The organism is Bartonella sp. AP3QHHD, assembly GCF_042195765.1.
Lineage (GTDB): Bacteria > Pseudomonadota > Alphaproteobacteria > Rhizobiales > Rhizobiaceae > Bartonella.
Window position 1 is genome coordinate 1 of record NZ_JBHIPC010000088.1, and the last position, 56,322, is coordinate 56,322.

The window sequence follows — 56,322 nt, forward strand, 5'->3', positions numbered from 1 at the left end:
TATTAAAGGGCGTAAAACAAAACAGTCCCTTCAGGGTATTTTAGGTGTACGCTATAGTTTCTAATTATATGGTTATTTTTTGATTGATTTCAATGATAATTTTGATAGGAAGCATTTAAGATTATGAAAGAAGATTCAATATTTATTGAGATTCGGTAGCGCATCTTTATGATGGGATAAGCAATTGCAGGTATTTGTATTAAAGTTTTCTTTATAATTTATTCTATGTTTTTGAGAATTTGTGTAGATTTTTGCAGAGTCACTTGGCAAAGGGCTCCTTGCTCGCTATAGAAATGGCTAGAGAATATTATAAATGAAATAAAGGTGGTTAAATGGCTTTAGAGCGTACTTTTTCGATGATTAAACCAGACGCAACCCGTCGTAATTTGACTGGCGCAATTACTAAAATGCTTGAGGATGCGGAGCTACGTGTTATTGCGTCTAAACGTGTCTGGATGAGCAGACGTGAGGCTGAAAAATTTTATGCTGTTCATAAAGAACGTCCTTTTTTTAGTGAATTGGTTGAATTCATGTCTTCTGGTCCAACCGTTGTACAAGTTTTGGAAGGTGAAAATGCAATAGCTAAAAACCGTGAAGTAATGGGGGCTACGAATCCTAGTGATGCAGAAGAAGGGACAATTCGTAAGGTTCATGCTTTATCGATTGGCGAAAATTCTGTCCATGGATCCGATAGTGCTGAAACGGCAAAAACAGAAATCGCCTTTTGGTTTTCTGAGGTAGAAATTGTTGGTTAATAAAGCGTTTATAATAATAAAGCGTATATAAGAAGCAAAAATCCGAAACACTATATTTCGGTTTTTTGCTTATGAGATTATAGATTTTTTTGAAAGCATATGGAGCATTAATCGTTTTTTTAGCTTTTAATATTGCAGCTGCTTTTACGAAAATATAAAGCCTATTTACTGTTTTCTGAAATGTGCAAAAAAGTGTTTTATTGATTTATCATTAATAGATTTAAAATAAATCAATCTTATGCTATTCTCATCTCTTATTTAAGTACAAAAAGATAAATCATCATTATAAAATTCCATACTATTCATAGGATAACGTGTTTTAAACCTGCACGAAAATAATCCCACCCTGTCCACAATGTAAGGAGGGCAGAAATCCACAGCATAGTAATGCCAAACTCTACTGTGTAAGGGAAAATTTTATTACCGGCTGGTCCAGCTAAAAGAAATACAATAGCGATCATCTGTACAAAAGTTTTCCATTTTGCAAGACGAGAGACAGGAACACTAACTTTTAACTCAGCCAAATATTCACGTAATCCTGATACAAGAATTTCTCTGCAAAGAATGATAATAGCTGCCCATAGTGTCCACCCAGCGATGGTACTGTCTGCGGCAAGCAAGAGAAGACAAGCAGAGACGAGAAGTTTATCGGCGATTGGATCTAACATGCGACCAATATTGGATGTTTGTTCCCAAATACGAGCAAGGTAACCGTCAAGAAAGTCAGTAATGGATGCAACGATAAAAATGGAAACAGCAATCCAGCGAGTGATATCACTTGATTGTAGTCGCCCTTCTAAAAAAAAGCATGCAACAACCATTGGGACTGCAACAATTCGTGCATAAGTTAAAATATTTGGAAAAGAAAAAGTATGATTTTTCATGGAGCCATTTTTAATTCTTGTGAAAGAGAATATATTTCCTAAACGTAACAAGGCGAAGGTTATGAAACAAGCCTATTTTTCATGAAAATGGTTATGAATTTTTTGTGCAATTGTCATAGAGATTCCCGTAACTTTTTTTAAATCTTCAAATGAGGCACTAGCAACAACTTTGGCACTTCCAAAATGATGAAGCAACGCACGCTTTCTTGTCGGACCGATATTTTCGATTTCATCAAGTGGGTTTTTGAATGTTGCTTTTTTTCGTTTTATCCTATGAGTTCCAATCGCAAAACGGTGTGCTTCATCACGCAGACGTTGCAAAAAATAGAGGATAGGATCACGTGGAGGAAGTGTAAAGGGGGAAATACCTTTTATAAAAAATCTTTCACGTCCCGCATGACGGTCAACACCTTTGGCGATTCCAACAACTGTGAAGAGATCATTTAATTGTAACTCAGCAAGTATTTCATGTACGCTGTTGATTTGTCCTTCACCACCATCGATTAAGATAAGGTCAGGCCAAATGGGAAAAAGATCATCATCTTTTATGTCATGACTTCTATTTGGCAGATCATACTCTTTGATAAGGCGTGAAAATCTTCGTTTAATCACTTCTTTCATCATGCCAAAATCATCGCCAGGCGTGATATCTGTTGAGCGAATGTTGAATTTTCGATATTGATTTTTAATAAATCCCATTTGACCAGCAACAATCATAGCCCCTACAGCATTTGTTCCCATGATATGAGAATTGTCATAGACTTCTATCCGGCGTGGAGGAAAAGGTAGTTGGAATGTTTTAGCAAGACCTTGAAGCAATTTTGTATGGGTGGCTGTTTCAGAAAGCTTATGTTCAAGTGCTTCATGAGCATTGAGATAGGCACGATTAACAAGAGTTTTCCGTTCACCTTGTTTGGGTAAAGAGAGGGATACTTTGTGGTTTGCTTTGAGACTAAATGCTTCTGTAAGAAGTGCTTTTTCTTCAATTTCTTCAGATAAAAGGATACTTTTGGGAAGTGGTTTATTATCGTAAAATTGGGCAAGAAAACTCGCTAAAATTTCAGTGCGGGAAAAAGAGGGATCTGCTTTAGGAAAATAGGCACGGTTTCCCCAATTTTGCCCCATGCGAAAAAAGAACACTTGAATACAAGTCATTCCTTCTTTTTGCGCAATTGCAAATACATCCGCTTCTTTTATCGTTTGAGGATTAATACCTTGATGGCTTTGTATGTGAGAAAGGGCTGATAAGCGGTCACGATAGGAAGCTGCTTGTTCAAAATCAAGATTTTCTGCGGCTTTATGCATAGCTTGAACCATATCGCTTTTAATAGATTGATCTTTTCCCGAAAGGAACGCTTTTGCTCCTTTCACCAGTTCTTTATAATCACTGTCACTAATTTCATGAGTACAAGGTGCAGAACATCGCTTAATTTGATAAAGCAAACAGGGGCGTGTACGGTTTTCAAAAACTGAATCAGTACAGGTTCGTAATAAAAAGGCGCGTTGTAAAACATGAACTGTTTGTGTCACTGCACCAGCAGAAGCAAAAGGACCAAAATAGTGAGCTTTTCGTGTTCGAGCACCACGATGTTTGTAAAGTGCAGGCACTCGATGATCATCTGTAATCATAATATAAGGGAAACTTTTATCATCACGCAGGAGTACATTAAAATGTGGATGCAATCTTTTGATGAGATTGGCTTCTAAAAGGAGTGCTTCTGTTTCTGTATGGGTGACGATAAATTCCATATGATATGTTGCACGAATCATGCGGGTAATACGATTATTGTGTCCTTGTTCACGTGTATAGTTTGAAACACGTTTTTTGAGATTACGGGCTTTGCCAACATAAAGAATATCACCATTTTCACCAATCATCCGGTAAACCCCAGGCTTATGCGGAAGGTGTCTAACAAACTCTTGTATGAACTTGATACCCTGGAATTGATTTTTCTCATTGCTTTGATTGGCATTATGCCATGTAATATTAGAGAGAAAAGAAAGATTTTCCCGTTCATTTTGCGGATAATTTGTATTATTTTTCAGGACCATTCCGTTTATTACGAATATGTTGTTTGTTTAATATATGAAATATTCTTTTTTATTAAATAATGATTATTCATGTCTTTATAATTTTTTTCTATAAATAATATCTTATAACATAAGAGTATGATTTTAGAGAGCCGATCTTTCATAAAAAATATGAGAGTTGTTATTCTAAAACAGCTTTATGAATTTGCCTAATTTATCCATTAAAATGATTGAAATAAGAAATCCATAATGATTAAGAGGATAGGCTTTCTAAAAAAATAATTCACGCTGATCGTTATTAGCTTACTACTATAATATGTTGGTATTATTCAAAGAACTTTATCATTCAAAGTCTTTATATCTTACAACATGATATTTGATTTAGGAAAAATATCAGAGAAAGATCTAAAATAATAGATGTTCTTTTTGAAGCCACTTATGAGTTATTTTGGCATTTTCATCTTGTCCAAGACGGTTGATAAGAAAGGGGCTGAGTTTTTTCATTTCTTCTTCCAAAAGGTAGGGAGGGTTAATAATAATCATACCACTTCCATTCATTGTCGGTGGACTTGAACTTTTTCGGATACGCATTTCAAGCTGTAGAATCTTAGGAATTCCGGTTTGATAAAGCGCGTGAAGAAAACTTTCAATTTCTTTATCATATTTAACAGGATACCATAAAGCGTAGATCCCTCCAGAAAAGCGACGATAGGCTTTCGTTAATCCCTCAATAAGGCGGGAAAACTCACCAGCTTTTTCAAAGGGAGGGTCAACAAGGATAAACCCACGTTTTTCTTTTGGTGGTACATGAGCATTTAAGGAAAGCCAACCATCTAAATGCAGAACTTTTGTCTGATAATCTCCTGCAAAGTTTTTTGCTAAAATATGATAATCTTCATTGTGCAATTCTATTGCGGTGAGGCGATCTTGTTTCCGTAATAATTGACGAATAAGAACAGGAGATCCAGGATAAAATACAATTTCTTTTTCCCCTTTATTGAGGGCATCAATGATGTCACACCATGGACAAAGGAGTGTTTTTAAATCTTCTGGGATAGGAGTTGAAAAAAGTCGTTGGACACCTTCGCGCCACTCTCCTGTTTTATGTGCTTCTAAAGAAGAAAGGTCATAAATACCGATTCCAGCATGCGTATCTATAACGCGAAAAGCTTTTTCTTTGCGTTTGAGATATTCTACAATGCGAGTGACAATAATGTGTTTAAAAACATCAGCAAAATTGCCAGCATGATAAATATGCCGATAATTCATGGAGTAAACTCTATCATTATGTATAACTGTACCGGATTATTAGCATAGAATAATAGAATTGATATCCATAAAAATACTCTTGTAGAAATCAAACAATGCCCTCACCCCCCAATTATACACTACAGAAAAAATATTAATGTTATGGGAGCATTTATTCACAGAGCTATTTTTATATAATGAGATTAATCGTTAAAATTTTAATTTTTTTATATGAAAGATAGACAAGAAGAGATCAAACATTTCAATAGAGATATTTATGTTGTAAGAGAATTTTTTATGATCGCGGACTCTTTTAGGAAAACTATAAAAAACACTCAATTAACGAGAATATTAGTGAAGTTTGTTGAAAAATTGAAGGGTATCTTTCAAATTCATTCATAAATTTGCTTGTTTAAAGATTAAAGAATTTCAAATGCTTGATAAAAACATTGTTACATTGATCAGTTTTTTAGCGAGCGTAAAATTATGGAGAGAGCAATAAAGTGCTGGTGTTATAGTGATAGATTTTTGTAAAAGTATGAATGAATCTCATTGCTTTAAGCGGAGCCAAAGCTTTACATTATACACGCTAAATGGCTAGGTTATTGTGTATGACGCTAAAATAAAACTTTTGAAAATTGATATGCACTCTGCAAGCTATTTCAATAAAATGAGAATTTTAAACTAAAGTAAATAGGTTTATTTATCTCTAACACTGTATTATCGAGCGGCTTTATAAGGAAATCTTATAAAAAAGGCGAGGATAAGAAATTCTTTTTACATGAATTATGCTTCGATTCCATGCTTTTGATTGAATATAATTTTCTATTAATGCCCATTCTGGTTTCAATACTGAGATAGGTTAAACACATGATATTATGAGAACGCATGCCCAGAATCCGGAGACTTGTAATAGTTAGAGCATGCCGTGGCTTAGAGAGCTGGTTATATGGAGGTATTTTACTGAATAAAGGCACAAGCTGGTACCTTTTTTATTTTTTAGCAGTATTGCCATACCTTTTGGCACTTGAGTTGGTTCATAAAGTACATTTTTACTCTTTCCGCTAATAGTTTTTATTTACACGACAGATAGTTAATTAAATACGATGATGGCTCATATTTCGTATTGTATATGGAATAATGGATGATAAAATTCCTACCCCAACGCAAAGAATAAATGTTGTGCGTAAGATGATCGTTTTTGAAGAGACCGATGATGTGTTAAGAAAGTTTTTTAGAGATTTTTCTTTCTGATTTTTTTAATTGAATACGTAAAATGTTTTACAGCATGTTATGATTTTTATCAGTAAAGGATAATTTGGCGGAAATGTTTGTAATGATACGTACAACATTGTTTAAAAGGAAAGACATTGGCTATAGTATTTACAGGAAGATGAGTAACCTAAGAGATCAGATGAAGTTATTTTAGAAAAGTTTTTAAGTGTTTTGAACTTTGTATGAAGTGGTTTATCATTTTTGAATGGTTTGTGTTATAATACGCTAAAAAAGGATGAGAGGATAAAAAGTTCTTTTTGCAATAAAAGCGTGTAATTGCTTTTAAGTTAAGAAGAAAATATATAAGTAAGATATTATATTTGATACATTCTTCAGAGGAAGCATGAATAAATGAAATCAAATTTAAAAGCATAAAGTTAGAGAGAATAATGGGTAATATTTTTTCACCAACGCATTTAATTATAATTTTATTGATTATCTTTGTGCTTTTCGGTCGCGGTAAAATTTCTGAATTAATGGGCGATGTTGCTAAAGGAATTAAAGCCTTCAAAAAAAATATGAAGGAAGAAGATGATAGCATTGAGGATAAAGTTGAAATGGCTCCTAGTTCCCAAATGATTGATGTAGAATCTCAACAATCTCAGCCGTTATCGGTAAAACATGCAACAGCGCGCAGAAAGGTTTCTTCTGCTTCTAAAAAAAGCAAAACATCTGTTGCTAAAAAACAGTAACAAAAACGCAATCATCATTGTGCAATATTTTTTGATGAGAAAGTCGAATTAAGAGATGTTTGGGATTGACGGACCAGAGTTTATCGTAATCTTACTTGTTCTCATCATTGTCGTTGGACCAAAAGATTTACCTAAAATATTAAAGACAGTAGCAAAGATAAGAGCGTATGTGTATTCAACAGCAAATGAACTTCGTCATCAGTTTGATGATGCAATAAGACAAATCGAGCGCGATGATTTGCAAAAAGTATGTTCGGATATTAGCGATTCAAGCAAGAAGTTGGCAGAAACTTTTGATCCCACTCAAAATATATTAGAGGATATCCACGATAATTGGGATGTTAAGGAAACACATCATAAATTTAAAAAAGATAAAGAAATTTTGGAATGTGATCAAAAGGTAATCAAGAAAGATATGACAGTTTCTATAGCTTCTCATCATTCTGAAAACATTTTTGTTTCTCCTAAAGATAAAAAAAAGAAGATGTGTCATGAATGTAAAAAAAGATGAAGTTGATGCTAATATGACTCCACTTTTAGAACATTTAATTGAACTTCGTCAGCGAATTATTTCTGCTTTGGTTGCATTTATGATCGCTTTTATGATGTGTTTTCTTGTTAAAGATTATATCTTAAATTTTTTACTATGGCCATATCAGTGGGCAATGAAAATAGCAGGGGGTAACCCTGAGGGTATTCGTTTGCAATCAACGCAAGTATGGGAAACTTTTTTAACGAAGATGAAACTTTCTGCTTTTGGGGGAATTATTTTATCTTTTCCCTATACGGCTTTTCAGTTTTATAGTTTTATTGCACCAGGGCTTTATAAAAATGAGCGGATGGCTTTTTTACCATTTCTCATTGGGGGGCCTATTTTATTTTGTATTGGGGGAGCGTTTGTTTATGGTCTATTAGCGCCAATAATACTATGGTTTAGCCTTTCTCAACAATTTCTTCCAGATGTTCATTTAAAAATAGAGTTTATAGTGCGTATTTCTTATTATTTGGGCTTTATGACATCATTTATCCTAATTTTTGGTTTGATTTTTCAATTACCTCTTGTCATCAGTCTTTTAACAAAAATTGGATTTTTAACGTCTCATGATTTGGTTTCTAAACGAAAATGGGCTATTTTGCTCTCTTTTATCATTGCGGCAATCATAACGCCGTCGGATTTTTTTACGATGTTTGCAGTGGCTTTACCAACGATAGCACTTTACGAGATTTCAATTTTAATTGCTTACAGTATAGAAAAGAGAAGAAAATCCGCTTAAGAAAAGTGTATAATCTTATGCGATAAGGAATGAATAAAAACAATATAAATGAGGAATTTTTATGCTTGATATTAAGTGGATTCGTGACAATCCTGAGAAATTAGATAAAGCACTCGTAAGTAGAGGTCTTGAGCCACAAGCTGAAAGGTTAATACAACTTGATCTTGCACGTCGGTCGCATATTGCTAAGGTGCAATTGGCGCAGGAACGTCGCAATGCTGTTTCAAAGGAAATAGGACAGGCTTTGGCTGTATCTGATCAGCAAATGGCTGAACGTCTTAGAGCTGAAGTTGAAGAGATTAAAGCTTTTCTTTCCTCTGCAACAGTGGAAGAAAAACAACTGACGGAGAGTCTTGAGAAACTTCTTTCAGCACTTCCAAATATTCCATTAGATGATGTTCCAGAAGGTAAAGATGAAAGTGATAATGTCGTCATTCGACATTTTGGTACACCTCCAACATTTAATTTTACACCAAAGGAACATTTTGATCTTGGTCAAGATCTCAAACAGATGAATTTTGAACGAGCTAGTCGTTTGTCTGGAACACGTTTTACAGTACTTTCAGGGGCGTTAGCACGGCTAGAACGAGCATTAGGCCAATTTATGCTTGATGTGCATGTCAATGAGAATGGTTACACAGAAGTCTCAACACCTCTTCTTGTTCGTGATGAGATTGTTTACGGAGCAGCACAATTACCGAAATTTGCTGAAGACCTTTTTCGTACAACAGATGGTCGATGGCTTATTTCCACAGCAGAAGTGCCATTAACCAATTTGGTCAACGATGAAATTCTTGAAATATCAGATTTACCACTGCGATTTTCTTCTTTATCTCCCTGTTTTCGTTCAGAGGCGGGAGCAGCCGGTCGTGATACGCGCGGTATGTTGCGTCAGCATCAATTTTGGAAAGTTGAAATGGTCTCGATTACCAGTGAAGAGCAGTCTTTAATTGAATTGGAACGTATGACAGAATGTGCAGAAGATATATTAAAACGGCTTGGTTTGCCTTTTCGCACAGTGGTTCTTTCTACGGGTGATATGGGGTTTGCAGCGCGTAAAACCTATGACATCGAGGTTTGGCTTCCTGGTCAAGAATGTTATCGTGAAATTTCTAGCTGTTCAGTTTGTGGAGATTTTCAAGGTCGTCGTATGAATGCGCGCTATCGTAAAGACGGCGATAAAAAATTGCATTTTGTTCATAGCCTTAATGGTTCTGGTACGGCTGTTGGACGTTGTCTTATTGCCGTACTTGAAAATTATCAACAGGCTGATGGATCAATTATTATTCCAGATGTTTTACAACCTTATATGGGAGGCATGCGCTGTATTACTGCTTAATTTTACAAAAGGAGAGACAATATGCGTTTATTGCCAAGAGGTGATGATACACAGACGCAAGTTTTTGCCATTTTAAAAGAAGCAGTTTATCAGTATGATAAAAGTGCACCTCCATTGGAGATTGAATGATACTATGGGGCAAAAGGGTATTTTACAATTTCGTGAGGAGTTAGCCGCTCTTGTACTGAAAATGCGTAGCAAAGGCATTGATGACGTGCGATTTTTTTCGGCACTAGAGAAAATTCCGCGTCAACAGTTTGTTGCTGCTCCTTGGTTCAATAGTGCTTATGATAATAAAGTTATTCCCCTTGAGTGTGGTGAATATATGGAACGTTTGGAAGAACAACTCTTAATTCTTTCGGCATTATCTTTGAAAAAAAGGCATCGTGTCTTAGAAATTGGTACAGGATCTGGTTTTTGTACTGCTCTTATGGCATGTCTGAGTGACCGTGTGACAACGATTGATCGTTATAAAACGCTTGTTGATTTAGCACGCCAAAAATTTCAAACTTTAGGAATTGAAAATATTGTTATACGGCAGATTGATGGAAGTCATAGTGTGACAGGCTTAGGATCATTTGATCGCATTCTTATTTGGCCATCACGTTTTGATGAACCAAAGGAATTTTTAGAACTTTTAGCTGAAAATGGAATTCTCATTCAGGCGATAGGACCTGACGAAGGGGTACAAACGGTGACGCGCTATACAAAAATTGGTAGTAGATTTGAGTGTTTAGAACTGTTCCAAGTGCGTTACCAACCTTTTATTAAAGGCATTGCAGAGATACTTTAATTTTTAAAAGCTAAGAAGTTTCTTCAAATTGTCTACGTTAAATTCATTTTGATCTTATATAAAGATATTTATGAATAAAACATCTCATTTTAACTCTTCGGTAATTTAAAAAAGCTTTAATGGAGTGAGTTGATTATTGATGAGTGAGCAAAACGATGTGTCTAAAAGCTTTGGATAATATTTTCCAGCATAATTTTCAGAGAATAACTTTGTTAGCGGTGGTAACTATTGTTGCTGGTTGTAGTTCTGGTACACAGCGTTTTTCCAATACGTTCTCTCATCGTACGGTATCATCTCAATCAAATATATCAAGCACTATGTATACAGACCCGCGAATGCTATCATACGGTAGTGGTATGATACAAAGCACTGAATTGCCACCTGTGGAATCAGGTGATGATTCGTGGGGAGATGACAATTCTCCCTATAATTTTCCACATCAAGATAGGATAACTTCTTCTGATGGTCGCGTTATGGGCTCCCCTCCACGTAATCTTGGAACACTTTCTCGTTCACAAATGGATAAATCTCCTATTTTTCGGCGGAATTCTTATATTGTCCAGAGTGGAGATACACTGCTCAGTATTGCACGACAAGTAGGGATTAGTGTTGAGGCATTAAAATTAGCAAATGGTATAAACAGCAATTCCATTTATATCGGTCAGGTCCTTGTTGTTCCAAGCAGGCGTACATTAGCAGCTTCAAATGCACACAATAATAACGATTGGGCAGTGTCAACAACAGAATCTGCATCCCAGTCTGTGATGTCCTCTATAAAAAACAAGAAGTCCTCTCCTATATATAAAGCTCCTGTAACAACGCCACCCTCTGCAAAGATGAACAAATCAAGTTCTGAGAAAAATTTTTCTAAACAGATGACGCAATTGAAACATGAGACTGGTTTGTCAAGTACTGTTACGAATACAGATAATATGACGACTCCGCAAGCCACAGGAATTTCTAAGATGCGTTGGCCAGTACGAGGGCGTTTATTAAGCCAGTTCGGTCAAAAAAAGGGAACAGTAATGAATCGAGGAATAGATATTGCAGTGCCTGAAGGGTCTTCGGTAAAGGCGGCAGAAAATGGTGTGGTTATTTATGCGGGAGATGGACTAAAAGAGCTTGGTAATGTTGTGATGATTCGACATGAAAATGATATTATCACTATTTATGGATGTAATAGTAAGCTTGTTGTTAACAAAGGACAAAGGATAAGGCGCGGTGATGAGATTGCTAAATCTGGTGTTTCAGGAAATGTTAAAACGCCACGTGTCTATTTTGAGATGCGTAAGAATTCATTACCTGTTGATCCCCTTAAATATTTAGAAAACTAATTTATTGATGACGTTTACATTTGAATAGTCTTACAGTTTATAGAAAATTCATGAAAAATAATTGATTTTCTTAAATCAATGACATTACAGCAAAAAATCATTGGTTTTAGAAAAGTAGTTCGTTGGGGTCGGTAAATATTACCATTTTTGTATTTATGAAAGTGTAAGACAATAGTATCATACTATTTGTCAGCTTTGAGTGTTTCAATTGCTCTTGCATTTGAGAGAAGCATGAAAAAGATATTTTCACGCCTTTCTTAAAAAGTTTTTATCTACAGGCTCATTTAATATGTGTGACGTGCAAGAAAATCGTTTTGATTAATTCAGAAGGTTTGAAATGAGAGCGTTTTATTGTATTTAGATCTGTCATTTGATATCAAAAACGATAAATTATCTATATAAATTAAGTTTGTTCATTAGAAAAATTATCTTGTATAATTTATTGAGTTAGTGAAAAGATTTGTATTGTAGGATATACAATAGGGGAAAGTGAATCTATTTTTTAAGATTTTTCTCATTGTATTTTGGTATTCTGCCTCTTAAGGATTTATTGTATTTTTGTAAAGCTGTGATTAGATTATGTAGTTATTGCTTTTTATGATAAATTCTTTAGGAATTTTTTCTGTATCGGAATTTCATTTTAATAGAGTGGGAAATACCTGAGGTTTAACTATAGGAGATAAAAATGTTTATTACGAACGCTTATGCTCAAGTTGCAGGCGATGTTTCCGGTGGAATTTCATTTGCTAGCGCTGTCCCATTCATTTTAATTTTTGCAATTATGTATTTTTTTATCATTCGTCCACAGCGTGCCCAAATGAAAAAACGCCAAGAAATGCTTAATGCAGTACGTCGTGGTGATACAGTTATAACGGGTGGTGGTATTATCGGCAAGGTTACGAAGGTTCACGACGAGAGTGGTGAATTAGAGGTTGAAATTGGTGAGAGTATGAATATTCGTGTTATTCGCTCAACATTAGCTGATGTGCGCGTTAAAGGTGAGCCGATTGCAGAAAAAAAATCAAAACTTAATGCTAAAGCAAAAAGACCACAAAAGTCTAAATCTAAAACGACAACGAAAGAAGATATGAGTATCTCTAAAGAGAAAAAAGCTATATCAAAGGAAAATGCATCTTAAGGTGTAATGGCAGTTTATTACATTTTTTAAGCATTTTTATAAAAAGCTTGGCAAGATCAAGACAATTTCATTGAAAAAGGGGCTTTTATAGTGGCTACAGAAAATGGAGTTTTTGTTTTCTTTAGATGATTAAAATAGTTGTTTTATTTATGGAATATTACGCAATTTTTTCTGTTTTTAAAACAAGATCATTGTTTCTATAAAAAGAAATTTGCGAGTAAATAAGCTGAGAAAACTTTTTAAAAGATAGATTTATTTAAGCAGGTATAGCTTTTGATTGCGGTTTATTATCGAATTTTCATATACTTGTTGTATGAGAAGATTAGGGTTTTATATAAAATTTCCACTTCAATACTAGGCTATGGTTAAGATATCAATGTTTGTATCAGCCTTCCTTTAATTTTATGGTGAGAAGTAGCAAAGACAATTGGATTATTCAAAAATAAAGGGTGCTTGTTCATGTTCGATGCAATTCAAATTCGTGAAGCACATTTTCCAAGTCGCGCACCTATTGATGCTTATGGAAATGGTGGATTTCGTTTTGCTGATATGTCTCATAGAGGTTCTATTGTTTGTGTACCATCAGGTATTTATGGCATTGACATGGCAGGGCCTGTTCCCACTCAAAGGGATATATCTCGTATTTTAGAAGAATCTTCTGAAATCGAAGTTTTATTAATAGGTACTGGAATTGAATTATTACGATTACCTGAAGAGTTACGGGTGCTTTTATGGGAAAAACGTATTTCATCAGATACAATGAGTACGGGAGCGGCGGTGCGTACATTTAATGTTTTATTGGCTGAAGATCGCGCTGTTGCGGCGTTATTATTTGCGGTAGAATAGAGTATTGTTTAATAAAACAAAGGCTCTGGTCTAGCATGAAAGACTTGTGTGATTATTTTCTGCGCTGTAAAATACTGTCGTTTAAGGCGGTGATATAAGGGTATAGAATATACATAACTTAACACATTAAGTGTTTTTTAAATACAGCAGCAAGTATTCAGGACAAAGTTTGCTCATAGTTCCTAATGAATCACATGAGTGATCAGCTCTTGGGACTTAAGACAGTTCATAAGAGGCATTTTAATTCTTTCTTATACAGTTTTTACCTACAAGCCAGTTCCGCTTATGACGTGCAAGGGAATAGTTTTTATTGATGTAACATGGAATTGGTTTGAAATGAAAGTATATCTACGATATTTGGGATTCTAATTTAATATACAAAACACAAAATTATGATTATAAATCAATGCGTTTATAGTAACAGAAACGCACCGAGAGCAATTGGATTTTTTACAAATTGGTGTTGGTAAGAACCTTTGTCTTTTAGGATGGGGAGGAGGTCAATGATTGATGAAGTTTTTGTGATCAGTGCATTTTTTATAAAATAACATTGTCATCTATCCACTGAAAAAGTGTTTTGCGTTGTTTGTTGTTCAAGTTTTACTATGCATGTTACGATTGGTTTTTAGCTTTTTTATTGCAAATGAAAACTTGAAGTCCGATAAGATAAGTTTTATCAGAAAAATTATTTATTTAATTTTTTTCTTTCTAAAACGAAAAGGGATTAGAAAAGAAATTTTAATTCATAATACAGTTAAGAGACACATTTAAAAATCTTATTTTCTGAACTGTATTTGCTTATCCTTCATTTTTTAATATGAATAAAAAGAGGGTATTAATTTAATTGCTAAAAAAGGGACGTTAATAGGTTCATAGAATGATAGGCTCTCTTCCTTATTGTCTTGATATTTTACGTACCATAGATCGTGATCGCTATATATCGGTTTTATTTGCACCTAAAAAAAAGCGCCAAGCATTGGCTGCTCTTTATGTATTTAATGCTGAAGTTTCTCGTATCCGCGAAAGTGTACATGACCCACTCATAGGAGAAATACGGTTACGTTGGTGGTATGATGCTATTGCTCATGGTGAAATGCAAACGAGTGGAAACAATCCGATTTTGAATGATTTATTAAAAGCAATCACTCTTTTTAATTTACCTAAGACAGCTTTTTTACGTTATTGTGATGCGCAAATTTTAGATCTTTATCACAATCCAATAGAAACACTTCATGATCTAGAGCATTATTGTGGTGAGACAGCAGGCATAATTTTACAGCTTTCTTGTCAGATATTAGATCCTGAAACTGCACAAGAGTTTACAGATATCTATGAACATGGAGGGATTTCTCAAGGATTAAGCGGTGTATTGCGTCTTTTATCATTCATGCAATCACGATATCAATATTATTTACCCACTGATATATTAAAGGCTGTAGGAGTGAATAGGGAAGATTTGGAATCTCATCGTCTCAGCGATCAACAAAAGGGTTGTATTGTTGAAGCTATGGTAGCATTATCGCGCGATCATTATACCCAATTTTACGAGTATTCTTGTACTTTACCTAGAGTTCTTAAGCCAGCTTTTCTTCCATTGGTCATTGTACCAGCTTCTCTTCAAAAAGCTATACAGCTGGGGGCAGCAATTTTTCAAGAGAGTGCAACTTTGCCATTGATGTATCGCTATTGGTTGATAACAAGGGCAGCAATAAGCGGCAATTTTCCAAAGATATTGTAAAAAAATATTACTACGTTGGAATGCGTAACATGTAGACTGATTTTTTCATATGAAGATAAAAGGAGCTATTGTGATTCCAAACCATTTTTTTGTTATAAAAAATGTTGATGTTTTGGTTGTTATGAACGCAAAAGAATAAGAAATTTTATGATCTTGAAAATACGCTGTATTTCTTCATCAGTAATATGTTTTATTCAGTGTATTGGATGGGTGAGATGCAGAGAAAGAAAAACATGAGATAAAATTTCTATTTTATGAGAGAAGTTATCTTAGCAGTCTATAAGTCTATAAAAAACTCTTATTTTTGAGAAATTATAACATCATAATTGATGACTGTTATGATTGATGAATATATTGATTTATAATGATAATACGTTTTTTCTTATATTGAATGAGAGTCTTGAATAGAAAAAGATTTCTCCATTTTTATAATGAATTTTAAAAATAGTTTTTTATCTATTATAAGTTGGATGTGTAAATGAAATCATTTAAGGAAGAAGCAATACACTCCCTATGAATGAATATTAAGAGTAGCAATATAATGAGCTATGAATGAATGACGATAGGGATGATGTTTATAGCTTAATGGGCGGCAACCTTTACGACCTTTGGATGGATAATGTTTTTTAATGCATTGCAAAAACGATTCTACATTCCATTGACTATTTTCTCGCAAATCCATACATGCACTGTTTTGCGAGAAAATGAATCATTATACAAACGCTGATCCTAAGATATGCAGACAAGAAATCCGTCTTACCTCTTCAACTATAGACGAAGAGCTGATGAAAACTTTATCAATAAGTTCTTAAAATTATGCACAATCTTTTTATTGGAGAGCGTTAAAGATCTGATTATAATTTGTGCTATTAATTTCCAAAGGATGTTCTTTATTGGCAACTTGTAGCATTTCTAGCTTGAGATCTTCTCTTATCATCATATCTATATTGGCGCGGACCTCAGTTGAAAGAGTATGAGACGTGATATCTTTAGGCATGGTTACAGTCTTTATTTGATAAATGATACGGTTTGTTGCAACCGGACCTTTTATGATGCCATAATGACCTTTGGGAGCGGAAAATAATGCTTTAATGCCTTCAACGCCAAGGGTTTCAGATGAGTCTTGACGCCGGAGGGTTGGTGTTGTTTGTTTTGTAACACCAAGGGTATGAGCAAGAGCAACAAGACTTTTTCCTTCCGTGAGCTGTTTGAGAGCATTTTGGGCTTTTTCATCAAGAAGACGTTGGATTTCCTCATTTTTCCATTGAGAAAGAACATCTAGCTTAGCCTCTTCAAGTGTCTTATCACGGGAAGGAATAATTTTATCGACCTTGTACCAGAGATATCCACCATTTTGAAAAGAGAGAGGATCAAGATCGAATCCTTCGTTTGATTGATAGATGGCATTCAGTAAAATATCTTTTTGAGGTAAATCCGTGAGTATTGCACCTTCAAGCGTTTTTCCCGTTTTATCAATAGTAATTGTGCGCAAAGATAACTTGTATTGGTCAGCTAACTCTTTGAGAGAAGCACCCTCAAAACGAGCATTTTCAATGGCAGCATAATTGTTACGGATATCATCAGTAGCACGATTTTTGGCAAGTATTTGGCGAATATTTTCTTCTACACTTTCAAAAGGAAGAGAGCTTGAAGGTTCAATATGCGTAACGCGAATGAGAACAGGTCCCTGTAAGTCATTTATCACAGGACTGACTTGGCCTTGTTGAAGTTCAAAAATTTCAGATGTCAGATGATTAGGAAGTTCGTTTTCTGCGAGAGGACCTTTTTTTATGTCATTAAGAGTCTTTTTTTCAGCTTTTACCAGTTCATCAAAACTCAATCCGTCAGCTATTTTTTTTGCTGCATTATCGGCTTCTTCGCGTGAGGGGAATCGCAGTTCTTCGAATGTACGCTTTTCAGGCGTTACAAAACGTGAAGCATTTTGTGTATAATAGGCTTTCGCCTCATCTGTTGAGATATCTTTAGGTTTTACAAAATCATTAAGTTCCATAGATAGCAAAGAGACAGTACGGTATTCTGGAGCACGAAATTGACTTTGATGTGTTTCAAACCATTTTTGTAATGTTTCGTAATCAGGATCAGCAATTGTTTTCTTTTCTTTTAGATCAATAACGAGATAATCAGCAATACGCATTTCTCCTTGATAAAGAGCAAGTGCTTTATAAAAGAGATTTGGTGCCTTCATATCAGAAAGTAAAGCAGCAATCAGCTGATTACGCTTTTCTTGTTTGGTGTAATAATTAAGAAAAGCACTTTCACTAATACGTAAATGCTGAAGATAGTTATAAAACAAGTTTTTATCAAAAGTGCCATTTACCTGGAACATCTTATCAGAACCAATCGTATGAGCTATTGTATCTTTTGAAAGACTTATTTTCATTTTACGTGCTTGTTCATCAAGCAGTACATTTTGTTGTAATTGATTAAATACAAAAGCAGGAATTTGGTATTGCTGCATTTCATTTGTTGTAAACATTCGTCCAAGATGAGCAGCATATGCTAAACGTGCGCTTTGATCGGCGAGTGCAAGACGATAATCATCGACAGTTACTGTGGACTTTCCAGAAGTAATAAGATCTCTTTCACTTTTTTTGTGTAACTGCGGTACCCCCCATAAAAGAATGAAGCATAAGAGTAAAATAGCAAGGAAAATTCTAAAAATCCAAGAATTTGTAGCATTTCTTATGATGTCAAGCATTGTTCAAGTCCATTTTTAATGTGAGTTATTATCAAAGCTGTAATGGAATTTGCAATAAAGAGATGAAAGATGCAAGCTTTAAAGACTTGCTTTCATTTTATAATTTGGTAACTACAGATAAACAATGTATTGTAAAAGCTCTTGAGGTGAAAATATGTCTCCAAATATTCGGCCTTTTCTTGCTGGAAATTGGAAAATGAATGGAACGAGTGAATCGCTTGGAGAGTTACGTGCTATTGCTACAGGCGTTAGCTCTGATCTAGGTCATCTATTTGAAGCCCTAATTTGTGTTCCAGCAACGCTTTTATCGCGTGCTTCTAATACGCTGAATGGTGAAAATCTCCTTTTGGGAGGACAAAATTGTCACTTTGATGATCATGGTCCTTATACTGGAGATATTTCAGCTTTTATGCTTAAAGAAGCAGGAGCAAGTCATGTTATTATTGGGCATTCAGAACGTCGTACAGTGTACCAGGAAAATGATGCGATTGTCTGTGCCAAAGTGCAAGCTGCGTGGCGAGCAGGTCTTGTGGCTCTTGTATGTATTGGTGAAACATTGGAGGAGCGTAATAATAATAAAGTACTGGATATTCTCACGCAGCAGCTTGAAGAATCTCTCCCAGATGATGCAACAGCAGAGAATACCATTATCGCTTATGAACCAGTTTGGGCGATAGGCACCGGCAATACAGCGACTCCAGAAGATATTGCAAAAGTACATCATTTCATTCGTGATAGGGTGCGCTCTCGTTTTGGTGATGAAGGTAATAAGATACGTTTGCTTTATGGTGGATCCGTAAAGCCATCCAATGCATTTGAGCTTTTAAGCATTGCTCATGTTAATGGTGCTTTGATAGGTGGAGCAAGCTTAAAAGCGATTGATTTTTTAACAATTTGCGATGTTTGTCGTAAACTATAGCAGAGAAATTTGAGTTTCCCCTTGGATTGTGCGTTATTTATGTGTAAATAGCTATTAAAGAGTTATTTGAAGAGCAGGGTTTATGCAAACAGTACTTATAGTTATTCATTTTTTGATTGTGATTACTTTGGTTGGTATTATATTAATTCAACCTTCAGAAGGTGGTGGGTTAGGTGTGAGTAATAGCTCAGGGTTGATGAAAACTCGTGGATCTCAAAATCCTTTAACACGTTTGACTGCTATTTTAGCCTGTTGTTTTTTTGTTGTGTCTATTGGACTTACCGTGGTGAGTAATATATCAAATTCTAGTTCTGATATTTTAAAGCGTATACCGGTTAATTCAGAGCAGAATTCTACCAATAAAGACTCAGGATCAGTCCCATCATCAGATGGTGAGTCTTCCCCTTCTATTCTTGAACAGCTAGGAGGCACTTCGAATTCTCCGCAGGAACAGAAACAGTCCACAAATCCTGAAGCAGAAAGTCCAGTTCCTCAGGTTTTTGAAAATACAGTTCCGGATAACAGTACAAAATAGTTTTTTTAAGAAAACATAGACTTTTTAAAAAAGGTGATTTTTTTCGCCTTTTTTATTTTAGAAGAAAAATTGTTTCTTTTTGCATTTTTTGCTGGAAAAATCATTATAAATTGCTTATCACCATAAGCCCATGGCACGTTATGTTTTTATTACTGGTGGTGTGGTTTCTTCCCTTGGAAAAGGCATCGCAGCGGCGGCGTTAGCAGCGTTATTACAGGCTCGTGGCTATCGCGTACGTCTTCGCAAACTTGATCCTTATTTAAATGTTGATCCAGGTACGATGTCACCTTATCAACATGGCGAAGTATTTGTGACCGATGATGGTGCAGAAACGGATCTTGATCTTGGTCATTATGAGCGTTTTACTGGGCGTTCTGCAAATAGCCAAGATAATATTACAACAGGGCGTATTTATCGCAATATCATTGAACGAGAGCGGCGTGGTGATTATTTGGGGGCAACAGTCCAAGTTATTCCTCATGTTACAGATGAAATTAAGAGATTCATTACGATGGAAAATGAAGAATTTGATTTTGTTTTGTGTGAGATAGGTGGAACGGTTGGTGATATTGAAGCAATGCCTTTTCTAGAAGCGATTCGTCAGCTTCGCAATGAGCTACCGAGACAAAATGTCGTTTATGTCCATCTCACATTAATGCCTTATATTCCTTCAGCAGGTGAATTAAAAACGAAACCAACACAACATTCTGTCAAAGAATTGCAAGCAGTTGGTATTTCTCCTGATATTTTGCTTGTACGTGCAGATCGATCTATTCCAGAAACAGAACGGTGCAAATTATCACTTTTTTGCAATGTTCGCTCCAATGCAGTCATTCAGGCATTAGATATGCCAACAATTTATGATGTTCCTATGGCATACCATAAGGAGGGTTTGGACTCTGAAGTTCTTTGCGCTTTTGGAATCGATTCGGCACCTTCCCCAAAGATGGATCGTTGGGAAGATATTACGCATCGTATTCACCATCCTGAAGGAGAAGTTACGATTGCTGTTGTAGGAAAATATACGGGCTTAAAGGATGCTTATAAATCTCTTATTGAAGCGATTGCACATGGTGGTTTAGCGAATAGAGTGAAGGTTAATATTGAGTGGATTGATTCGGAGCTTTTTGAAAAAGAAGATTCTGTTTCAGCTTTACAAAAAGCCCATGGAATTTTGGTTCCAGGTGCTTTTGGGGCACGAGGGGCAGAAGGGAAGATTCGAGCAATTCAATTTGCGCGAGAGCGTAAAGTTCCATTTTTAGGGATTTGTTTTGGGATGCAATTAGCTTGTATAGAAGCTGCGCGCAATATTGCACAGATTGAGAATGCTTCATCAAGTGAGTTTTGCGAAACAGACAATCCAATTGTAGGTTTAATGACAGAATGGCTTAAAGGAGACGTTCTTGAAAAACGTACAAGAAATGGTGCTCTCGGCGGTTCAATGCGCCTTGGTGCTTTTGCTGCTGAATTAAAAGAAGCGAGTCATATTGCTCAAATTTATGGGATGACCAAGATTGTCGAGCGACATCGTCATCGTTATGAGGTCAATATTGATTATAAGGATAAGTTAGAACAGTGTGGTTTGATTTTTTCTGGGATGTCTCCTGATGGTATTTTACCAGAAACGATAGAATATGTAGATCATCCATGGTTTATTGGTGTTCAATATCATCCAGAATTAAAATCTCGTCCTTTCGATCCACATCCGCTTTTTTCTTCTTTTATTGAAGCCGCTGTAGAACAAAGTCGATTAGTTTAATGCGTAAATTGGATTACTTTGCTTTTGAGGGATAAAATGACTAAACCAAATGCACGTGTGAAAGTTGGAAATATGATTTTTTCAAATGAAATGCCTCTTTCATTAATTGCAGGGCCGTGTCAGATGGAAAGTCGTGATCATGCTTTTGAAATGGCTGGTCGTATTAAAACAATTACCGATCAGCTTGGTATCAGGTTTGTTTATAAATCAAGTTACGATAAAGCCAACAGAACCTCTTTGAATGCGGCACGTGGCATTGGTCTTGAAAAAGCAATGGCTATTTTTTCTGATTTAAAAAAAGAGTTTGATTGTCCCATATTAACTGATGTGCATACAGAAGAGCAATGTACAATTGTTTCTTCTACAGTTGATATTTTACAAATACCGGCTTTTTTATGTCGTCAAACAGATCTTTTGGTAGCAGCCGCCAAAACAGAATGTGTTATTAACATTAAAAAAGGTCAGTTTTTAGCGCCGTGGGATATGGAGAATGTTTTAAAAAAGGTTGTTTACAGTGGTAATCCGAATGTTATGCTTTGTGAGCGAGGCACGTCATTTGGTTACAACCGACTTATTTCTGATATGCGTTCGTTGCCTATTTTACGTTCATTTGGAGCTCCTGTTATTTTTGATGCAACGCATTCTGTTCAAGAACCTGGGGGGCAGGGGGCTTCATCTGGTGGACAGCGTCAATTTGTTGAAATTTTAGCGCGTGCAGCTGTTTCTGTTGGGGTAGCTGGTATTTTTTTAGAAACACATCAAGATCCAGATAATGCACCTTCTGATGGACCCAATATGGTTAAAGTTGATGATTTACAAAGATTGCTTGAGACTTTAATGGAATTTGATTATCTGTCAAAAAAGTTGAGTTGAGAAGAGAAAAAATATTTCATTAATAGGGCATTATAAATGAATCGAGACTTTTATTGGATAAGGAAACACATATGACTATAATTGTCGATATCATTGGGCGTGAAGTTCTTGATAGCCGTGGTAATCCAACGGTAGAAGTTGATGTTCATTTGGAGAATGGAGCTTTTGGTCGCGCTCTGGTTCCTTCGGGAGCTTCAACAGGAGCATACGAGGCTATAGAGCTTCGTGATGGTGGTTTGCGCTATCAAGGGAAAGGTGTTGAAAAAGCGGTTGCTGCAGTTAATGGCGAAATTCTTGAAGAACTTGGTGGGCGGGATGCAACAAATCAAATTGCTATTGATCAAGCAATGATTGCTTTGGATGGAACGCCAAACAAAGCCCGTCTTGGTGCCAATGCACTTCTTGGTGTTTCATTAGCTGTTGCAAAAGCAGCTGCGGATTCATTAAATTTACCTTTGTATCGTTATATTGGTGGTACACAAGCGCATATTCTTCCAACCCCCATGATGAATATTATTAATGGTGGCGTTCATGCTGATAATTTGATTGATTTTCAAGAGTTTATGATTATTCCTATAGGAGCTCCTACTATAAGAGAAGCGATCCGTTATGGCGCTGAGATTTTCCATGCATTGAAAAAGCGTTTAAAAGATGCGGGTTATAATACCAATGTTGGTGATGAAGGTGGTTTTGCTCCTCAATTTAAAAGTGCTGATCAAGCAATTGATTTTATTATGGAATCTATCATGATATGTGGCTATAAACCAGGTGAACAAATTGCCATTGGTTTAGACTGTGCTTCAACCGAATTTTATAAAAATGGTTCGTATTTTTATAAAGGTGAGGGGAAATGCCGTGACACCCAAGAGCAGGTAGATTATTTAGCGCAGCTTGTGAAAAATTATCCTATTATTACAATTGAAGATGGAATGGCAGAGGATGATTGGGAAGGTTGGAAGCTACTTACTGACACAATGGGAGAAAAATGTCAGCTTGTTGGCGATGATTTGTTTGTAACGAATTCAGCACGTTTGCGTGATGGTATCAAAATGGAGGTAGGCAATTCTATTCTCATAAAAGTTAATCAAATTGGTACATTGAGTGAAACACTTGATGCTGTAGAGGTAGCACATAAAGCAGGTTATCGTGCCATTATATCTCATCGTTCAGGCGAGACAGAGGATTCTTTCATTGCAGATCTTGCTGTTGCAACGAATTGTGGACAAATTAAAACAGGTTCTCTTGCACGTTCGGATAGATTAGCAAAATACAATCAACTTATCCGTATTGAGGAAATGCTAGGAGCCCAAGCACATTATGCTGGTGATTTATATCGTGTATAGTTGTGAGCAAAAAATATGAAAGTATACAATCATTTAGATTATGAAATTGAGATTTCTTATCAAAGGCATATACGCAATAATTTTTAAGTATTTAAATTTATAGGGATTAAGATGAGAGGTATAATTATTAGTCAAGATCAAGGAACTTATCTCGTTTCGGGTGATGATGGTAAACGTTATCAGTTTGCGACTTGGGATTGGTTGGGAAAGAATCCACCAAGGATTGGTAATGCTGTTGATTTTGTCTGTGAAGGGGGGGGTGTCAGTTCTGTTTTTCCATTGTTGAGACCAGGTACAGAGAACTCAAAGATAATGTTCGCACTCCTTTGTTGGTGTGCAGGTATCTTTGGTGTCCATCGTTTTATGGTTGGTAAAGTTAGGACTGGTGCTTTAATGCTGGTTCTATCTTTATCATTGTTTGGATTGATAATTACCGGAATTTGGGCAGTTGTTGATTTTATAGTCATTCTTGGAGGAAGATTTACGGATAAAGATGGGAATCAGATTACAGATTTTTAAAAATTTTATAATAAAGAGAAAGTAATTCAGTTCGCTTTTTATTTTTATAAATAATTAAGTTGCATCATGCAAAATTATTGTACTATATTTATTTAATATGAGATATTAAAAAACATGTACAGCTAAGTAAAAGTATTGAAAAAGACAATGCTATTTTATACGGGTAAAGCAAAGACGCAAATTAATTAAGGCGTGCATTGTTTTTCTGCTTATAGCAGTGGATAGCATTAGATTATTGGAGGCTCCAAACTATCCTAATTTCACGTTTATTACGGCTGCTATAAATTGTATTTACACCGTGAGGTTAATCCGCATATTATCAAATTAGAAATAATCTCTTTATGAATAACACATAAGGAGCGTGGGTAAGGATGAAGGGTGAAATTATGGTTCAAAATCAAGGGGGTTATCTCGTTTTGGGAGGTGATGATAAGCGTTATCAATTTGAGGATTGGAATTGGTTAGGAAAAAACCACCAAGCATAGGGGATACCGTTGATTTTATCTTTATTTTAATAGGAAATTTTAGGAAAAAGCTACAAATTAGAGGATATCCAATATTTATAATATAAAAAGTAGGTCATTCAGCTTACTTTGATTGTATTAAGGGGGATAAATTGAAAATAACAAATTATTTAGTGTAGATTTGGTAATGAGGTATTAATCAAAATCATGCATAGTTGGGCAAAATATTAAGAAATTTGTGCTGTAAAGACTGTGCTATTTTATGTGGACAAAGCAGAAACGTCGATCAATCAAAGTACGCTTTGTACTACCTCTTATGACGGTGGGAGTCTTAAGCTATTTCAGTTATCACATTTATCATGGTGAGTATGGATTGTATTCACGCAGTGAAGTTAATCAGCATATTAGCGAATTAGAAAAGGAGCTTCATAAAATAGAAGCTGAGCGGATATTCATGGAAAAGCGTATTTCTCTTTTACGCAACGGGCATATAGAAAAAGATATGTTGGATGAGTATGTCCGAAAGAACTTGAACTTCTCTAAGTCAAATGAACTGACAATCTTAATACCTTGAAATGATACTAAAGGTAAATGAAAAATCGCTTAATTTAAACAACAATCAGCAATGATATTGTTTAAGCCGATTGATAAGGCTTGTAACTTTTGTTCGTAAAGGTTATTCCTAAATAATCATAAAAGGGAGTTTAATATGGCAGAACGACTTAAAAAAAATTCTGCGTCGGCGGCGCGCACTGCATTATCAAGCACCACAAAGAAAGCACCAATAGCAGATTTTACAAAAGAAGAAGAAATTGATGCTTATCGTGAAATGCTTTTAATTCGCCGTTTTGAAGAAAAAGCAGGACAACTTTATGGTATGGGGCTTATAGGGGGATTTTGTCACCTTTATATTGGTCAGGAAGCCGTTGTTATAGGAACATTGAAAGCGGCAAAAGAAGGTGATCAGGTTATTACGTCTTACCGTGATCATGGACATATGTTAGCGGTTGGGATGAGTCCGCGTGGTGTTATGGCAGAATTAACGGGACGTCAAGGGGGCTTTTCTAAAGGGAAAGGTGGCTCGATGCATATGTTCTCTAAAGAAAAGAACTTTTATGGGGGACATGGTATTGTTGGTGCGCAGGTTCCCATTGGTTCAGGTTTGGCATTTTCGAATCAGTACCTTGGTAAAGATAATGTGACATTGGTTTATTTTGGTGATGGTGCTGCAAATCAGGGGCAGGTTTACGAGAGTTTTAATATGGCTTCACTTTGGAAGCTTCCTGTTGTTTATATTATTGAAAACAATCAGTATGCTATGGGAACGTCAGTTTCACGTGCATCTGCAGAAACTGATTTTTCCCGACGTGGTCTTTCTTTTGAAATTCCAGGTATTGTTGTTGATGGTATGGATGTTCGATCAGTAAAAGGAGCTGCTGATGAAGCAATTTCTTGGGCACGCTCAGGTAAAGGACCGATCATTCTTGATATGCAGACCTATCGCTATCGTGGTCATTCCATGTCTGACCCAGCAAAATATCGTTCAAAGGAAGAAGTCCAAAAAATAAAAGAGGAGCACGATCCGATTGATCAAGTAAAAAGTCGGATTCTTAAAAAAAATTGGGCGAGCGAAGACGATTTAAAATCTATTGAGAAAGAGGTCCGTGCAATTGTTGCTGATGCGGTAGATTTTGCACAAAGTGATCAAGAGCCAGATGCTTCTGAGCTCTATACTGATATTTTAGTTTGATGCGAGGGAAGCAAGTATGTCTATTGATATTTTGATGCCGGCGCTTTCACCAACTATGGAAGAAGGTAAACTGTCTAAATGGCTCAAGAAAGAAGGTGATAAGGTTAGCTCTGGCGATGTTATTGCTGAAATTGAAACGGATAAGGCTACAATGGAAGTAGAGGCCGTTGATGAAGGTACTCTTGGTAAGATTTTTGTGCCTGAAGGGTCTGAAGGTGTAAAGGTTAACACTGTTATTGCGGTTTTGTTAGAAGAAGGTGAGCGTGTTGAGGATATTTTGCAACCTACCGATACAGCACAAAAACCTAAGGAATTTCCTCTTTCTCTACCTTCGTCAGTTCCGCAGGCTGTTCCTACTTTTGATACATCTCCTGATTTTGATATTCCAGCGGGAACCCAAATGGTTACGATGACAGTACGTGAAGCGCTTAATCAGGCTTTGGCTGAGGAAATGCGGCGTGATGAAAAAGTTTTTCTCATGGGGGAAGAGGTCGCGCAATATCAAGGTGCCTATAAGGTTAGTCAAGGTTTGTTGGAAGAATTCGGAGAACGCCGAGTTATTGATACCCCAATTACAGAGCACGGCTTTGCTGGGCTGGCTGTTGGGGCTGCTTTTGGTGGGTTACGTCCCATTGTTGAGTTTATGACATTTAATTTTGCGATGCAGGCGATGGACCAAATTATTAACTCAGCAGCCAAAACACGTTATATGTCTGGTGGACAAATGACCGCTCCTATGGTTTTCCGAGGTCCCAATGGCGCGGCTGCCCGTGTTGGTGCTCAACATTCTCAATGTTATGCTGCATGGTATAGTCATGTACCAGGTCTGAAAGTTGTCATGCCTTATAGTGCTGCAGATGCAAAAGGTTTGCTGAAAGCTGCTATTCGTGATGATAATCCTGTTATTTTCCTTGAAAATGAGATTTTGTATGGGCATCAATTTGATGTTCCTCAACTGGATGATTTTCTTTTGCCTATTGGTAAGGCACGTATTCATAAGTCTGGACAAGATGTGACGATTGTTGCATGTGGAATTGGGATGCATTATGCTGTTCAAGCGTTACCAGAAATTGAAAAACTTGGTATTGATGTTGAATTGATTGATTTACGAACCATTCGCCCGATGGATTTTCCAACAATTCTTTCGTCAGTTAAAAAAACAGGTCGTTTGGTAACAATTGAAGAGGGATTTCCTCAGTCATCTGTGGGAACTGAAATAGCAACGCGTGTTATGCAGCAGGCTTTTGACTATCTTGATGCGCCAATTGCTACGATTTCTGGCAAAGATGTTCCGATGCCTTATGCCGCTAATCTTGAGAAGTTGGCTTTGCCTAATACTGCTGAAATTATTGAGGCCGTTAAGGCTGTGACATACAGAGCATAACGGAGGAAAGCATAATGCCCATTAAAATTACAATGCCAGCGCTTTCCCCTACGATGGAAGAGGGAAATTTAACAAAATGGAATATTAAGGAGGGAGATAAGGTTTCCTCTGGTGATGTTATTGCTGAGATTGAGACGGATAAAGCGACAATGGAAGTCGAAGCCGTTGATGAAGGTAGGGTTGCTAAAATTGTTGTTCCTGCTGGAACACAAGGCGTTAAAGTAAATGCTTTAATTGTTGTTTTAGCAGAAGAAGGTGAAGATTTAGCTGAAGCTGCAAAAGTTACAGAAGAAATCTCTTCTTCTACAAGACAAAAACCAGAGGGCATCAAACAGACAGATTCTCTGAAACAGACGGACTCAAAGGGAATAAAAATGTCTCATGAATCATCAACTGGGCAATTAATACAGCAAGATAAAAAGGAAGCTCGTCTTTTTGCCTCTCCCTTAGCGCGGCGATTAGCATCTCAGGCAGGTCTTGATTTATCCCTTATTTCTGGAAGTGGTCCGCATGGGCGTATTATTAAGCGCGATGTAGAAAAAGCTGTGAGCAGCGATATGTCTAAAGTGTCTTATTCATCACCGATAGGGGAGCTAATAGCTACAGGTGCTTCGGACAAACAGATATTGAAACTCTTCAAAGAGGATGAATATAGCTTCGCTCCCCATAATAATATGCGTAAAACAATCGCGACACGTTTGGTGGAATCAAAACAGAGAGTCCCACATTTCTATGTAACGGTAGATTGTGAACTTGATGCGCTATTAGCACTGCGTACACAACTCAATGCTGCTGCTCCAATGGTTAAGGGGCAGGAAGAAACTCAGCCTACTTATAAGCTTTCTGTTAATGATATGGTGATCAAAGCTGTCGCACTTTCTTTGAAAGCGGTTCCTGATGCGAATGTTTCTTGGCTTGAAGGCGGGATGCTTCATCATAAACATTGTGATGTTGGGGTTGCTGTTTCTATTCCCAATGGATTAATTACACCGATTATTCGCCATGCAGAGGAAAAGCCGTTATCACTTATTTCCAAAGAGATGAAGGATTTTGCAAAGCGTGCGCGCGAGGGCAAGTTAAAAATGGAAGAATATCAGGGTGGAACAACGGCTGTATCAAATATGGGGATGTATGGTATAAAAAGTTTTTCGGCTATTCTTAATCCACCGCATGCGACGATTTTTGCGATTGGTGCAGGGGAGCAACGCGCCGTTGTTAAAAATGGTGCATTAGTTGTTGCGACAGTTATGTCAGTTACGCTTTCTGCGGATCATCGTGCTGTCGATGGTGCTTTAGCAGCAGAGCTCGCGCGGACTTTTAAGAAGATGATTGAAAATCCATTAGCAATGTTGGTTTGAACTGTTTAACAGTTCTTCACGTAAATTGTGAGAAAGCGTGTTAAGAGAATAGAAACAAATTTAAAGAGTTTAAAGAGCAATGTTATTGCTATTTCTGGTTTGGATAAAGCATTTGCGTGAAGCTTAAAGCAAAAGACATAAGATAATTCTCTCATGTTGTTTTACAGACTTAAGTTCAAAAAATGCATATCCATTTTATATATATCCATGGAGGAATTACTGTGGTAAATCTTTATGATGTAATTGTGATTGGATCAGGTCCAGGCGGATATGTAACCGCAATTCGTGCAGCACAATGTGGCTTTAAGACTGCGATTGTTGAACGTGAACATTTGGGAGGGATCTGTTTAAATTGGGGATGTATTCCAACAAAGGCCCTTCTACGTTCAGCGGAAATGAAACATTTTGCTGAACATGCGACAAATTATGGATTAAAAATTAATGGTTCAATTGAGGCAAACATCAAAGATGTTGTGGCACGTTCACGGGGTGTTTCAGCACGTTTAAATGCTGGTGTTGGTTTTTTAATGAAAAAAAACAAAATTGATATTATCTGGGGTGAAGCAAAGCTTACTAAAGAAGCAAAGGGAAGCCTTCCTGCGGAAATTATGGTTTCTTCATCCTCCAAACCGATTATGCAACCGCAAAATCCAGTCCCTAAAGGGACGTTAGGGGAGGGAACTTATCAAGCAAAGCATATCATTATTGCAACGGGCGCACGTCCTCGTGTCCTTCCTGGTATTGAGCCAGATGGAAAACTCATTTGGACTTATTTTGAAGCTATGATACCGCCAGCAATGCCAAAATCGCTTTTGGTTATAGGGTCTGGGGCTATTGGCATTGAATTTGCTTCTTTTTATCATGATATGGGGGCGATAGTAACTGTTGTTGAAATGATGCCCCATATCATGCCTGCTGAAGATATTGAAATTTCAACGTTTGCTCGTAAACAGTTAGAGAAAAAAGGTTTACGCATTCTTCGTCAAGCAAAAGTAACAAAGGTTGAAAAATCTTCCGATTCTGTAAGTGTACATATTGATGTTCAAGGTAAAATAGAGTCAATGACTGTTAACCGGTTGATTTCCGCTGTTGGGGTGCAAGGTAATATTGAGAATCTTGGTTTAGAAGCTTTGGGAATAAAAACCGATCGCGGCTGCATTGTAACTGATGAATGGAGTTGGACGGGGGTGGAAGGTATTTATGCTATTGGTGATGTAGCAGGCCCTCCTATGTTGGCCCATAAAGCAGAAGAAGAAGGTGTGATATGTATTGAGCATCTTGCAGGTTTGAAAAGCGCTCATCCGCTTGATAAAAGAAAAATTCCAGGGTGTACATATTGTACACCACAGGTTGCCTCTGTAGGGCTTTCAGAAGCGGCTGCAAAAGAAGCAGGTTATGATATACGTATTGGTCGTTATTCTTTTGCTGCGAATGGTAAGGCGATTGCTTTGGGTGAAGATCAGGGGTTAGTAAAAACGATTTTTGATAAAAAAACAGGACAGCTTCTCGGGGCCCATATGGTAGGGGCTGAGGTAACAGAATTGATACAGGGTTTTGTTATTGCTATGAATCTTGAAACAACAGAAGAAGAATTAATGCATACTGTCTTTCCACATCCGACCTTATCGGAAATGATGAAAGAAAGTGTATTGGATGCTTATGGTCAAGTTTTAAACGCTTGATGACTGGATTGTATGAAAAATTTTATATTTTTGATTGTTACTTCGTATTTATAAGGCAAAGGCTTAAATGGTTACGGTTGTTGATAGAGTTGCAAATAGACGATTGCGTCATCCTGAAAAGGCACATCGTCCTGATACAAGCGTTCAAAAAAAGCCAGATTGGATTCGTGTAAAAGCGCCAACATCACCAATTTATAAGGAAACACATGGTATTGTACGTACGCATAAGTTAGTGACTGTATGTGAAGAAGCTGGTTGTCCTAATATTGGCGAATGTTGGAGCCAGAGGCATGCTAGCTTTATGATTTTAGGTGAAATATGTACGCGTGCTTGTGCTTTTTGTAACGTTGCAACAGGTATTCCACTTGCCGTTGATGATAATGAGCCAGAACGTGTCGCTGATGCTGTTGCACGGATGGAATTAAAACATGTTGTCATTACATCTGTTGATCGTGATGATCTTGCTGATGGTGGTGCTGAGCATTTTGCAAAAGTTATTTATGCGATTCGTCAAAAAACTCCTAAAACAACAATTGAAGTTCTTACACCTGATTTTCGTCATAAGGATGGCGCTTTAGAAGTTGTTGTTGCTGCTAAGCCTGATGTTTTTAATCATAACTTAGAAACAGTTCCTTCTAAATATTTGAAGGTCCGTCCAGGGGCACGTTATTTTCATTCAATTCGTTTGTTACAACGTGTTAAAGAACTTGATCCAACAATTTTTACAAAATCGGGAATTATGGTTGGCCTCGGGGAGGAGCGAAATGAAGTTTTGCAATTGATGGATGATTTGCGCGCTGCTGATGTTGACTTTATGACAATTGGACAATATTTGCAGCCTACACGAAAACATCATCCAGTTGTTCGTTTTGTGCCTCCTGAAGAATTTGAGTCTTTTGCCAAGATTGGTAAAGTAAAAGGATTTTTACATATGTCCTCCAATCCTCTAACGCGTTCATCTCATCATGCTGGAGATGATTTTGCCATTTTGCAAAAAGCGCGTGATGAAAAATTTTCCTTACAGAGATAATTATGCCGATTTTTACAATACATCGGCAGATCACCCATAGTGCCAGTGAAATGTTTGATCTGGTTTCAGATATTGAGCGTTATCCTGAATTTTTACCAATGTGTGAGTCTTTAATAATACGTTCTCGAAAAGAATATGGAAAAAAAATAGTGCTTCTTGCGGATATGACCGTTGGCTATAAGATTATTCGTGAAACTTTTACGACTCAAGTATTTCTTCAGCCGGAAAAAAGTCTTATAGAAGTTAAATATATTGATGGTCCATTCAAATATCTTGAAAATCGTTGGGCCTTTCATGATATTGAAAATACCAATGCATGTAATGTAGAGTTTTTTATTGATTATGAATTTAAAAGTAAAACGCTTGGATTAGTGATGGGCTCAATGTTTGATATTGCGTTTCGTAAATTTACCGAGGCTTTTGAGAAGCGTGCGCATCAGATTTATGGCTCTACGGTAACATAGTCTATTCTGTTATTTTTTAACAATACGTATTGCTTAAACAGCGTGAAGGTGAAAACCGGTTTCCATCTTTACTATTTGTTTTTAATTCAGCTTTCAAAAGCATATTGAGGGAATATCATTTTAAATGATGAAGATGATGCACAGCTTCATGCTTTTGTTTCTCTCTTTTTTAATAGATGCACACTCGTTAAACAAAACGCCCAAATAGAACATGCTTGCGTCATACCCATTTCATAATAGTGCTCATAATAAATAGTATAGATTCTCGTAAAAGTATATAAAATCTACATCTGTACACTTATGAAGAAGTTCTCCTGTATCATTTATTTGCCATCTCTCAAGATGTTGTACCAGCTCTTAGCACTTGAGAGAGAGGTACAAGTTTTCCTTTCATTAATCATTTTATTTATACAGTTTTTTCTCTTGTGGCGTGTAAGTGAATAAATTTGATTAATTCAACCTACACAGGACTAAAGTGAGATAATTTTACGCTAGTCAGATCGTTCATTTTCAAGTTGTGATACAATAAATTTTTTTCAAGATGTTGACGATTATAGACTCGATGGAGAATAAAGAATTTTGAAATTAGTATGGGGAATTCAGTGAAGCAATTCCAGAATCATTTTAAAAGCATTTTCAACAGTTGCATGGCGGATAGCATTGCGATTAAGATGAGCAAAGTGCATTTCTTTGTGCAGGGGGGAGTGGTTTTTATAAGCTACTGCGCAATGCACAAGTCCTACAGGTTTATCAAGACTTGCACCTCCTGGACCAGCAATTCCTGTTACAGAAACTGCAATGTCAGCTTGTGAATGTTTTAATCCACCCTCAGCCATTGCAAGAGCAACTTCTTTTGAAACGGCACCATAGGTTTTTATAAGTTCAGCACAAACGCCAACAAGGCGTGTTTTAGATTCATTTGAATAAACAACAAATCCACAATCGAGAACATCTGATGATCCTGCTATATTTGTGAGGCATGCAGCAATGAGTCCCCCTGTACAAGACTCTACAGTTGTTAACAGCAAACCTTTTTGGCGAAAGGTATTAAGGACTTCATGTGCTTGTTTTTCACAAAGATATGTCATTGGGGAAGTTCTCCTGAATAAAGAACGCTCGCTGTTGCAAGAGCAGCAATTCCTTCACCACGACCAATAAATCCAAGCCTTTCATTTGTTGTTGCTTTGATAGAGATTCGATCAGGTGTCATTGAAAGTATTGTCATAAGATTTTCTGTCATGGCATGACGATAGGGACCAATTTTAGGATTTTCAGCGATAATTGTGATATCAACATTGGCAATACGTCCACCTGCTTGTTTAATAATATCAAGAGCATGACGGAGAAAAATTTCTGATGATACATTTTTCCATTGAGGATCAGAGGGAGGGAAATGTGTGCCAATATCTCCAGCACCTCGCGTAGCGAGCAGGGCATCTGTTAGCGCATGAAGAGCAACATCCGCATCGGAGTGTCCATTTAATTTTTTATGAAAAGGGATTTTTATACCACATAAAATAAGAAAATCACCATCCTCGAAAGAGTGAACATCATAACCATTGCCGGTGCGGATATCAGGAAACATTTGCATTTTCTTTTGGAGATATAAATGTGCAGTATTAAAATCTTCATGCCATGTAATTTTTATGTTGTTAGGATCCCCAGGAATGGCACGCATAGGAATTCCAAACCATTCGGCAATTGCAGAATCGTCAGTGAATTCTTGTTTGCAAGCTTGTTTTGCTTGTTTATGGGCCGCTAAGATATGTTCAAAGGGAAAACACTGTGGAGTTTGTGCACTATAAAGATGGGTACGGGGAATTGTTTCTAAAATATGCTGATTATTTATACGTTTAAGGGTATCAGAGATGGGCAGAACAGGAAGAACACCTTCTTGAGGCGTGATAGTGTTGTGAATGTTATTAAGAAGCTTGTTTTCGATAAAAGGGCGTGCACCATCATGAATATGCACATATTGGGGGGCAAATTTTTTGAGTGCATGAAGTCCATATAAGGTAGAGATTTGACGTGTACTGCCTCCTTCAACGATAATAAGGCGCTCTTTAAAATCGTCAATAGCTTGTTCACAGATTTGACGATCTTCTGGATGAATAACAAGAATAATTGTTGTGATAGCTGGATGCTGCAAAAAACAATGCACGGTATGATAAATAATTGGCTTTTGTCCTAGAAGCCGATATTGTTTTGGAATTTTATGGGGAGATCCTGCTCTTTCACCCCGTCCAGCGGCTAATATTATTGCTGCAATAGAAATACTTAATCTCCTTGTATTATAATCTTAGTTTGCTTTTTTGTCATTAATTTTAAAATGATTTTGAAAGGATGGTTGTTGTAGATCAGCAAGGGATATCACGGATAATACCTCAAAAAAAGCATTTAATGCTTTTTGAAGTGCGGTATTTAAACCACAAAAATCAAACAAGGGGCAAGTTGGTTCTGCAGTATCGAAGCATTCTGCGAGGGAAAAGTTGTCTTCTGTTACTTTCACAACATCCGCGACTGAAATCTCTGCTGCGGGTTTAGCCAATCTAACTCCACCATTGCGTCCACGCACTGTTTGTATAAAACCTGCTTGAACAAGCAGCTGAAGGATTTTAAATAAAAAAAGCTCTGAAACGGCATATGCTTTAGCGATTTCTGGAACACGACTGAGAGTTCCCTGATTATCTGCACAATACATGAGCATTCTAAGAGCATAATTTGTTTGTTTTGTTAATCGCATCTCATTTCCTTCGTAAAGTATCGTCGAACACAGTCTATTTTAAAGATATTTTGCAAAATGTAGAAGTTTTTTCTCGTTGACTATATTTGCTCTATTTTAAATGTAGTATTAGTATTGTCAATTTTTGCTACAAAAGGTTATATGAGAATAATGGGATAAGGGTATGTAAGCTCATGACGAATATAACATCTGTGACGAATCTTCAAGACATAGATAAAAATACTTATAACGATGAGTTGTATCGTTTAAGTAAGGTATATATTTTTTTAGGGATTACAATTATTGTATTGGCTTTACTTACGGCCTCTGTTTCATTTATTATTCTTATTGGATTAACTCCTGTTGTTCCCAGTAGAACAGTAACCCTTATTCTTATAGGAATTAATAGTTTTTGGGTTTTAGGGCTTATTGTCATCGTTTTTTATGAGATGATACCGATCATTCGTGCTTGGCGTTCAAGGCGTGCAGGATCGCGTCTTCATGTGCGCCTTATTTCATTGTTTGCACTTGTTGCGACAATGCCAGCTGTTGCTGTAGCTCTTGTATCGGGTCCAGCACTAAATTTGGGACTTGATCGATGGTTTGATACAACAACGCGGCAAATTGTGGGCTCTTCTATTGATTTAGCAAATGCTTATGCAGATGAAATGCTTCAAAATTTAAAAAATTTATCCTACGCGATGGCATTTGCACTTGATAACAAAAAACTCTTAGAACGTAATCCAGCTGAATATAGGATGCAATTGACGCGTCATGCTCTAGGACGCAATTTGCGTGGTGCATTTTTGTTAAGTTCTAGCGGAGCTATTTTTGTATCGAGTGCTCTTGGTGATGAAGATAAACTGCCAATTCCTCCTTCCCATCTTATTGAACGTGCAACCAGTGCGAGACCTTTTTCTTTTCAACCAGGCGTTCATGATTATTTTGGTATTATTTTAAAATTTACCAATATTCCAAACACATTTTTATATTTGGTGCGTGACGTTGATAAAGGTGTTTTATCTGCTTTGCGTTTGACAGAAGTTAATACAGATCGTTATCGTGATTTAAATGAAAATCGCCTGCTGACACAGATTGCATTTGGTATGCTTTATTTGTGTCTTTTTTTTAGTTTATTCTTATCAGCCATTTGGGCTGCTATTGCTGTTGCTGATCGCTTAGTACGTCCTATTCGTCTTCTCATTAGTGCTGCCGATGATGTTGCTTCTGGAAATATGGAAATTTTCGTGCCAGTACGAGCAAAAGATGGTGATATTGGGCAATTATCCAAAACTTTTAATTACATGGTCAGTGAATTGAAAAGTCGGCGTAATGAATTGATTGCAGTGCGTGATCAAATTGATGAAAGACGGCGTTTTTCTGAAGCTGTGTTATCGGGTGTAACAGCGGGAGTAGCAGGTATAGATGATAATGGTGATATCACCATTATCAATCGGTCTATTGAAGCGATGTTTGATATTCGCTCAGAGCACGTTGTTGGAAAAAGTCTTTTATCTTTAAGCGCTGAAATTTGGCAGGTTTTTCAGTTTGTGCGTTCATTGGATCGTAAAAACCATCGTGAGCAGGTCACTTTAAACGTTGCAGGAAAAGAGCGTGTCTGTAATGTCCAAGTTACGATGGAGGAGGATGATGGACAAGGGCAATCTTGGGTTCTAACAATTGATGATATTACAGACCTTGTTGCAGCGCAACGTACAGCGGCGTGGGCGGATATTGCGCGGCGTATTGCACACGAAATTAAAAATCCTCTTACACCTATTCAGTTATCCGCTGAACGCATTCGTAAACGTTATAACAAAGCTATTACACAAGATAGAGAGGTCTTTGAGCGGTGTATTGACACAATTATTCGGCAGGTTGGAGATATTGGGCGTATGGTTGATGAGTTTTCCTCTTTTGCACGTATGCCCAAACCAAAAATGCATATTTTAGATATACGAGAATTGTTGCGCGAAGCATGTTTCTTGATAGAAGTGACGCGACATGATATTCATTTTGAGCAAGATTTAGGAACTCTACCACTTATGGGTGCATTTGATAACCGTCTCATTGTACAGGCTTTTTGCAATGTTATCAAAAACGCGAGCGAATCCATAGATTCAGTTATGCGAGAGGAAAATATTCACGGTCATATTCTTATCCGTTCTTATCGTCAGGAAGAATGGGTGGTTGTGGATGTTGTTGATAACGGAAAAGGACTTCCTAAAGAGCAAAGACAAAAGTTATTAGAACCCTATATAACAACGCGGGAAAAAGGAACAGGGCTGGGGTTAGCTATTGTGCGCAAAGTTATTGAAGATCACGGTGGTTTCATGGAGCTTCATGATGCACCGGAGAGTTTTTATGAAGGTCGTGGTGCGATGATCCGTTTGATATTTCCAGCGGATGGGGGTAAGCAGGGTAATATTATACAAGCCATAAATCATAAGATAGGGGAATAGTATGGTATCAGATATCTTGATTGTTGATGATGAAGCAGATATTCGTGAGCTTGTTGCTGGTATTTTAGATGATGAAGGTTATGAAACGCGTGTTGCTTGTAACTCTGATGAAGCATTGGCTCAAATTAGTGAGCGTATTCCAAAGCTCATTTTTTTGGATATTTGGCTACAGGGTAGTCGTCTCGATGGTTTAGCACTGCTTGATGAAATTAAAACACAATATCCGACTCTTCCGGTCGTTATGATCTCTGGTCATGGTAATATTGAGACGGCTGTTTCCGCTATAAAGCGAGGGGCATATGATTTCATTGAAAAACCTTTTAAAGCTGATAGACTTGTATTGGTTGCAGAGAGAACACTTGAAAATTCAAATTTAAAACGTGAGCTTTTAGAATTGCGAAAGCGTTCGAACGAGACATTAGAGTTGCTCGGAAAATCGACAGTTATAAAAAATTTGCGTCAAATCATAGAAAAAGTAGCACCAACCAATAGTCGCATCATGATAACAGGTCCTTCAGGGGCAGGAAAAGAGACTGTTGCACGAACTATTCATGCGCTCTCAACGCGTTCGAATGGGCCATTTGTTACAATAAATGCTGCAACGATTACTCCAGAAAGAATGGAAATAGAGCTGTTTGGCAGCGAAATGGAGGGAAGAGAGCGTAAAATCGGTGCCTTAGAGGAAGCTCATGGCGGTATCTTATATCTTGATGAAATTGCTGACATGCCGCGTGAGACTCAAGGGAAGATTCTTCGAGTTTTAACGGGGCAAACATTTGAGAGAATTGGCGGCACAAAACGTGTTAAGGTGGATGTCCGTATCATTTCTTCGACAGCGCAAAATCTTGAAAACCTCATTTCTGATGGGCGCTTTAGGGAGGATCTTTTTCACCGTCTTTCCGTTGTTCCTATTGTTGTTCCGCCCCTTTCAGCGCGTCGTGAAGATATTCCAGAACTTGTACATCATTTTGTAAAAACAATATCACAGCAGGTTGGGATTAAACCGCGTGCAATCAGTGATGATGTGATTGCTATTTTGCAAACGCACGCTTGGCCGGGTAATGTGCGGCAATTACGTAATAATATTGAGCGTCTTCTTATTCTTGTGCGGGATGGTGATGGTCCTATAACAGCGGACTTTCTTCCCAGTGAAGTAAGTGATTCTTTGCCACGTCTTCAAATGGATTCAGATGAAAGTATAATGGATTTGCCGTTACGTGAAGCTCGAGAATTATTTGAAAAGAGATATTTAGTGGCGCAGATTGGGCGTTTGGGTGGAAATATATCACGTACTGCTGAATTTATAGGCATGGAGCGTTCAGCTTTGCACCGTAAACTTAAAGCGCTTGGAGTTTCTTAAAGCGATGCGTATTATTATTTGTGGAGCAGGACAGGTTGGTTATGGGATAGCAGAGCGTCTTGCTGCTGAAAATCACGATGTTACTGTTATTGATATTGAAACGAGATTAATTGAAAAGATTCGCGATACATTGGATGTGAGAGGTTTTGTTGGTCACGGTTCACGGCCTGAAGTTCTTTTGGCTGCAGATGCAGACAAAGCTGATATGTTGATTGCTGTCACTTTGTTTGATGAAGTTAATATGGTAGCTTGCCAAGTAGCACATTCATTATTTAATGTGCCCACAAAAATTGCTCGTATTCGCTCACAATCTTATTTAGAACCACGTTATAAGACGCTTTTTTCCAGAGAGAATATTCCCATTGATGTGGTTATTTCGCCAGAAGTTGAAGTTGGGGAAATGGTTTTGCGCCGTATTGCTTTACCTGGTGCAATAGATGTTCTTTATTTTTGTAATGATGATATTGTGGCACTAGCTTTGGAATGCATGGAAGATTGTCCAGTTATTAATACACCTTTGCGTCAATTAACAGAGCTTTTTCCAGATCTTCATACGACGGTTACTGCTATTAAACGTGGCGCGGAATTATTGGTTGCACATTCAGAAACGCAATTACGCGTTGGTGATATAACCTATCTTGTTGTTTCTCGTGAACAGATGCGTCGTGCTGTTGGGCTTTTTGGTCATAAAGAACAAGATGCCCACCGCATGATTATTGCAGGGGGTGGTCACATTGGCCTTTATGTTGCACAGGCTATTGAAAAGCGTTTCCATAAATTAAAATTGAAGATTATAGAAGCGCATAGAGAAAGAGCCCTCACAATTGCTGATCAGCTTGAAAAAACAACAGTTTTATACGGTAACGTGTTAGATCCAGTGATTCTTCAAGATGCGGGAATTGATCAGTCCGATTTAATGATTACATTGACCAATCAAGATCAGGTTAATCTCTTAAGCGCTATTATTGCTAAAAGATTGGGCTGCAAAGCCAATATGGTATTGATTAATAATGTTGCCTATCAAGAATTTAGTCGTGCTGTTGGTGTGGATGCATATCTTAATCCCCATAGTGTTACAATATCGAGAATTTTGCAACAAATGCGCCGTGGGCGTATTCGTTCTGTTCATTCAGTTTTTAATGGCCGAGCAGAAATTATTGAAGCTGAAGTGATGCAAACATCTTCATTGGTTGGTAAGTCATTATCAGAGCTCAATTTATCAGATGGTTTGAGAATTGGTGCAATTTATCGCAATAAGACAATAATACAGCTTTCGGCAGATACGCGCATTTTGTCTGGTGATAGAATAGTGATTTTTGCTCTTGCTGATAGGGTTCGTGATGTTGAACAACTCTTTCGCGTAAGTTTAGAATATTTTTGATATATTATCTATGGATATTTGTACTTTTTGGTATAGTGGACAATTAAGATTGGTGGATAGGCTTTGTTTGTCCTCAATGGTTAAAACTGGACAGCGCGTTAAGCTTTTTAGTTATGATAAAAAATAGATAATCTCCCTGCTGGTGTTGAGCTGCATGAAGCCGAATCAATTTTACCACGCTCAGCAATTTATCGCCTTGATCCCGATTTTTCTGATGATAAACTAGGGTGTACAATTGTTCAGTTCTCGGATTTTTTTCGTGTTATGCTGATGAAATATCAACAAGGTGTTTGGTTAGATACAGATGTTTACCTTGTTAAACAATTTCATCCAGATGCGGATAAGGTTTGGTTGGCAAGAAAAATAATACAAGAGTAGGCGTTTCTGCACTTTATTTTCCGCCCAATAACCCTATTATAAAAATATTTGAGGATTATTGGGCTGGCACAGAAATTATTCCTCATTGGTTTGGGTTTAAGCGTCGTGTTTGGAGACCGTTCTGGTTAAAGAGGAAAAAAATGCCGATTTTACCGGGAAATCTTGGCGTTACAATATTTGGCAATGATGGTATTTCACGATTAGCAAAACGATATGGTTTTTTTCATGAAGCAAAGGAAAAGGAAACTTTTTATTATTGGACTGGGCGAAAAACTGAACGTATTTTTGAACCAGCTTTTGGTGTAAAGCCGCTTACAGATTCACGCTTGATAGGCTTTCATATTCACAGAAAGACAAAGACTACGAAAAGACCTCAGGAAGGAAGTTTTTACCATTGGGCGGTATCTCGCATTCTGGATGTTCATCATTTGTTTAGGTAGAGTTATTATTGCTATTTTAACTATTGAGATTTTAATCTATCTTATACAATCTCTTGATTGTAGCTTGCACAAGAGAGTAATGTTAACATATGGATAAAAACATTGAATGTGTAAAGAGCGGTTGTTATATGAACGGAAAGTAAAAATATGAGTGATCCAATGAAAACAGCATTAAGCCTTGTTCCTATGGTTATTGAACAAACCAATCGTGGTGAGCGGGCCTATGATATTTTTTCCCGTCTTTTAAAGGAGCGGATTATTTTTATTAATGGTCCTGTTGAAGATGGTATGGCAATGCTTGTTTGTGCACAATTGCTTTTCTTGGAAGCGGAAAATCCTAAAAAAGAAATTAGTCTTTATATTAATTCTCCAGGTGGAGTCGTAACATCTGGTATGGCTATTTATGATACTATGCAGTTTATTCGCCCTCCTGTTTCTACGCTTTGCATGGGGCAAGCGGCATCTATGGGGTCTTTATTGTTAACGGCTGGAGCAAAAGGTCATCGTTTTACATTGCCAAACGCACGTATTATGGTGCATCAACCATCTGGTGGTTTTCAAGGTCAAGCTTCAGATATTGAGCGACATGCGCAAGATATTATAAAGATGAAACGGCGTTTAAATGAAATTTATGTTCAACATACGAGTCAAGATTATGAGGTTATAGAGAGAACTCTCGATCGCGATCATTTTATGACAGCAGAAGAAGCCAAAGCGTTTGGCTTAGTTGATGATGTTATACAATACCGTGCAGAAACTGAAAAAGAAGAAAAAGATTAAGAATTTTTATAGAAAAAACAGCTACTTTAAATCAAAGAGTTTTATAAAAAATATCGCAAAATAAGAGAAACACCTAAAAGTATTGAGACATGCATGGTTTTCTATATGTCTTTTAGTTTTCATGATGAAAGGCTTCCTTTGAAAAGGCAAAGTGTTCATATATTGTGGTGAAAGGAAAGAAAAATGAGCAAAATTAGCAATAGCGGGAACGAATCAAAAAATACTCTCTATTGCTCGTTCTGCGGCAAGAGTCAGCATGAGGTGCGTAAGCTCATTGCGGGGCCTACTGTATTTATCTGTGATGAATGTGTAGAGCTTTGCATGGATATTATTCGGGAAGAAAATAAGTCTTCTGGGGTTAAGGTGCGTGATGGTGTTCCTACACCACAGGAAATTATAACAGTTCTTGATGACTATGTTATTGGTCAGCAGCATGCAAAGCGTGTTCTTTCTGTTGCTGTTCATAATCATTATAAACGGTTGGCGCATCAGTCTAAAAGCAATGATATTGAGTTGGCTAAATCAAATATTCTTCTTGTTGGTCCAACGGGTTGTGGTAAAACTTATCTTGCACAAACATTAGCACGTATTATTGATGTGCCTTTTACGATGGCGGATGCGACCACTTTGACTGAAGCGGGTTATGTGGGAGAAGATGTTGAAAATATTATTTTGAAGCTTCTTCAAGCAGCAGATTATAATGTTGAACGTGCGCAGCGTGGTATTGTTTATATTGATGAGGTTGATAAGATTTCTCGTAAAGCAGACAATCCTTCTATTACAAGAGATGTTTCGGGGGAAGGAGTTCAGCAAGCATTATTAAAAATTATGGAAGGAACGATTGCTTCTGTTCCTCCTCAAGGTGGACGTAAGCATCCGCAACAAGAGTTTCTTCAGGTTGACACCACAAACATCTTATTCATTTGTGGGGGAGCTTTTGCAGGTTTAGAACGGATTATTTCAGGGCGTGGTGAAAAAACTTCTATTGGTTTTTCTGCGACTGTTAAGGCTCCGGATGAGCGTTGTGTCGGTGAAATTTTTCGTGATTTAGAGCCTGAAGATCTTATTAAATTTGGTTTAATACCAGAATTTATTGGGCGGCTTCCTATAGTCGCTACCTTAGAGGATTTAGATGTTAACGCCCTCATGCAAATTTTATCCCAACCTAAAAATGCGTTAGTAAAGCAATATCAGCGTCTTTTTGAAATGGAGAATGTTGAGTTAGCATTTCATGAAGATGCTTTACGTGTTATTGCAAAGAAAGCAATTGAACGTAAAACTGGTGCTCGTGGTTTACGTTCTATTATGGAGAAGATCCTTCTTGAGACGATGTTTGAGCTACCGGCTCTTGAAGGCGTTCAAAAAGTGGTTATTTCGAGTGATGTCGTTGATGGTAAAGCGCGTCCTCTTTATATTTACTCAGAACGTGCAGAAGATAAAGAAAATGTATCAGCATGACATTGTGCGATGCACAATATAAAAGGTGGTAGTGAACGGTATTTGATAGGTGTTTCTAATAATATCATTATAATGCTTGATTTATGTATGAGTAATTACCACTTCATGTACAGTGAAGAGCTGAGATTTTCTAAAGGTGGGCTAATTGTTGTAGATAGCTCATAGGCTCCAGAAAGGAGAGTTATGCAATATATTGATGAAAAGACAGATGAAGTAAGAGATGGGGTTTATGCTGTTTTACCTCTTCGTGATATTGTTGTCTTCCCCCATATGATTGTTCCACTTTTTGTGGGCCGCGAAAAATCAATTCGTGCTCTTGAAGAAACGATGGCGGTTGATAAGCAAATACTATTGGTGACACAAAAAAATGCTTCTGATGACGATCCAAAATCAGAGGATATTTATCATATTGGTACATTTGCTAATATTCTTCAACTTTTAAAGCTTCCTGATGGTACTGTAAAGGTTTTGGTCGAAGGAACTGCACGTGCAAAAATTAGTCAATTTGCTTTAAGTGAAGGTTATCATCAGGCTTTTGCAACTGTTACAGAAGAACCTAGAGAGAGTGATGTTGAGATTGAAGCTCTTTCAAGGTCAGTGATTGCTTATTTTGAAAACTATGTAAAGCTTAATAAAAAAATCTCTCCTGAAGTTGTGAATGCGATTGGCCAGCTTGATAATCCTTCTAAGCTTGCCGATACGATTGCTTCTCATTTGATGATTAAACTTGCAGAAAAACAGGAAATATTAGAGCTCTTACCTGTGCGGTCCCGTCTTGAACGTGTTTTGTCCTTCATGGAAGGAGAAATTTCTGTTTTGCAGGTTGAAAAACGTATTCGTTCGCATGTTAAACGGCAAATGGAAAAAAACCAACGAGAATATTATCTCAATGAGCAGATGAAGGCTATTCAAAAAGAGTTAGGAGCAGGTGATGATAGCCGAGATGAACTCTCTGAATTAGAAGAACGTATCAAGAATACAAAACTATCCAAGGAAGCACAGGAGAAAGCTGGAGCAGAATTGAGAAAATTACGGAATATGTCTCCTATGTCTGCAGAAGCGACAGTTGTACGTAACTATCTTGATTGGTTATTAGCAATGCCTTGGGGTAAAAAATCTAAGATTAAAAACAATTTAGATTTTGCTGAAAAGGTCATGAATAATGAACATTTTGGTCTTGAAAAAGTTAAGGAGCGAATTATTGAATATTTGGCCGTACAAAGTCGCGCGTCAAAGATAAAAGGTCCCATTATTTGTTTGTTAGGTCCTCCAGGTGTAGGGAAAACATCATTAGCGCGCTCTATTGCAAAGGCAACGGGACGTGAGTATGTTCGTATCTCATTGGGAGGTGTCCGAGATGAAGCAGAAATTCGTGGACATCGCCGAACATATATTGGCTCGATGCCTGGAAAAATTATCCAGTCTATGAAAAAAGCAAAAAAATCTAATCCGCTTTTCTTGCTTGATGAAATTGATAAAATGGGCCAAGATTTTCGTGGCGATCCTTCATCCGCTTTATTAGAAGTTCTTGATCCTGAACAAAATGGTACATTCATTGATCACTATTTGGAAGTTGAATATGATCTTTCTGATGTCATGTTTATCACAACTGCCAATACACTTAATATTCCAGGTCCGTTAATGGATCGTATGGAAATTATTCGTATCGCTGGTTATACTGAATGTGAGAAAATGGAAATTGTTAAACAGCATCTTTTACCAAAGGCACTAAAAGATCACTGTTTATCTAAAAAAGAACTCAGTATTTCTGATGGAGCACTAAGGTCAATTATTCAGTTTTATACACGTGAGGCAGGCGTTCGTAACCTTGAACGTGAACTCATGAAAATTTCCCGCAAATCCGTTACAAAAATTCTCAAAACACATCAAAAATCTGTAAAAGTTACAGAAAGTAATATTCATGATTTCTTGGGTGTTAAACGTTATCATTACAATCAGATTGAAGGAGAAAATCAAATTGGTGTTGTAACAGGTCTTGCGTGGACAGAAGTCGGTGGAGAGTTATTGACCATTGAAGGAGTTATGATGCCCGGCAAAGGGAAGATGACTGTAACTGGAAATTTACGTGATATTATGAAAGAGTCCATTTCAGCGGCAGCATCTTATGTACGTTCTCGTGCTGTTGATTTTGGTATTGAACCTCCACTTTTTGAAAAACGCGATATCCATGTTCATGTTCCAGAGGGTGCGACACCAAAAGATGGCCCATCGGCTGGGATTGCAATGGTGACAGCAATTGTTTCGGTCCTTACAGGAGTAGCTGTGCATAAAGATATTGCAATGACTGGTGAAATTACTTTACGTGGACGCGTTTTACCCATTGGTGGATTAAAAGAAAAACTCTTAGCAGCTCTTCGAGGAGGGATAAAAAAAGTACTTATTCCTGAAGAAAATGCAAAAGATTTGGTTGATATTCCTGATGATGTCAAAAATAATATGGAAATTATTCCGGTAAATCATGTGAGTGAAGTTTTGAAACACGCTTTGGTTCGTTTTCCAGACACTATTGAATGGAAAGAACCCTCTACAGGGGCTGTGCCAATCCGGTCAGAGAGCAGTGATAGTGAAGGAATACAGATTGCGCACTGATTCACTTATATCATTTATAACGGCATTTTTTAGGTGGTAGAAGATGTTGTTGAGGTTATTATTCTGTTTTTTGTTGGAAAAAGTGAAAAATTCCGTGAATAACTGTGATTATTGCTAAAAAAACAATGTTTTGGATAAAAATAAGACTTCTGTTTGCTGTACTTTTCAATAAACTGACCAATAACATGATTAAGTCATGTTCAGGTAATATAGGGAAAGGAAATATTTTATGAATAAAAGTGAATTCGTTAGCTCCGTTGCTGAAAAGGCAGGTGTTTCGAAAGCGCAAGCTGGTGCTGTTGTTGATGCTTTTATGGCTTCTGTAACAGAAGCTTTGGCTTCAGGGGGAGATGTTCGTCTTCCAGGTTTTGGCACTTTTGAAGTTTCTCATCGTGCTGCAACAAAGGGGCGTAATCCTTCAACTGGTGCTGAAATCGATATTCCAGCACGTTCTGTACCCAAATTTTCTGCAGGAAAAAGCCTTAAAGAAGCAGTTAATAAAAAATAATTTAAGCTACATTAAAAAAACCCGATTTATTTATAAGCGGGTTTTTTTTTAACACATGTGTTATGCTTGTTTTTCACATAAAACTTTGAGATCCTTGCGATGCTTTTTATTTTCATGTATTGCTGGAAATATATTGTTTTAGTCTTTTCAATAAAATATTGCACTGTATTAATTGAGCGCGGGTATGGCTTATAAAATGTAATATTAACTTTTATTACGCTGAAGTGTTACGGTATTTATTTCAAAACAAGATCCGTAAATAATATGAAGCGGAAAACTCTGTAAAGTCCATAAAAGTTATTATATATCACCATTTACGCTTAATAAAAGCGCATGTTCGTGCCACCGTGCTATCTATTTTTCTCAGTTCCTATAATGTTGCGCTAGCCCCAGATATCTGAGACGAGTGCATAAGGGATAGTTTTATTCTTTTACTCTTATAAGCCAACCTTTCTTGTGACGCACCAAGAGAATAATTTTTATTGATTTATTAGAGAGTCTGAAATAAAAGAGTCTTATGATATTCAGATTTCGCTTTCAATATTGGGATTTTTCTTGGCATTTGAGAGGGGAGAGATAGCTCCAGCTCTATCCTACAAATATTTTTTCCATATCTTTATTTCACTTGTGATATGCAAGCGCGTATTTTTCCTTCATCATACAAGAGTTAAAATAAGAGAACATCACAAATTTTGAGGGAGGAAGTTAAAAACAGAAAAATTACTCTTATAAAATAATATACATTACGTAATATAAAAACTATTAATAAAGATAGTACAGTATTACTTGTGTATTTTCCATTTATTTATTTTTTTGATTATTCATAATATATTTATATAATTATTTTGTTTTTAGTCATTAAATCATATTAAATTGTTGATAGCGGTAAAGTTTTTTATAGCCAAAAGTTATTTTATAGCATCTACATAATTGAATAAATGATGAAACGTAGGGTAGTATTTATTGATTGGGGGAGACAGTCTTTAAAAGGCTTTAGAATGATTTTTTCACGAGAGTCATAAAGATCTATTCAGTAGGAGAGAGGCGAATCGTGTGTTTTTTATAAACAGGAGCTCTTTGATTCTTTATTTGCTAACCACTGAGTACAATCATTGAGAGCTCTCGCTGTTATGGCTTGTTTTTTTACTAATTTTTTTTCTTTACTTGGTAAGCGTTTTTCTGAATGTTTAATAGAAGCAATAGGCGGAAAGAGTCCGAAATTGATATTCATTGGCTGAAAAGATTGTGTTTCTGCTTTTTCATCTATGATGTGTCCCCCTGTAATATGATTCAAAAGGGCTCCGAATGCTGTAGTTTGTGGGGGTAGGCAAGGGGAAATATGATGATATTCGGCAGCAGCAAAACGTCCAGCAAGAAGCCCTATTGCCGCTGATTCTACATAACCTTCACATCCGGTAATTTGCCCTGCAAAGCGTAGTTGTTTTTTTTGTTTTAAACGAAGGGTTTGATCAAGAATAATTGGCGAGTTGAGGTAGGTATTGCGGTGAAGACCACCAAGACGCGCAAACTCTGCTTTTTCAAGACCTGGAATCATTCTAAAAATACGAATTTGTTCACCATATTTCAGTTTTGTTTGAAAGCCGACCATATTATAAAGCGTTCCAAGTTTATTATCTTGGCGTAATTGAACGACAGCATAGGGTTTAACTGTAGGGTTATGGGCATTAGTTAAGCCCATAGGTTTCATAGGACCATGTCTTAACGTTTCAAGTCCGCGCTCAGCCATAATTTCAATGGGGAGGCATCCATCAAAATAGGGCGTTTTTTCAAAGTCACGAAACTCTGTTTTTTCAGCATTTTTTAACGCTTCAACGAATGTTTCATATTGTTCTTTGTTGAGGGGACAATTAAGATAATCTTTTCCTGTTCCCTCAGGACCAATTTTATCATAGCGAGACTGATACCAACAAATGTTGATATCAATACTGTCGGTATGGATAATAGGCGCAATTGCATCAAAAAAAGAAAGAGCTTTTATACCGGTTATTGCTTGTAATTTTTGAGCAAGTGCAGGCGATGTAAGGGGGCCTGTTGCAATGACAACATGTTTCCAAGCTTTAGGAATTTCTTGAACTTCTTCACGTCTGATTGTTATAAGAGGGTGATTTTCAAGTGCTGTCGTAACGGTTTTTGAAAATCCATCACGGTCAACAGCAAGAGCACTACCTGCGGGAACTTTGTTGGCATCAGCAGCTTTCATAATTAACGATTTTGCTAATCGCATTTCAGCATGCAAAAGCCCTACGGCATTTGTTAATGAATCATCGCAACGAAACGAATTTGAACAAACCAGTTCTGCCAATTTATCGGTTTTATGGGCATCTGATTTTTTTTCGGGTCGCATTTCATGCAAAACAACAGAAATTCCTGACTGAGCGATTTGCCAGCTTGCTTCACACCCCGCAAGACCGCCACCGATGATATGAATTGGGATATCAAATGTCTTTAACATAATTGACTTTTAGCGTAAGCAGTTATGTATGAAAAGCATAGATTTTGTTTTTTTTTAATATATTTGTTTGCTTTTTTTCTGTAATTAATGGTATAGAAACGCCGCTTGTATAAGGTTATTAGCTTGTAAGTTTGAGCGGATGTGGCGAAATTGGTAGACGCACCAGATTTAGGTTCTGGCGGGAGACCGTGGGGGTTCGAGTCCCTCCATCCGCACCAAAGCAATCCCTTAAGTGCTACGGATTTCTACGTGTCTGAAATTCCGCTTCATGGTAAATGTAACACTCGAAGTGTTAGAATGTAATGATTATTAGAGTGGGTTGATCCCTCTCCTTAGAAAAATGAAGGTGTTTAATGCAGGTTACCGAGACGCTTAATGAAGGACTGAAGCGCGAAATTAAGATCGTGGTTCCAGCGAAAGATTTAGAAGAAAAGTTGAATGAACGATTGGATGATACCAAGGGAAAAATCAAGCTTAATGGTTTTCGTCCCGGTAAAGTGCCTAGTGGGCATTTGCGAAAAATGTATGGTAAATCCTTTATGGCTGAGATTCTCAATGAGATACTCAGTGATGCACCCCGTTCTATTTTAGCAGACCGCAATGAACGTACAGCGATGCAGCCAAAAATAGATATAGATGAAGATGAAAAAATTCTAGATGGCAAGGCTGATTTTACTTTTAGTTTAAAGTATGAAGTTTTACCAAAAATTGACATTAAAGATTTTGAACATATTAAGGTTATCCGTGAAATTGCAACTATTCCTGAACAGGATATTGATGATCAAGTCAATCGCGTCCTTTCTTCTACGCGTAATTATTCCCTAAAAGAGGGGAATTCTGAAGAAGGTGATCGTATTACTATAGATTATCAAGGTAAGCTTGAAGGCATTCCATTTGAAGGCGGGGCAGATAGTGATGCACAACTGATTCTTGGGTCAAAACAATTTATTCCTGGTTTTGAAGAGCAATTGGTTGGTGTGAAAGCTGGGGATGTAAAAACGATTTTTGTTAAATTTCCTGATAATTACAGTGCGGCACATTTGGCGGGACGGGAAGCAGAGTTTGACATTACTGTCAAAGCTGTCTTTAAACCAGATGAATTAAAAATTGATGATGAAGCAGCGCAAAAAGTTGGTTTAGAGTCTCTAGATCGCTTACGTGAGGTCGTTCGTGGGCAGATTGAAAGCCAATATGGTTCAGTGACACGTCAAAAAGTTAAGCGTCAAATTCTTGATGCTTTAGATGCTGATTATAATTTTGAGATTCCTGAAGAACTTTTAGAGGTTGAGTTTAACAATATATGGGCTCAGGTTAATGATGATTTGAAAAAGGCTGGGCGCAGTTTTGAAGATGAAGGTATTACAGAAGAAAAGGCACGGGAGGAATATCGTGTCCTTGCGCAGCGTCGTGTTCGTCTTGGTTTGGTGCTTTCTGAAATTGGAATGAAGGTTGGTGTTAAAGTTAGTGAAGATGAGCTAAAAGCAGCCGTTTTTGATCAGGTTCGACAGTATCCTGGACAAGAGAAAGAGATTATGGATTTTTTCCGTAAGACTCCGGAAGCTGTTGAAAATCTACGTGCTCCGATTTTTGAAGAAAAGGTTATTGATCATTTATTAGCACAGATAAAAGTCACAGATAAAGAAGTGACGGTTGAAGAGTTGATGAAAGAATATGACGAATCAGATGTCCCTGAAGAAAAGCCGGCAAAGAAAAAGTCTGCAGTGAAAGAAACGTCTACAGAGAAAAAAACAGCTAAGAAAAAGGCTCCTAAAAAAGCTTAATGTTTATGCAAACAACACAAGCCCGATAAAATCGGGCTTGTGTTGTAAGATTTATATCCTAGGATTGCACTGAGAGAATGGTTTTAGATAAGCCATGAGTGAATTTTAAAAAATTGGTAGTGGATTGGCAATGAGCATCATTGATACGCGTACTCCTGATTCTAAGCGTTTTATTTCTGGAGTTACAGGTGATTGGGAAGTCATCATTGGCATGGAAGTTCATGCGCAAATCATATCAAATTCGAAACTTTTTTCAGGAGCATCAACCAAATTTGGTGCAGAGCCGAACAATCATGTATCACTTATTGATGCAGCCATGCCAGGTATGTTGCCTGTTCTTAATCAAGAATGTGTTCGTCAAGCGGTTCGAATGGGGTTAGGATTAAAGGCGCATATTAATTTAAAATCTGTTTTTGATCGCAAAAACTATTTTTATCCAGATTTACCGCAGGGGTATCAGATTTCTCAATTTCGCTATCCCATTGTAGGAGAGGGAAAGATTATTATATCTGTTGGTCCAGATTCGAATGGACAATTTGAGGATATTGAAGTGGGAATTGAGAGGTTGCATCTTGAACAGGATGCTGGAAAATCGATGCACGATCAACATCCAACAATGTCTTTTGTAGATCTGAATCGTTCTGGTGTTGCTCTTATGGAAATTGTTTCCAAGCCTGATATGCGCTCATCAGATGAAGCCAAAGCCTATATGACAAAATTGCGTACGATTGTTCGTTATTTGGGCACTTGCGATGGCAATATGGATGAAGGTTCTATGCGTGCAGATGTCAATGTATCTGTTCGTCGTCCTGGTGAAGATTTTGGAACGCGCTGTGAAATTAAAAACGTTAATTCTATTCGCTTTATTGGTCAAGCAATTGAATATGAAGCGCGTCGTCAGATTGCAATTTTAGAAGATGGAGGCGTCATAGATCAAGAGACTCGGCTTTTTGATGCCGCTAAAGGTGAAACGCGCTCTATGCGCTCAAAGGAAGAAGCGCATGACTATCGTTATTTTCCTGATCCTGATCTTTTACCGTTAGAATTTGATCAAGCATTTGTGGATGCTTTGGCAGCAGACTTACCAGAGTTGCCTGACGCTATAAAAGCACGTTTTGTTAAGGAAATGGGATTGACAGTGTATGATGCTTCCATTCTTGTGACAGAAAAGGCTATTGCTGATTATTTTGAAGAAGTAGCGCGTGGGCGTGATGGAAAAATAGTTGCCAATTGGGTGATTAACGACCTTTTAGGGGCTTTAAATAAAGATAATCGTGAGATTGAAGAGTCACCAGTATCGCCAAATCAATTGGGAAGCATTATTGATCTTATAAAAGAAGGAGTTATTTCTGGAAAAATTGCCAAAGATCTTTTTGAGATTATTTGGAATGAGGGGGGAGATGCACGCCAAATTGTAGAAGAACGAAATATGAAGCAGGTAACGGATACAAAGGCTATTGAAAGAGCTGTTGATGAGATCGTTGCCAATAATTCTGATAAAGTTGCGCAAGCAAAGCACAAACCTGCTTTAGCTGGTTGGTTTGTTGGACAGGTAATGAAAGCAACAGGTGGTAAGGCAAATCCCCAAGCTGTTAATGAATTGGTTAAGATGAAACTTGGCATAGATTAAATTTTATGGGGTGGAGAAGAAGCCATACATATGATATCTTCTTGAAATTAAAGGATAGCACGTTAACCTATCAATTGGAATTGTAGTTGAATTTACTAGTAACTTTTTCGCTAATTTCAATCGTTAATAATTTTATTCCAACGATTAATTTCATGAACGCACTAAATGAATGGAATAGCAGATGGCTCGTTTTTTTAAGCAAATCTTCACATGGTGGAATGGCAATACCATTGGTACGCGTTTTTTCACATGGCGCAAAGGTAAGCGGATAGGGGAAGATCAATTTGGAAATATATATTATGAAGGAGGACTTCATAAGGATGGTTATCCGCACCGTTGGGTTATCTATAAAGACTATTCTGAGGCCTCTACTATTCCACCAGGTTGGCACGGCTGGATTCATCATCGCTGTGAGTGTCCACCAACACAAGAGGATTATCATCCTTATGAATGGGAAAAGCCTCATGTTGCAAATATGACAGGAACAAGTGAGAGCTATCGACCAAAGGGGGCTATCACCTCCAATGGAGAGCGTTCTTGTGTGCATGAAGATTATGATGCGTGGTCACCTAAAAAATAACATGTTTTAATGTGCGTGTGTATTTTTGTCTTATTTGACTCTATGTTATGAAAAGAATTATTTTTTAAGGTGCGATTGATTTTGATATGATGAGATTTTTTTTATTGTTAGGGGTGAGGCATTTTATATATATTTTTTTTATGGGAATTTTAGTGTTTTTATCCTTAAATAATGGGGTGCGGGCTGAGCGTATTAGCAATGGAATTGCTGTTTTTGCAGGTCTTGACAAAATCACGGGACGGACCACACGTTTTGAAGTTACTCTTGGTAAAATTTATCAGTACGGCGCATTACAGGTAACACCACGTGCGTGTTATACGAGCTCTAAAGATGAACCCACGCGTACAACTGGTTTTATTGAAGTCAATGAAGTAACATTAGATAAAAAAATACGGCGTATTTTTACAGGATGGATGTTTGCAGATAGTCCTGGTTTGAACGCTGTTGAGCATCCTATTTATGATGTGTGGTTAAAGGATTGCAAACAGAATTCTCAAGATCGTCCTCTTCAATAATTAGTGTGTTATCTATTTATAATTCATTGGTTTATAATGGTCCTTTATCATTTTGCAACTTAATAGGAAGGTTCAAATTCCTATGATTGCCTCATTTAAATTTTTTATATTGAATTAATCCGGACTATTCTCTTGCACGTTACAAGTGGCGGATGTATCAATAAGACTGTCTAAGAAAGGAATAAAAAATTCTGTCATGAACTGTTTAAATTCAAAGATGCATCATTAGAATCAACATATTTTTTCAGTGTTTCATAAGAGACAGTTCTTGAATTATATCTGTTAAAGGTTGAAATGAAAGGCTTGTTTATATTTGTTAAAGAGATGAACTGACGCTTTTGCATGTATGAAGGAAACAGACTATCAAGTAAGTAATTCATCATGAAACACCAATTAGTATATCTAGAGAACGCTGTATTGGTATTTTTTCTCATAGAGATGTCGTTTTTCGTTCAAAGCGTAGAAGTAATGCAGGACATATTAATGGAAAAATTGAGATTTAAGATTCTTTAAAGTTTATCAATCGAAGTATAGCTTGGTTAAAAAATGCAATAATCAATATATTTCTAGTAAGAAAATAATGTTTATATATTTTTATTATACACCACCTCATAAGTGAGTTTGTCTATTCGTAAGTTCTTGTATATTGCATGGTAACTTCACATTTAAGTAAGCAGGATACCACTAAGTTTGTAAATCATATTCTTGATATCCATGCTTTTTAAAATCTTTTGTATAAAATACACGTGTTTTCATGTAGAGCTATTGAAAATTTAAAAAAGGGCTTCGAAGAGGCGTTGAGAAGATTCTGCATCACTGGGAATGGTATATTTATTTTGTATAAAGAATAACCCATTTTCTAAAAAATACGAGATTTCATACAATGAAAGTTTCTAGTCACCAACATAATGATGTTTCCCGATTGCCGAAACAACCTAAAGAACCCTTATTGAATGTTCCATTTATTATAGTTGTTTTGATAGCATTTTGTTTTTGTCTTTATTGCATTTCTCAGTATTTTTTTTCTCATCAGGTTTATGTTGAAAGCCTTGAGTTTTTTTCATTTATACCAGCATTGTTTAAGAGGGATCCTGTAGCATTTTGTTATACCATGGTGAGTTATTCATTTATGCATAGTAGTTTTAAACATGTTGCTCTTAATATGGTTTGGCTTTTGGTTTTCGGCTCTCCTTTAGCAAGGCATTTTGGTGTTTTACGTTTTTTAATTTTTTGGGTGTTAACGGCAGTTATTTCTGTTTTGACTTATTTTACATTTCATCAAGAAAGTACCATATCACTTATTGGGGCGTCAGGTGCCGTATCTGGAATGATGGGGGCTATTGCACGTTACGGTTTTCCTAGTGGTAATCTAGCTGTCAATGTGCAGAACGAAAAACTTTTGGGATCTTTATTATCTGTCAAAAAAGCTCTGTGTTCTAAGGGGGTTCTTGTTTATATGAGTGTATGGCTGACGACTGATTTGATCATAGGTATTTCTTCTATTTTGTTTGAAGAAAATGGCATCTCAATAGCATGGGAAGCTCATATTGGCGGGTTTTTTGCGGGTTTTTTGTTGGTTGGTTTTTTTGATGTTTCACAAAAAATTAAAAACTAGAATCTAAGATATTGATGTGCCACATAAAGAGCTATTGTTGCTGCATTTGAAACATTTAATGATTTAATATTTCCAGGCATGTCAAGGCGTGTTAAAGCGCAAACGGTTTCGCGTGTTTTTTTACGTAAACCTTTACCTTCTGCTCCTAAAACAAGAGCAATTTTATTCCCTGTTAATGCTGTTTCTAGAGGTTGGTCACCTTCTGAATCGAGACCAAAGCTTGTAAAACCTTTTTGATGAAGTTCTTGAAGAGCTTCAGCAAGGTTTCGTACGGTAATATAATGAATCATTTCCAGAGCTCCAGATGCCGCTTTCGCAAGAACACCGCTTTCGTGGGGAGAGTGACGGCAAGTTGTAATAAGTGCTTTAGCTTTCAATGCAACTGCAGAGCGCATAATAGCACCAACATTATGTGGATCGGTAATTTGATCCATGACAATGACCAGATCAGTATTGGTTAGTTCCGACAGTTTGCATGGTTTGAGGGGGAGAGTTTCCAAAACAATACCTTGATGAACAGCCTCATTTCCAACAAGCGAATCAAGATATTTGGGGGTGCATAATGTAACAGAGCAAGGATAATCTGATTCGGATATATTTAATCGTTTTAAGGCATTTTGTGTAACGTAAAGACATTTTAAAATTCTTTTTGGGTTTTCTAAAGCAGCCTGAACAGAATGAATGCCATAAAGATGGATGATCTCTTGCTGTAAAGAAGCAGCTTTCTTCTTTGGGTGTGTAAAAGATCGAGAAGGAGAGCCTTTTGTATCGCGATATCGGCGACGCAAACGAGCATAATGAGAATTTTGTGATGTTTTTTCTTTCATAGCTTCTTTATAACGTGTTAATAAGAAAAATAGAGAGAAAAAATCTATAATTTAAAATTATGAGCAGGAAATTTGTACAGAATTGTATTTATTCTGTTGACAGATACAATAGTAATCGTCATAACCACTTCGCAATCAGATTGAATTGAATGGGTATTCAAGATGGTTGTCGTGATGTCTCATTGCGCGACTTTATCGGTGTAATGGAGGGGTGCCCGAGTGGTTAAAGGGGGCGGACTGTAAATCCGTTGCGTATGCTACGTTGGTTCGAATCCAACCCCCTCCACCATTCATCGAAGGAGAGTTAGTACGTGGGTCATGCGGGTATAGCTCAATGGTAGAGCAGCAGCCTTCCAAGCTGAATATGCGGGTTCGATTCCCGCTACCCGCTCCAAATGGTTGTTGATGATTGGGCAAATAGGTATGATGGAGGATATTCCATTTATAGATTTGGTGGGATTTTCCGTCTAAGAGTTGTGGTGATTGGGCTGTTTACAGTCTGGTCAGACTTAGGTTTTGCAGAACTGTCCCTAGGTGCTAATAAAAATTAGGGAATAAAACAAGAGATTAATAGCAATGGCGAAGAGCAAGTTTGAACGAACAAAACCGCATGTTAATATTGGTACGATTGGTCACGTTGATCATGGGAAGACCTC

Annotated in this window: 44 protein-coding genes, 3 tRNA genes and 2 pseudogenes; 40 read left to right on the forward strand and 9 right to left on the reverse strand. The window is 37.1% G+C overall.

What is annotated here, in order from left to right:
- Positions 1 to 332 precede the first annotated feature (332 nt).
- Positions 333 to 755: a nucleoside-diphosphate kinase gene (ndk, locus tag ACFIL7_RS07235; protein ID WP_375633115.1), complete on the forward strand. Its 423-nt coding sequence runs from the start codon at positions 333 to 335 to the stop codon at positions 753 to 755.
- A 302-nt stretch (positions 756 to 1,057) separates the two neighbouring features.
- Here the strand turns inward: ndk and pgsA are convergent, their stop codons facing one another.
- The 3 genes from pgsA to ACFIL7_RS07250 all read right to left on the reverse strand — a co-directional run bounded on the left by pgsA (position 1,058) and on the right by ACFIL7_RS07250 (position 4,939).
- The gene (pgsA, locus tag ACFIL7_RS07240) at positions 1,058 to 1,639 is read right to left on the reverse strand and encodes a CDP-diacylglycerol--glycerol-3-phosphate 3-phosphatidyltransferase (RefSeq protein ID WP_273723320.1); all 582 of its coding nucleotides are present in this window, start codon (positions 1,637 to 1,639) and stop codon (positions 1,058 to 1,060) included.
- 72 nt (positions 1,640 to 1,711) lie between these two features.
- Positions 1,712 to 3,691 carry an excinuclease ABC subunit UvrC gene (gene uvrC / locus ACFIL7_RS07245; protein ID WP_375634098.1) on the reverse strand — a complete coding sequence of 660 codons (1,980 nt, stop codon included), beginning with the start codon at positions 3,689 to 3,691 and terminating at the stop codon, positions 1,712 to 1,714.
- A gap of 384 nt (positions 3,692 to 4,075) precedes the next feature.
- Positions 4,076 to 4,939, reverse strand: coding sequence for a 23S rRNA (adenine(2030)-N(6))-methyltransferase RlmJ (locus ACFIL7_RS07250; RefSeq protein WP_375633113.1), 864 nt, complete (start codon positions 4,937 to 4,939; stop codon positions 4,076 to 4,078).
- A 1,643-nt stretch (positions 4,940 to 6,582) separates the two neighbouring features.
- On the opposite strand from ACFIL7_RS07250, the gene tatA reads away from it, so the two are divergent.
- The 9 genes from tatA (at position 6,583) to ACFIL7_RS07295 (ending at position 15,347) form a co-directional block, all read left to right on the forward strand.
- The gene (gene tatA / locus ACFIL7_RS07255; protein WP_375633111.1) at positions 6,583 to 6,885 is read left to right on the forward strand and encodes a twin-arginine translocase TatA/TatE family subunit; all 303 of its coding nucleotides are present in this window, start codon (positions 6,583 to 6,585) and stop codon (positions 6,883 to 6,885) included.
- Positions 6,886 to 6,940: 55 nt separating this feature from the next.
- Positions 6,941 to 7,396 (forward strand): twin-arginine translocase subunit TatB, encoded by a 456-nt coding sequence (locus ACFIL7_RS07260; protein WP_375633109.1) that lies wholly within the window; start codon positions 6,941 to 6,943, stop codon positions 7,394 to 7,396.
- Positions 7,377 to 8,159 (forward strand): twin-arginine translocase subunit TatC, encoded by a 783-nt coding sequence (gene tatC / locus ACFIL7_RS07265; RefSeq protein WP_375683472.1) that lies wholly within the window; start codon positions 7,377 to 7,379, stop codon positions 8,157 to 8,159. Before ACFIL7_RS07260 ends, tatC begins: the two co-directional genes overlap by 20 nt.
- 61 nt (positions 8,160 to 8,220) lie before the next feature.
- Positions 8,221 to 9,498 carry a serine--tRNA ligase gene (serS, locus tag ACFIL7_RS07270; RefSeq protein ID WP_375633105.1) on the forward strand — a complete coding sequence of 426 codons (1,278 nt, stop codon included), beginning with the start codon at positions 8,221 to 8,223 and terminating at the stop codon, positions 9,496 to 9,498.
- A gap of 133 nt (positions 9,499 to 9,631) precedes the next feature.
- Positions 9,632 to 10,291: a protein-L-isoaspartate(D-aspartate) O-methyltransferase gene (locus tag ACFIL7_RS07275; protein ID WP_273791164.1), complete on the forward strand. Its 660-nt coding sequence runs from the start codon at positions 9,632 to 9,634 to the stop codon at positions 10,289 to 10,291.
- A gap of 155 nt (positions 10,292 to 10,446) precedes the next feature.
- Positions 10,447 to 11,625, forward strand: coding sequence for a peptidoglycan DD-metalloendopeptidase family protein (locus ACFIL7_RS07280; protein ID WP_375634093.1), 1,179 nt, complete (start codon positions 10,447 to 10,449; stop codon positions 11,623 to 11,625).
- Positions 11,626 to 12,310: 685 nt separating this feature from the next.
- Positions 12,311 to 12,763 carry a preprotein translocase subunit YajC gene (gene yajC / locus ACFIL7_RS07285; RefSeq protein ID WP_375633099.1) on the forward strand — a complete coding sequence of 151 codons (453 nt, stop codon included), beginning with the start codon at positions 12,311 to 12,313 and terminating at the stop codon, positions 12,761 to 12,763.
- Positions 12,764 to 13,222: 459 nt separating this feature from the next.
- A complete protein-coding gene (locus tag ACFIL7_RS07290) occupies positions 13,223 to 13,609 on the forward strand; it encodes an Mth938-like domain-containing protein (RefSeq protein ID WP_375634090.1) in 387 nt (128 codons plus the stop codon).
- A gap of 877 nt (positions 13,610 to 14,486) precedes the next feature.
- Positions 14,487 to 15,347, forward strand: a complete 861-nt coding sequence (locus ACFIL7_RS07295; protein WP_375611260.1) for a phytoene/squalene synthase family protein — start codon at positions 14,487 to 14,489, stop codon at positions 15,345 to 15,347.
- Positions 15,348 to 16,176: 829 nt separating this feature from the next.
- Here the strand turns inward: ACFIL7_RS07295 and ACFIL7_RS07300 are convergent.
- On the reverse strand, positions 16,177 to 18,066 hold the full coding sequence (locus tag ACFIL7_RS07300) for a peptidyl-prolyl cis-trans isomerase (protein WP_375683473.1): 1,890 nt from the start codon (positions 18,064 to 18,066) through the stop codon (positions 16,177 to 16,179).
- Positions 18,067 to 18,220: 154 nt separating this feature from the next.
- Between ACFIL7_RS07300 and tpiA the strand changes: the two genes are divergently transcribed.
- The 13 genes from tpiA to ACFIL7_RS07365 all read left to right on the forward strand — a co-directional run bounded on the left by tpiA (position 18,221) and on the right by ACFIL7_RS07365 (position 32,146).
- Positions 18,221 to 18,985 (forward strand): triose-phosphate isomerase, encoded by a 765-nt coding sequence (gene tpiA, locus ACFIL7_RS07305; protein ID WP_375620758.1) that lies wholly within the window; start codon positions 18,221 to 18,223, stop codon positions 18,983 to 18,985.
- Between the two features lie 82 nt (positions 18,986 to 19,067).
- Positions 19,068 to 19,520, forward strand: a complete 453-nt coding sequence (secG, locus tag ACFIL7_RS07310; RefSeq protein WP_375633091.1) for a preprotein translocase subunit SecG — start codon at positions 19,068 to 19,070, stop codon at positions 19,518 to 19,520.
- A gap of 130 nt (positions 19,521 to 19,650) precedes the next feature.
- A complete protein-coding gene (locus tag ACFIL7_RS07315) occupies positions 19,651 to 21,279 on the forward strand; it encodes a CTP synthase (protein WP_375633089.1) in 1,629 nt (542 codons plus the stop codon).
- Between the two features lie 36 nt (positions 21,280 to 21,315).
- Positions 21,316 to 22,152 (forward strand): 3-deoxy-8-phosphooctulonate synthase, encoded by an 837-nt coding sequence (gene kdsA, locus ACFIL7_RS07320; RefSeq protein ID WP_375633087.1) that lies wholly within the window; start codon positions 21,316 to 21,318, stop codon positions 22,150 to 22,152.
- Positions 22,153 to 22,223: 71 nt separating this feature from the next.
- Complete coding sequence (gene eno, locus ACFIL7_RS07325; RefSeq protein WP_375633085.1) at positions 22,224 to 23,495, forward strand: phosphopyruvate hydratase; 1,272 nt, start codon at positions 22,224 to 22,226, stop codon at positions 23,493 to 23,495.
- A 111-nt stretch (positions 23,496 to 23,606) separates the two neighbouring features.
- Positions 23,607 to 24,014, forward strand: a complete 408-nt coding sequence (locus ACFIL7_RS07330; protein WP_375633083.1) for a TM2 domain-containing protein — start codon at positions 23,607 to 23,609, stop codon at positions 24,012 to 24,014.
- A 726-nt stretch (positions 24,015 to 24,740) separates the two neighbouring features.
- Positions 24,741 to 25,052: a septum formation initiator family protein gene (locus tag ACFIL7_RS07335; RefSeq protein ID WP_375617692.1), complete on the forward strand. Its 312-nt coding sequence runs from the start codon at positions 24,741 to 24,743 to the stop codon at positions 25,050 to 25,052.
- Positions 25,053 to 25,187: 135 nt separating this feature from the next.
- On the forward strand, positions 25,188 to 26,228 hold the full coding sequence (pdhA, locus tag ACFIL7_RS07340; RefSeq protein ID WP_273791144.1) for a pyruvate dehydrogenase (acetyl-transferring) E1 component subunit alpha: 1,041 nt from the start codon (positions 25,188 to 25,190) through the stop codon (positions 26,226 to 26,228).
- 16 nt (positions 26,229 to 26,244) lie between these two features.
- Positions 26,245 to 27,612, forward strand: coding sequence for a pyruvate dehydrogenase complex E1 component subunit beta (locus ACFIL7_RS07345; protein ID WP_375683474.1), 1,368 nt, complete (start codon positions 26,245 to 26,247; stop codon positions 27,610 to 27,612).
- Positions 27,613 to 27,626: 14 nt separating this feature from the next.
- Positions 27,627 to 28,970 (forward strand): pyruvate dehydrogenase complex dihydrolipoamide acetyltransferase, encoded by a 1,344-nt coding sequence (locus ACFIL7_RS07350; RefSeq protein ID WP_375633079.1) that lies wholly within the window; start codon positions 27,627 to 27,629, stop codon positions 28,968 to 28,970.
- A gap of 221 nt (positions 28,971 to 29,191) precedes the next feature.
- On the forward strand, positions 29,192 to 30,652 hold the full coding sequence (lpdA, locus tag ACFIL7_RS07355; protein ID WP_375633077.1) for a dihydrolipoyl dehydrogenase: 1,461 nt from the start codon (positions 29,192 to 29,194) through the stop codon (positions 30,650 to 30,652).
- A gap of 67 nt (positions 30,653 to 30,719) precedes the next feature.
- Positions 30,720 to 31,682 carry a lipoyl synthase gene (lipA, locus tag ACFIL7_RS07360; protein WP_375633075.1) on the forward strand — a complete coding sequence of 321 codons (963 nt, stop codon included), beginning with the start codon at positions 30,720 to 30,722 and terminating at the stop codon, positions 31,680 to 31,682.
- A 2-nt stretch (positions 31,683 to 31,684) separates the two neighbouring features.
- A complete protein-coding gene (locus ACFIL7_RS07365; protein ID WP_375683475.1) occupies positions 31,685 to 32,146 on the forward strand; it encodes a type II toxin-antitoxin system RatA family toxin in 462 nt (153 codons plus the stop codon).
- A gap of 599 nt (positions 32,147 to 32,745) precedes the next feature.
- On the opposite strand, the gene ACFIL7_RS07370 is transcribed toward ACFIL7_RS07365, so the two are convergent.
- Genes ACFIL7_RS07370 through rirA form a run of 3 tightly spaced genes read right to left on the reverse strand, consistent with a single transcriptional unit; the run spans position 32,746 to position 34,889 of the window.
- Positions 32,746 to 33,234, reverse strand: a complete 489-nt coding sequence (locus ACFIL7_RS07370) for a CinA family protein (RefSeq protein WP_375628982.1) — start codon at positions 33,232 to 33,234, stop codon at positions 32,746 to 32,748.
- Positions 33,231 to 34,421, reverse strand: a complete 1,191-nt coding sequence (locus ACFIL7_RS07375; protein WP_375634298.1) for a bifunctional 2-C-methyl-D-erythritol 4-phosphate cytidylyltransferase/2-C-methyl-D-erythritol 2,4-cyclodiphosphate synthase — start codon at positions 34,419 to 34,421, stop codon at positions 33,231 to 33,233. Before ACFIL7_RS07375 ends, ACFIL7_RS07370 begins: the two co-directional genes overlap by 4 nt.
- Positions 34,422 to 34,445: 24 nt before the next feature.
- A complete protein-coding gene (rirA, locus tag ACFIL7_RS07380) occupies positions 34,446 to 34,889 on the reverse strand; it encodes an iron-responsive transcriptional regulator RirA (protein WP_375611276.1) in 444 nt (147 codons plus the stop codon).
- Positions 34,890 to 35,062: 173 nt separating this feature from the next.
- Here rirA and ACFIL7_RS07385 point away from each other — a divergent pair, with 173 nt between their 5' ends.
- The 8 genes and pseudogenes from ACFIL7_RS07385 (at position 35,063) to ACFIL7_RS07420 (ending at position 46,245) form a co-directional block, all read left to right on the forward strand.
- On the forward strand, positions 35,063 to 37,330 hold the full coding sequence (locus ACFIL7_RS07385; protein WP_375631782.1) for an ATP-binding protein: 2,268 nt from the start codon (positions 35,063 to 35,065) through the stop codon (positions 37,328 to 37,330).
- A 1-nt stretch (position 37,331) separates the two neighbouring features.
- Positions 37,332 to 38,690 (forward strand): sigma-54-dependent transcriptional regulator, encoded by a 1,359-nt coding sequence (locus tag ACFIL7_RS07390; RefSeq protein ID WP_375654893.1) that lies wholly within the window; start codon positions 37,332 to 37,334, stop codon positions 38,688 to 38,690.
- 4 nt (positions 38,691 to 38,694) lie between these two features.
- Positions 38,695 to 40,071: a Trk system potassium transporter TrkA gene (gene trkA, locus ACFIL7_RS07395; RefSeq protein ID WP_375611279.1), complete on the forward strand. Its 1,377-nt coding sequence runs from the start codon at positions 38,695 to 38,697 to the stop codon at positions 40,069 to 40,071.
- A 10-nt stretch (positions 40,072 to 40,081) separates the two neighbouring features.
- Positions 40,082 to 40,889, forward strand: a pseudogene (locus ACFIL7_RS07400) (hypothetical protein).
- Positions 40,890 to 41,036: 147 nt separating this feature from the next.
- Positions 41,037 to 41,669, forward strand: coding sequence for an ATP-dependent Clp endopeptidase proteolytic subunit ClpP (clpP, locus tag ACFIL7_RS07405; RefSeq protein ID WP_375611281.1), 633 nt, complete (start codon positions 41,037 to 41,039; stop codon positions 41,667 to 41,669).
- Positions 41,670 to 41,852: 183 nt separating this feature from the next.
- On the forward strand, positions 41,853 to 43,127 hold the full coding sequence (gene clpX / locus ACFIL7_RS07410) for an ATP-dependent Clp protease ATP-binding subunit ClpX (protein WP_273723371.1): 1,275 nt from the start codon (positions 41,853 to 41,855) through the stop codon (positions 43,125 to 43,127).
- Between the two features lie 183 nt (positions 43,128 to 43,310).
- A complete protein-coding gene (lon, locus tag ACFIL7_RS07415; protein WP_375617701.1) occupies positions 43,311 to 45,737 on the forward strand; it encodes an endopeptidase La in 2,427 nt (808 codons plus the stop codon).
- Positions 45,738 to 45,966: 229 nt separating this feature from the next.
- Positions 45,967 to 46,245: an HU family DNA-binding protein gene (locus tag ACFIL7_RS07420; protein WP_375611283.1), complete on the forward strand. Its 279-nt coding sequence runs from the start codon at positions 45,967 to 45,969 to the stop codon at positions 46,243 to 46,245.
- A gap of 1,060 nt (positions 46,246 to 47,305) precedes the next feature.
- Here the strand turns inward: ACFIL7_RS07420 and trmFO are convergent.
- Positions 47,306 to 48,718, reverse strand: a complete 1,413-nt coding sequence (gene trmFO, locus ACFIL7_RS07425) for a methylenetetrahydrofolate--tRNA-(uracil(54)-C(5))-methyltransferase (FADH(2)-oxidizing) TrmFO (protein WP_375683476.1) — start codon at positions 48,716 to 48,718, stop codon at positions 47,306 to 47,308.
- 135 nt (positions 48,719 to 48,853) lie between these two features.
- On the opposite strand from trmFO, the gene ACFIL7_RS07430 reads away from it, so the two are divergent.
- The 6 genes from ACFIL7_RS07430 to ACFIL7_RS07455 all read left to right on the forward strand — a co-directional run bounded on the left by ACFIL7_RS07430 (position 48,854) and on the right by ACFIL7_RS07455 (position 54,839).
- Positions 48,854 to 48,936: transfer RNA gene (locus tag ACFIL7_RS07430), tRNA-Leu, on the forward strand.
- A gap of 135 nt (positions 48,937 to 49,071) precedes the next feature.
- Positions 49,072 to 50,499 (forward strand): trigger factor, encoded by a 1,428-nt coding sequence (tig, locus tag ACFIL7_RS07435; protein WP_375683477.1) that lies wholly within the window; start codon positions 49,072 to 49,074, stop codon positions 50,497 to 50,499.
- A gap of 130 nt (positions 50,500 to 50,629) precedes the next feature.
- Positions 50,630 to 52,129 carry an Asp-tRNA(Asn)/Glu-tRNA(Gln) amidotransferase subunit GatB gene (gene gatB / locus ACFIL7_RS07440; RefSeq protein ID WP_375633066.1) on the forward strand — a complete coding sequence of 500 codons (1,500 nt, stop codon included), beginning with the start codon at positions 50,630 to 50,632 and terminating at the stop codon, positions 52,127 to 52,129.
- A gap of 181 nt (positions 52,130 to 52,310) precedes the next feature.
- Entirely contained in the window at positions 52,311 to 52,709 is a 399-nt protein-coding gene (locus ACFIL7_RS07445; RefSeq protein WP_375633064.1) for an NADH:ubiquinone oxidoreductase subunit NDUFA12, read from the forward strand.
- An 89-nt stretch (positions 52,710 to 52,798) separates the two neighbouring features.
- Positions 52,799 to 53,224, forward strand: coding sequence for a DUF2155 domain-containing protein (locus tag ACFIL7_RS07450; RefSeq protein WP_375633117.1), 426 nt, complete (start codon positions 52,799 to 52,801; stop codon positions 53,222 to 53,224).
- A gap of 883 nt (positions 53,225 to 54,107) precedes the next feature.
- A complete protein-coding gene (locus tag ACFIL7_RS07455; protein WP_375633062.1) occupies positions 54,108 to 54,839 on the forward strand; it encodes a rhomboid family intramembrane serine protease in 732 nt (243 codons plus the stop codon).
- Here ACFIL7_RS07455 and ACFIL7_RS07460 read toward each other — a convergent pair.
- Entirely contained in the window at positions 54,836 to 55,666 is an 831-nt protein-coding gene (locus ACFIL7_RS07460) for a TrmH family RNA methyltransferase (RefSeq protein WP_375634065.1), read from the reverse strand. The two genes, ACFIL7_RS07455 and ACFIL7_RS07460, sit on opposite strands and share 4 nt — an antisense overlap.
- Before the next feature lie 205 nt (positions 55,667 to 55,871).
- Between ACFIL7_RS07460 and ACFIL7_RS07465 the strand changes: the two genes are divergently transcribed.
- From ACFIL7_RS07465 to ACFIL7_RS07475, 3 genes and pseudogenes are all read left to right on the forward strand, one after another.
- Positions 55,872 to 55,955: transfer RNA gene (locus tag ACFIL7_RS07465), tRNA-Tyr, on the forward strand.
- Between the two features lie 31 nt (positions 55,956 to 55,986).
- A tRNA-Gly gene (locus ACFIL7_RS07470) sits at positions 55,987 to 56,060 on the forward strand.
- Positions 56,061 to 56,242: 182 nt separating this feature from the next.
- Positions 56,243 to 56,322 (forward strand): annotated as a pseudogene (locus ACFIL7_RS07475) (elongation factor Tu); the annotation flags it as partial.

What these genes read in the sequence shown, in the direction of transcription:
- ACFIL7_RS07460 (WP_375634065.1), bottom strand. Translation starts at nt 55,666, where the DNA reads ATGAAAGAAAAAACATCACAAAATTCTCATTATGCTCGTTTGCGTCGC.
- ACFIL7_RS07315 (WP_375633089.1), top strand. Translation starts at nt 19,651, where the DNA reads ATGGCACGTTATGTTTTTATTACTGGTGGTGTGGTTTCTTCCCTTGGA.
- ACFIL7_RS07250 (WP_375633113.1), bottom strand. Translation starts at nt 4,939, where the DNA reads ATGAATTATCGGCATATTTATCATGCTGGCAATTTTGCTGATGTTTTT.
- ACFIL7_RS07445 (WP_375633064.1), top strand. Translation starts at nt 52,311, where the DNA reads ATGGCTCGTTTTTTTAAGCAAATCTTCACATGGTGGAATGGCAATACC.
- clpX (WP_273723371.1), top strand. Translation starts at nt 41,853, where the DNA reads ATGAGCAAAATTAGCAATAGCGGGAACGAATCAAAAAATACTCTCTAT.
- serS (WP_375633105.1), top strand. Translation starts at nt 8,221, where the DNA reads ATGCTTGATATTAAGTGGATTCGTGACAATCCTGAGAAATTAGATAAA.
- kdsA (WP_375633087.1), top strand. Translation starts at nt 21,316, where the DNA reads ATGACTAAACCAAATGCACGTGTGAAAGTTGGAAATATGATTTTTTCA.
- secG (WP_375633091.1), top strand. Translation starts at nt 19,068, where the DNA reads ATGCAAACAGTACTTATAGTTATTCATTTTTTGATTGTGATTACTTTG.
- ACFIL7_RS07280 (WP_375634093.1), top strand. Translation starts at nt 10,447, where the DNA reads ATGTGTCTAAAAGCTTTGGATAATATTTTCCAGCATAATTTTCAGAGA.
- pdhA (WP_273791144.1), top strand. Translation starts at nt 25,188, where the DNA reads ATGGCAGAACGACTTAAAAAAAATTCTGCGTCGGCGGCGCGCACTGCA.
- ACFIL7_RS07260 (WP_375633109.1), top strand. Translation starts at nt 6,941, where the DNA reads ATGTTTGGGATTGACGGACCAGAGTTTATCGTAATCTTACTTGTTCTC.
- tig (WP_375683477.1), top strand. Translation starts at nt 49,072, where the DNA reads ATGCAGGTTACCGAGACGCTTAATGAAGGACTGAAGCGCGAAATTAAG.
- rirA (WP_375611276.1), bottom strand. Translation starts at nt 34,889, where the DNA reads ATGCGATTAACAAAACAAACAAATTATGCTCTTAGAATGCTCATGTAT.
- uvrC (WP_375634098.1), bottom strand. Translation starts at nt 3,691, where the DNA reads ATGGTCCTGAAAAATAATACAAATTATCCGCAAAATGAACGGGAAAAT.
- trmFO (WP_375683476.1), bottom strand. Translation starts at nt 48,718, where the DNA reads ATGTTAAAGACATTTGATATCCCAATTCATATCATCGGTGGCGGTCTT.
- pgsA (WP_273723320.1), bottom strand. Translation starts at nt 1,639, where the DNA reads ATGAAAAATCATACTTTTTCTTTTCCAAATATTTTAACTTATGCACGA.
- ACFIL7_RS07370 (WP_375628982.1), bottom strand. Translation starts at nt 33,234, where the DNA reads ATGACATATCTTTGTGAAAAACAAGCACATGAAGTCCTTAATACCTTT.
- yajC (WP_375633099.1), top strand. Translation starts at nt 12,311, where the DNA reads ATGTTTATTACGAACGCTTATGCTCAAGTTGCAGGCGATGTTTCCGGT.
- ACFIL7_RS07350 (WP_375633079.1), top strand. Translation starts at nt 27,627, where the DNA reads ATGCCCATTAAAATTACAATGCCAGCGCTTTCCCCTACGATGGAAGAG.
- lipA (WP_375633075.1), top strand. Translation starts at nt 30,720, where the DNA reads ATGGTTACGGTTGTTGATAGAGTTGCAAATAGACGATTGCGTCATCCT.
- ndk (WP_375633115.1), top strand. Translation starts at nt 333, where the DNA reads ATGGCTTTAGAGCGTACTTTTTCGATGATTAAACCAGACGCAACCCGT.
- tpiA (WP_375620758.1), top strand. Translation starts at nt 18,221, where the DNA reads ATGTCTCCAAATATTCGGCCTTTTCTTGCTGGAAATTGGAAAATGAAT.
- ACFIL7_RS07365 (WP_375683475.1), top strand. Translation starts at nt 31,685, where the DNA reads ATGCCGATTTTTACAATACATCGGCAGATCACCCATAGTGCCAGTGAA.
- ACFIL7_RS07275 (WP_273791164.1), top strand. Translation starts at nt 9,632, where the DNA reads ATGGGGCAAAAGGGTATTTTACAATTTCGTGAGGAGTTAGCCGCTCTT.
- ACFIL7_RS07330 (WP_375633083.1), top strand. Translation starts at nt 23,607, where the DNA reads ATGAGAGGTATAATTATTAGTCAAGATCAAGGAACTTATCTCGTTTCG.
- ACFIL7_RS07300 (WP_375683473.1), bottom strand. Translation starts at nt 18,066, where the DNA reads ATGCTTGACATCATAAGAAATGCTACAAATTCTTGGATTTTTAGAATT.
- ACFIL7_RS07455 (WP_375633062.1), top strand. Translation starts at nt 54,108, where the DNA reads ATGAAAGTTTCTAGTCACCAACATAATGATGTTTCCCGATTGCCGAAA.
- ACFIL7_RS07335 (WP_375617692.1), top strand. Translation starts at nt 24,741, where the DNA reads ATGTGGACAAAGCAGAAACGTCGATCAATCAAAGTACGCTTTGTACTA.
- gatB (WP_375633066.1), top strand. Translation starts at nt 50,630, where the DNA reads ATGAGCATCATTGATACGCGTACTCCTGATTCTAAGCGTTTTATTTCT.
- ACFIL7_RS07390 (WP_375654893.1), top strand. Translation starts at nt 37,332, where the DNA reads ATGGTATCAGATATCTTGATTGTTGATGATGAAGCAGATATTCGTGAG.
- clpP (WP_375611281.1), top strand. Translation starts at nt 41,037, where the DNA reads ATGAGTGATCCAATGAAAACAGCATTAAGCCTTGTTCCTATGGTTATT.
- ACFIL7_RS07295 (WP_375611260.1), top strand. Translation starts at nt 14,487, where the DNA reads ATGATAGGCTCTCTTCCTTATTGTCTTGATATTTTACGTACCATAGAT.
- lon (WP_375617701.1), top strand. Translation starts at nt 43,311, where the DNA reads ATGCAATATATTGATGAAAAGACAGATGAAGTAAGAGATGGGGTTTAT.
- ACFIL7_RS07290 (WP_375634090.1), top strand. Translation starts at nt 13,223, where the DNA reads ATGTTCGATGCAATTCAAATTCGTGAAGCACATTTTCCAAGTCGCGCA.
- eno (WP_375633085.1), top strand. Translation starts at nt 22,224, where the DNA reads ATGACTATAATTGTCGATATCATTGGGCGTGAAGTTCTTGATAGCCGT.
- tatC (WP_375683472.1), top strand. Translation starts at nt 7,377, where the DNA reads ATGAATGTAAAAAAAGATGAAGTTGATGCTAATATGACTCCACTTTTA.
- trkA (WP_375611279.1), top strand. Translation starts at nt 38,695, where the DNA reads ATGCGTATTATTATTTGTGGAGCAGGACAGGTTGGTTATGGGATAGCA.
- ACFIL7_RS07385 (WP_375631782.1), top strand. Translation starts at nt 35,063, where the DNA reads ATGACGAATATAACATCTGTGACGAATCTTCAAGACATAGATAAAAAT.
- ACFIL7_RS07450 (WP_375633117.1), top strand. Translation starts at nt 52,799, where the DNA reads ATGAGATTTTTTTTATTGTTAGGGGTGAGGCATTTTATATATATTTTT.
- ACFIL7_RS07420 (WP_375611283.1), top strand. Translation starts at nt 45,967, where the DNA reads ATGAATAAAAGTGAATTCGTTAGCTCCGTTGCTGAAAAGGCAGGTGTT.
- ACFIL7_RS07345 (WP_375683474.1), top strand. Translation starts at nt 26,245, where the DNA reads ATGTCTATTGATATTTTGATGCCGGCGCTTTCACCAACTATGGAAGAA.
- tatA (WP_375633111.1), top strand. Translation starts at nt 6,583, where the DNA reads ATGGGTAATATTTTTTCACCAACGCATTTAATTATAATTTTATTGATT.